This is a genomic window from Micromonospora sp. A200 (genome assembly GCF_029893845.1).
In the GTDB taxonomy this organism is placed as follows: domain Bacteria; phylum Actinomycetota; class Actinomycetes; order Mycobacteriales; family Micromonosporaceae; genus Micromonospora; species Micromonospora purpureochromogenes.
This window is the reverse complement of the sequence record NZ_JARXXY010000044.1, coordinates 1-44,950: the sequence shown is the minus strand read 5'-3', so window position 1 is coordinate 44,950 and position 44,950 is coordinate 1. Positions and strand designations below refer to the sequence as shown.

General features: G+C 68.7%; 40 protein-coding genes and 2 pseudogenes. 24 read left to right on the top strand and 18 right to left on the bottom strand.

What is annotated here, in order from left to right; translation table 11 throughout:
- Nucleotides 1–332: 332 nt before the first annotated feature.
- The 3 genes and pseudogenes from M2302_RS29125 to M2302_RS29115 all read right to left on the bottom strand — a co-directional run bounded on the left by M2302_RS29125 (nt 333) and on the right by M2302_RS29115 (nt 2,153).
- Nucleotides 333–704, bottom strand: coding sequence for a metalloregulator ArsR/SmtB family transcription factor (locus tag M2302_RS29125; protein WP_280841022.1), 372 nt, complete (start codon nt 702–704; stop codon nt 333–335).
- Nucleotides 705–1,145: 441 nt separating this feature from the next.
- A pseudogene (locus tag M2302_RS33215) lies at nt 1,146–1,605 on the bottom strand (winged helix-turn-helix domain-containing protein); the annotation flags it as partial.
- A gap of 158 nt (nt 1,606–1,763) precedes the next feature.
- Nucleotides 1,764–2,153 carry a heavy metal-responsive transcriptional regulator gene (locus tag M2302_RS29115; protein ID WP_280841020.1) on the bottom strand — a complete coding sequence of 130 codons (390 nt, stop codon included), beginning with the start codon at nt 2,151–2,153 and terminating at the stop codon, nt 1,764–1,766.
- Between the two features lie 129 nt (nt 2,154–2,282).
- Here M2302_RS29115 and M2302_RS29110 point away from each other — a divergent pair, with 129 nt between their 5' ends.
- Together M2302_RS29110 and M2302_RS29105 are read left to right on the top strand one after the other, a co-directional pair.
- Nucleotides 2,283–3,251, top strand: coding sequence for an alkylmercury lyase family protein (locus M2302_RS29110; RefSeq protein ID WP_280841019.1), 969 nt, complete (start codon nt 2,283–2,285; stop codon nt 3,249–3,251).
- A 55-nt stretch (nt 3,252–3,306) separates the two neighbouring features.
- On the top strand, nt 3,307–3,789 hold the full coding sequence (locus M2302_RS29105; protein WP_280841018.1) for a YdeI/OmpD-associated family protein: 483 nt from the start codon (nt 3,307–3,309) through the stop codon (nt 3,787–3,789).
- A 453-nt stretch (nt 3,790–4,242) separates the two neighbouring features.
- On the opposite strand, the gene M2302_RS29100 is transcribed toward M2302_RS29105, so the two are convergent.
- Nucleotides 4,243–4,782 (bottom strand): hypothetical protein, encoded by a 540-nt coding sequence (locus tag M2302_RS29100; RefSeq protein ID WP_280841017.1) that lies wholly within the window; start codon nt 4,780–4,782, stop codon nt 4,243–4,245.
- Between the two features lie 252 nt (nt 4,783–5,034).
- On the opposite strand from M2302_RS29100, the gene M2302_RS29095 reads away from it, so the two are divergent.
- Together M2302_RS29095 and M2302_RS29090 are read left to right on the top strand one after the other, a co-directional pair.
- Nucleotides 5,035–6,867 carry a glycoside hydrolase family 15 protein gene (locus tag M2302_RS29095; RefSeq protein WP_280841016.1) on the top strand — a complete coding sequence of 611 codons (1,833 nt, stop codon included), beginning with the start codon at nt 5,035–5,037 and terminating at the stop codon, nt 6,865–6,867.
- A gap of 123 nt (nt 6,868–6,990) precedes the next feature.
- The gene (locus tag M2302_RS29090) at nt 6,991–7,818 is read left to right on the top strand and encodes an enoyl-CoA hydratase/isomerase family protein (RefSeq protein ID WP_280841015.1); all 828 of its coding nucleotides are present in this window, start codon (nt 6,991–6,993) and stop codon (nt 7,816–7,818) included.
- 162 nt (nt 7,819–7,980) lie between these two features.
- Here the strand turns inward: M2302_RS29090 and M2302_RS29085 are convergent, their stop codons facing one another.
- Nucleotides 7,981–8,589, bottom strand: a complete 609-nt coding sequence (locus M2302_RS29085; RefSeq protein ID WP_280841014.1) for a DJ-1/PfpI family protein — start codon at nt 8,587–8,589, stop codon at nt 7,981–7,983.
- Nucleotides 8,590–8,952: 363 nt separating this feature from the next.
- On the opposite strand from M2302_RS29085, the gene M2302_RS29080 reads away from it, so the two are divergent.
- Nucleotides 8,953–9,498, top strand: a complete 546-nt coding sequence (locus M2302_RS29080) for a MarR family transcriptional regulator (RefSeq protein WP_280841013.1) — start codon at nt 8,953–8,955, stop codon at nt 9,496–9,498.
- Nucleotides 9,499–10,024: 526 nt separating this feature from the next.
- Here M2302_RS29080 and M2302_RS29075 read toward each other — a convergent pair.
- From M2302_RS29075 to M2302_RS29060, 4 genes are all read right to left on the bottom strand, one after another.
- A complete protein-coding gene (locus M2302_RS29075) occupies nt 10,025–11,533 on the bottom strand; it encodes an MFS transporter (protein ID WP_280841012.1) in 1,509 nt (502 codons plus the stop codon).
- 597 nt (nt 11,534–12,130) lie between these two features.
- On the bottom strand, nt 12,131–12,541 hold the full coding sequence (locus M2302_RS29070; RefSeq protein WP_280841011.1) for a DUF6069 family protein: 411 nt from the start codon (nt 12,539–12,541) through the stop codon (nt 12,131–12,133).
- A gap of 11 nt (nt 12,542–12,552) precedes the next feature.
- Complete coding sequence (locus M2302_RS29065) at nt 12,553–12,777, bottom strand: zinc-binding dehydrogenase (RefSeq protein WP_280841010.1); 225 nt, start codon at nt 12,775–12,777, stop codon at nt 12,553–12,555.
- Nucleotides 12,778–12,841: 64 nt separating this feature from the next.
- Entirely contained in the window at nt 12,842–13,405 is a 564-nt protein-coding gene (locus tag M2302_RS29060) for an NAD(P)H-dependent oxidoreductase (protein ID WP_280841009.1), read from the bottom strand.
- Nucleotides 13,406–14,047: 642 nt separating this feature from the next.
- On the opposite strand from M2302_RS29060, the gene M2302_RS29055 reads away from it, so the two are divergent.
- A complete protein-coding gene (locus M2302_RS29055; RefSeq protein ID WP_280841008.1) occupies nt 14,048–14,371 on the top strand; it encodes an STAS domain-containing protein in 324 nt (107 codons plus the stop codon).
- 992 nt (nt 14,372–15,363) lie between these two features.
- Here M2302_RS29055 and M2302_RS29050 read toward each other — a convergent pair.
- Nucleotides 15,364–15,960 carry a TetR family transcriptional regulator gene (locus M2302_RS29050; RefSeq protein WP_280841007.1) on the bottom strand — a complete coding sequence of 199 codons (597 nt, stop codon included), beginning with the start codon at nt 15,958–15,960 and terminating at the stop codon, nt 15,364–15,366.
- A 282-nt stretch (nt 15,961–16,242) separates the two neighbouring features.
- On the opposite strand from M2302_RS29050, the gene M2302_RS29045 reads away from it, so the two are divergent.
- On the top strand, nt 16,243–17,196 hold the full coding sequence (locus M2302_RS29045; protein ID WP_280841006.1) for a hypothetical protein: 954 nt from the start codon (nt 16,243–16,245) through the stop codon (nt 17,194–17,196).
- 87 nt (nt 17,197–17,283) lie between these two features.
- Nucleotides 17,284–18,282, top strand: a complete 999-nt coding sequence (locus M2302_RS29040; protein ID WP_280841005.1) for an NAD(P)H-binding protein — start codon at nt 17,284–17,286, stop codon at nt 18,280–18,282.
- Between the two features lie 112 nt (nt 18,283–18,394).
- Here M2302_RS29040 and M2302_RS29035 read toward each other — a convergent pair whose 3' ends face one another.
- Nucleotides 18,395–18,544: a hypothetical protein gene (locus tag M2302_RS29035; protein WP_280841004.1), complete on the bottom strand. Its 150-nt coding sequence runs from the start codon at nt 18,542–18,544 to the stop codon at nt 18,395–18,397.
- A gap of 460 nt (nt 18,545–19,004) precedes the next feature.
- Here M2302_RS29035 and M2302_RS29030 point away from each other — a divergent pair, with 460 nt between their 5' ends.
- The gene (locus M2302_RS29030) at nt 19,005–19,724 is read left to right on the top strand and encodes a hypothetical protein (RefSeq protein WP_280841003.1); all 720 of its coding nucleotides are present in this window, start codon (nt 19,005–19,007) and stop codon (nt 19,722–19,724) included.
- Here M2302_RS29030 and M2302_RS29025 read toward each other — a convergent pair.
- Complete coding sequence (locus M2302_RS29025) at nt 19,717–20,145, bottom strand: DUF6745 domain-containing protein (RefSeq protein WP_280841002.1); 429 nt, start codon at nt 20,143–20,145, stop codon at nt 19,717–19,719. The genes M2302_RS29030 and M2302_RS29025 overlap by 8 nt on opposite strands.
- Before the next feature lie 56 nt (nt 20,146–20,201).
- Between M2302_RS29025 and M2302_RS29020 the strand changes: the two genes are divergently transcribed.
- From M2302_RS29020 to M2302_RS29005, 4 genes and pseudogenes are all read left to right on the top strand, one after another.
- Nucleotides 20,202–20,366, top strand: coding sequence for a hypothetical protein (locus M2302_RS29020; protein ID WP_280841001.1), 165 nt, complete (start codon nt 20,202–20,204; stop codon nt 20,364–20,366).
- 166 nt (nt 20,367–20,532) lie between these two features.
- Nucleotides 20,533–22,410 carry a hypothetical protein gene (locus M2302_RS29015; protein ID WP_280841000.1) on the top strand — a complete coding sequence of 626 codons (1,878 nt, stop codon included), beginning with the start codon at nt 20,533–20,535 and terminating at the stop codon, nt 22,408–22,410.
- Between the two features lie 224 nt (nt 22,411–22,634).
- Complete coding sequence (locus tag M2302_RS29010) at nt 22,635–25,619, top strand: BTAD domain-containing putative transcriptional regulator (protein WP_280840999.1); 2,985 nt, start codon at nt 22,635–22,637, stop codon at nt 25,617–25,619.
- Between the two features lie 38 nt (nt 25,620–25,657).
- Nucleotides 25,658–25,906 (top strand): annotated as a pseudogene (locus M2302_RS29005) (hypothetical protein); the annotation flags it as partial.
- A 119-nt stretch (nt 25,907–26,025) separates the two neighbouring features.
- On the opposite strand, the gene ltrA reads toward M2302_RS29005, so the two are convergent.
- Both ltrA and M2302_RS28995 read right to left on the bottom strand, forming a co-directional pair.
- Nucleotides 26,026–27,483: a group II intron reverse transcriptase/maturase gene (gene ltrA, locus M2302_RS29000; protein WP_280840997.1), complete on the bottom strand. Its 1,458-nt coding sequence runs from the start codon at nt 27,481–27,483 to the stop codon at nt 26,026–26,028.
- A gap of 398 nt (nt 27,484–27,881) precedes the next feature.
- A complete protein-coding gene (locus M2302_RS28995) occupies nt 27,882–29,120 on the bottom strand; it encodes an IS701 family transposase (protein WP_280840996.1) in 1,239 nt (412 codons plus the stop codon).
- A gap of 256 nt (nt 29,121–29,376) precedes the next feature.
- On the opposite strand from M2302_RS28995, the gene M2302_RS33210 reads away from it, so the two are divergent.
- Nucleotides 29,377–30,336, top strand: a complete 960-nt coding sequence (locus M2302_RS33210; RefSeq protein WP_348529476.1) for a DUF2637 domain-containing protein — start codon at nt 29,377–29,379, stop codon at nt 30,334–30,336.
- Nucleotides 30,337–30,455: 119 nt separating this feature from the next.
- Nucleotides 30,456–30,785 carry a hypothetical protein gene (locus M2302_RS28985; protein ID WP_280840995.1) on the top strand — a complete coding sequence of 110 codons (330 nt, stop codon included), beginning with the start codon at nt 30,456–30,458 and terminating at the stop codon, nt 30,783–30,785.
- Here the strand turns inward: M2302_RS28985 and M2302_RS28980 are convergent.
- Nucleotides 30,782–31,189, bottom strand: a complete 408-nt coding sequence (locus M2302_RS28980) for an NUDIX domain-containing protein (protein WP_280840994.1) — start codon at nt 31,187–31,189, stop codon at nt 30,782–30,784. The two genes, M2302_RS28985 and M2302_RS28980, sit on opposite strands and share 4 nt — an antisense overlap.
- Nucleotides 31,190–31,513: 324 nt before the next feature.
- Here M2302_RS28980 and M2302_RS28975 point away from each other — a divergent pair, with 324 nt between their 5' ends.
- The 7 genes from M2302_RS28975 to M2302_RS28945 all read left to right on the top strand — a co-directional run bounded on the left by M2302_RS28975 (nt 31,514) and on the right by M2302_RS28945 (nt 39,672).
- Nucleotides 31,514–32,266 (top strand): trypsin-like serine protease, encoded by a 753-nt coding sequence (locus tag M2302_RS28975; RefSeq protein ID WP_280841023.1) that lies wholly within the window; start codon nt 31,514–31,516, stop codon nt 32,264–32,266.
- Nucleotides 32,267–32,656: 390 nt separating this feature from the next.
- Nucleotides 32,657–33,922, top strand: a complete 1,266-nt coding sequence (locus M2302_RS28970; protein ID WP_280840993.1) for an SdrD B-like domain-containing protein — start codon at nt 32,657–32,659, stop codon at nt 33,920–33,922.
- Nucleotides 33,923–34,454: 532 nt separating this feature from the next.
- Nucleotides 34,455–35,399, top strand: a complete 945-nt coding sequence (locus M2302_RS28965; protein WP_280840992.1) for a hypothetical protein — start codon at nt 34,455–34,457, stop codon at nt 35,397–35,399.
- 239 nt (nt 35,400–35,638) lie between these two features.
- Entirely contained in the window at nt 35,639–36,133 is a 495-nt protein-coding gene (locus M2302_RS28960) for an SMI1/KNR4 family protein (protein WP_280840991.1), read from the top strand.
- A 548-nt stretch (nt 36,134–36,681) separates the two neighbouring features.
- Nucleotides 36,682–37,275, top strand: coding sequence for a hypothetical protein (locus M2302_RS28955; RefSeq protein ID WP_280840990.1), 594 nt, complete (start codon nt 36,682–36,684; stop codon nt 37,273–37,275).
- Between the two features lie 581 nt (nt 37,276–37,856).
- Nucleotides 37,857–38,480 (top strand): hypothetical protein, encoded by a 624-nt coding sequence (locus M2302_RS28950; RefSeq protein WP_280840989.1) that lies wholly within the window; start codon nt 37,857–37,859, stop codon nt 38,478–38,480.
- 682 nt (nt 38,481–39,162) lie between these two features.
- Nucleotides 39,163–39,672, top strand: coding sequence for a hypothetical protein (locus M2302_RS28945; RefSeq protein ID WP_280840988.1), 510 nt, complete (start codon nt 39,163–39,165; stop codon nt 39,670–39,672).
- Between the two features lie 66 nt (nt 39,673–39,738).
- Here M2302_RS28945 and M2302_RS28940 read toward each other — a convergent pair whose 3' ends face one another.
- Nucleotides 39,739–40,044, bottom strand: coding sequence for a hypothetical protein (locus M2302_RS28940; protein ID WP_280840987.1), 306 nt, complete (start codon nt 40,042–40,044; stop codon nt 39,739–39,741).
- An 852-nt stretch (nt 40,045–40,896) separates the two neighbouring features.
- Here M2302_RS28940 and M2302_RS28935 point away from each other — a divergent pair.
- Complete coding sequence (locus M2302_RS28935; RefSeq protein WP_280840986.1) at nt 40,897–41,742, top strand: hypothetical protein; 846 nt, start codon at nt 40,897–40,899, stop codon at nt 41,740–41,742.
- A gap of 870 nt (nt 41,743–42,612) precedes the next feature.
- On the opposite strand, the gene M2302_RS28930 is transcribed toward M2302_RS28935, so the two are convergent.
- The gene (locus tag M2302_RS28930; RefSeq protein ID WP_210774947.1) at nt 42,613–42,957 is read right to left on the bottom strand and encodes a hypothetical protein; all 345 of its coding nucleotides are present in this window, start codon (nt 42,955–42,957) and stop codon (nt 42,613–42,615) included.
- Between the two features lie 399 nt (nt 42,958–43,356).
- Nucleotides 43,357–44,334: a hypothetical protein gene (locus tag M2302_RS28925; RefSeq protein ID WP_280840985.1), complete on the bottom strand. Its 978-nt coding sequence runs from the start codon at nt 44,332–44,334 to the stop codon at nt 43,357–43,359.
- Nucleotides 44,335–44,444: 110 nt separating this feature from the next.
- On the opposite strand from M2302_RS28925, the gene M2302_RS28920 reads away from it, so the two are divergent.
- Nucleotides 44,445–44,950, top strand: a 506-nt coding sequence (locus M2302_RS28920; RefSeq protein WP_280840984.1) for a helix-turn-helix domain-containing protein, incomplete at its 3' end; no start/stop codon positions are given.

Here is a 44,950-nt window from a genome sequence, read left to right as displayed (position 1 = left end):
CGGTCAGGCTGCCTCCAGCTTCACGCCCGCTGCTACGACAGCAGACGGGTGAAGGTCTCTCACCTCCACTCGACCGATAGCGCCTCGTGGCGCACAATGCCGTTCCACCAGCGCCCCGCCACTTCCCGCACCACCGCATCGTACAAGCGTTCGATCGGCGCTGTGGGCGAGCCGCTGGTCGAGGGCGGTGTGGCGGCTGGCGCCGCCTTCCGCACCAACCAGCACTTCACGCTTAAAGCAGAACCCACCGCGCCGCCACCACTCGACGACTTCGGGGTCTGCCGACCTGCGGGTGGGAACCCTGCACCGGCGCCGGCCTTCGGCAGTGCCGCTCAGCGGGCCTTCTTCGTCGGCCGCTTGCGGGGCGGCGTCAACAGGTCGGCGATCGCCGTGATCGCGGACGGCACGAGGCGGTAGTAGGCCCAGACGCCCCGCTTGTCGCGCTCGATCAGGCCGGCCTCGGTGAGGATCCGAAGGTGATGACTCACGGTCGGCTGGGAGAGACCAAGCGGCGCGGTGAGGTCACTGACGGACGCCTCGCCCTCCGGAGCGGACTGGATCAGACTGAGCAGTCGCAGCCGGGCCGGGTCGGCGAATGCCTTCAGCACTCCCGCGAGCCGCTCGGCGTCGGCACGCTTGATCGGCTCGCCAGCAAGAGGCGAGGTAGCAGGCGTAGCAGTTTTCGCAGCTCCCACGTCTTCCATCGTTGCACCAACACCATCAATAGGCCGGTGGAACCAGGACCGGGTCACCGTCCGTTCGCGGGTAGGGAGCAGTGTTAACTCGTCCCGGCCGTGTCCTGCCGGGACGGGCGAGTGTCTGCGTCGGCCGAGCATGTCGGGATCTTGGGCCGCTCGTCATGATGATCGGCGGACGGCGGGAGGTGCGAGCATGCCCGCATCGTGTGACGTGGTGGTCGTCGGAGGTGGCCAGGTGGGCTTGGCGGCGCGCTACTACCTACGCCGCGCGGCCTGAGTCACGTCAACCTCGACGCCCAGTCGCAGTCGGGCGGAGGTGAGCACCTGCCGGAAGAAGCTGCACCGCGAGCCGCATTTCGGGGTCAGCATCAGGTGTACGCCGACCAGCGGTCGGGGACGCTACCGCCGTCACGGACGGTAGTGGTAGTCCATGCCCGGGGTCGGTGATCAGGTGGCGGGGCGTACCGGGTCGGTCTCGAGCTTGCGGCGCAGCTGGGCCATGTACTGACGCAGGTAGTTGGTCTCGTTGTGGTACTCCGGGCCCCATACGTCGTGCAGGAGCTGGCGCTGGCTGACCAGCTTGCCGGGGTGGCGGAGCAGTTTCTCCAGCATCGCCCACTGGATGGGGGTGAGCTTGACCTCGATGCCGTCGTCGCGGGTGACCACCGGGTCGGCGAGGTCGACGGTGTGCTGGCCGATCCGGTGCGCGGCGGTGGCCGGCACTCCCGATTCGGCTGGGGCCACGGGTGACCGCCCGGATGCGGGCGAGCAGCGTCCACCCCGAACGGCTTGGTGACGTAGTCGTCGGCGCCCGCGTCGAGCGCGGCAACCTTGTCCTCGCTGCCGGCGGGCCGGAGAGCACGATGATCGGCACGCTGGTCCAACCGCGCAGGCCACGGATCACCTCGCGTCACCCGCCGCCTCGGCGGCACCGCCCCGGCCGCGCCCGCACTGCGGATCGGCCGCCACGCCGTCGACCTGGCCGATCGGACGGTCACCCGCGACGACGGCACCGGGATCAAGCTCACCCCCACCCAACGTCTGAGAGCCGTCCTACGGAAGCGGTTATAGGTAGCGGCAGACCCGCTCGGGTGGGCAGGTGTCGGGTTCGGCGATGGCGGCGGAGTCGTGAAGCTGAGCGACGGTGGCCCGAAGGGCGTGCAGCTCGGCGAGTTGCGCGTCGATGGCGTCGAGCTGTTCGGCGAGTAGTTGGCGTACGTGTCCGCAGGGGGCGTGGCCGGTGTCGCGGACGGTGAGGATGTCGCGGATCTGGGCGAGGGTGAGGCCGGCAGCACGCCCGCGGCGGATGAAGTCGAGCCGAGCGGTGGCGTCGTCGCCGTAGTCGCGGTAGCCGGCGGGGGTGCGGGTGGGGGGTGGGAGCAAGCCGCTGGCTTCGTAGAAGCGCAGGGTCTTGGTGGTGGTGCCGGTCGCCTCGGCGAGTTCCCCGATCCGCATCCGGTGACCTCCTGTCGTCGCGTCTTGACCTTCCCCTGCACTGGAAGGTTCATTCTGGTGCGCGTAGAGCCGTGACGGCCAGGCGGTGTTCGTGATGACACCGGGAGCCGCTTGCTAGGAGGGTCCGTGATGACCGCAGCAGCAGATCACGCAGCAGAGGGCCGGGTGGCTGCTGAGCTTCGTTCCGTGCCCGACTGTCCGAACCTCGCCCCGGCTCGGCACGAGCTGCGCACCGCGCTGGCCGACCTCGGGCTGCCACTGGCAGTGGTCACCGAGGTCGTTGGGGACTATCCGTCGCCGTCGATTCTCATCAACGGTGTGGACGTGATGGGCGGCATCGGCGAGGGTTCGGCGGCCTGCCGCCTGGATCTCCCCACTGGCGAGCGCATCCGAGTTGCTCTGCGTCAGGCGATAGGCGCCGAACCCGCAACCGCCGTGACGGAGCAGGGTCGGGTGGATTGCTGCGCGCAGCCGGGCAACGCGATCCGGACTGACCGACCCCGCCGCGCCGAGCAGGTCTCCGACAGCCTCCGGCAGGTGCACCGGGCGATCCTGCGTCACTTCGCTGCCACCGGGACTGCCCCCACTGACGCCGACATCCGCGCTGGCATCAACGCGCCGGACCTGGACACCGCGACGGCGCTGCGGGAACTTGCCCGGGAAGACCTTGTCGCCGTCGACAATGCCGGGCGTCTGGTCGCGGCCTACCCGTTCTCCCCGACGCCAACGCCGCACGTGGTGTCATTCGGCGATGTCGAGGTGTACGCGATGTGTGCCATCGACGCGCTGGGCATGCCATTCATGCTCGGCACCGACGCGACAGTCACCTCCGCCGATCCGCACACCGGTGAACCGGTCCGCGTGATCATCACCAACGGTGCCGCAATGTACCAGCCGGCGGAAGCGGTGATCGTGTACGCGGCCACCGGGGACTCTGGCCGCTCCGTGGACACCTGCTGTTCCACCATCAACTTTTTCACGAGCGCATCCAACGCTCAGGCGTGGATCACTACCCATCCCAACCTCGCCGCCACTGTTCTCGACCAGGACCAGGCAGTCACGCTCGGCCGCGACATCTTCGAACCGCTGCTCGCCTGAGGCCGACAGCAACATCGCCACCCCGCTGCTGCCGAACCCGACACGAGGTGCCTCGATGAACGGCTCCGCAAAGAGTCAACAGTTCACCGCCACGGTCACCGAGGCCACACGCGGCCGCGTCCTGATCCCGGTCCCGTTCAATCCGGACACTGTCTGGGGAGCCAAGCCCCGCCACCACATTCGCGGCACCGTCAACGGCGTGGGTGTACGTGCCGTGGTGGAACCAGCGGGCGACGGCTTCGGGTTCACCCTCGGCCCCGCCTGGCTACGGTGCTGCGGCCTGGCCGCCGGCGACATAGCGTCCGTGACCATCGAGCCGGAGGGTCCCCAACGGGACAACCTCGCCGACGATGTGGCCGCCGCGCTAGAGGCGCATCCGCAAGCCGGCGCCTTCTTCGACTCGCTGGCCCAGTTCTACCGGCGCGCTTACCTACGATGGATCGACGCGACCAAACGGCAACCCGAGCAACGGCCCCGACGCATCGCCGAGATGATCCAACTCCTAGAAGCCGGGCACAAGGAACGCCCGCGCCCTTAGCTACCGGATCAGGTGTCGAGCATCAACGGGCGTGTAGCAGCGCCTGTAGCAACGACGACGAACGACGGCGCACCACGACGAGCTCTTGACGAGTCCGACGATGGCGATCCGGTCGCCGATGGATGCAACCGGAGGGCTGCCCAGAACTTACAAGCGAGGGGGTCGCAGGTTCGAAACCTGCCACGCCCACCCAGCATCACCAGCGCCAACGCTAGCCCGAAGATGGCAGCATTGCCGGCCCGCGTCGTCGAGGTTGTCGGCGTGATGGTCGTGACGGAGAAGTACCGCGTCGAGCGGTTCGAGTGCCGACGGCTGGACGGCGGGGCCGGCCTGATTGCGGGAGGCCGTGCCGCAGCCGAACGAGTAGCGGCGTCCGGGGCGGATCGAAGTTGGGGTCGGTGAGTGGGCGCCATCCGGCCGCCTCGATCAGCACGGCCGGCCCGCCGATGTGGGTCAGCCGGGCGTCACCGGGCGTGCCGCAGCGCCCAGTCGAGTGCCGTGTCGGCAATCTGTTCCCAGCCGGGCTCGGCGCAGGTCCAGTGCGATCGGCCGGGGGAACTCGATGTAGTCGGTGATCGTGCCTTCGCCCTTGTAGTGGTGGGCGTTGGATTTGTTCACCGACGGCGGCATGGTGTGGTCGGATCCCGCGGCGGTGAACAGCAGCGGCGCCCGGTCGGCGTTGCGAAAGTCGACCCAGGTCTCCTGCTTACCGCTCCGCCAGGAAGAGCAGCTCGGCTCGCCAGGCGTTTCCGATCCCGGCCCAGGTCGGGATGCCTGCTGCCACAGCGGTGCCCGCGCCAAGGAGAGGGCCTGTTGGAGAACGTCTCGGCGCACCTGGCGCACCAGCGGCGTGTGGCCAAAACTGATGTGGTGCCCGAGCTGGTCGATGGCCTCGTTCAGTGACGTACACCAGATGAATCGGGAAGGTGCCGGGAGGCCGGCAGCGCGATAGGCCGCCCGGGCGGCGGCTTCTCGGTCGACGGGATCGGTCACTGTAGCGGGCTGTTGCCCAGAGGGCGGCGACGCCGTCGGGGGGTAGAGGTGTCATTCGTGATTCCACGGTGGCATCCAATCCATGGCGGTCAAGGTAACCAAGTGGGTGAAGTGATCGAGGGCGGCAGGTGGAGACCTCTGAGGTCTTCTGCGGGCCTGTCTGGGTGGTGCCTGTGCGCACGTTAAGAGCCTTATGCGCCTTTCAGCCGGTTAGTGTGGTGGCGCGGTCGCTGAGTGAGACGGGAGGGCTGGGTGGACTCGTACCCTGGGGTGGAGGCCCACGGCTTGATTGGTGATCTGCAGACCGCGGCGCTGGTGGCGATGGACGGGACGCTGGACTGGTTCTGCGCCCCGCGGTTCGACTCGCCGAGCGTGTTCGGCGGCCTGCTTGATCGGCGCAAGGGTGGGCATTTCCAGTTGTCGCCGGACGGCGTCGAGTACGTGAGCAAGCAGTTGTACCTGCCCGGCACGGCGATCCTGATCACCCGCTTTCTCAGCGCGGACGGCGTGGGTGAGCTCGTGGATTTCATGCCGGTCGCGGGGGATCAGCCCACCGATCGCCACCGCCTGGTGCGGATGCTGCGGGTGGTCCGGGGCACGATGCGGTTCCGGGTCGACTGCCAACCCCGCTTCAACTACGGTCGGGATCCGCACGAGCTCGACGATTACCCCGAGGGGCATGTGTTCCGCAGCTCTGCGCTCTCCCTCACCACGAACCTAGTTCGATACCCCGAAACCCGGCCCGGCGAGCAGGGAGTCCGGCGTAAGGAGGGGGGCTGGTGGACGATCGCCACGCTGCGCGAGGGCGAGTCCGGGGGTGTCGTTCTGGAGACAGGAGTGTCGCCTGACCGGCCGCGCTTCTACACGCCGGGTGAGGTGCAGGAGTTGCTGGAGCAGACCCGCGACTTCTGGCGGCGCTGGCTGGCCCGCTCCCGTTACACCGGCCGCTGGCGGGAGATGGTCGACCGGTCCGCGGTCACGCTCAAACTCATGACGTACGCGCCGACCGGCGCGCTGATCGCCGCCCCCACCGCCGGGCTGCCGGAGCAGATTGGCGGGCAACGCAACTGGGACTACCGCTACACCTGGATCCGCGACGCGACAATCTCCCTCCACGCCCTGCTCGCCCTGGGCTTCACCGACGAAACGTGGCAGTACATGCACTGGGTCGACGACCGGGTCCGGGAGGCCAGGGAACGGGAGAGGCCGCTTCAGATCATGTACCGGGTCGACGGGTCACCCGATCTCCGCGAGGAGGTGCTCGACCACCTCGAGGGATACCGCGGATCAGCACCCGTACGGGTGGGCAACGGCGCCGCGAACCAGCTGCAACTCGACATCTACGGCGACGTGCTCAACGGCCTTTGCGAGGCCGACAGCCATGGTCTGCAGTTCTCTCGCCAATTGTGGCTGAACACGGTGCGGCTGGTGGACTGGCTCTGCGAGCACTGGGACCAGCCCGAAGACGGGATCTGGGAAACCCGCGGTGGCCGCCAGGACTTCACCTACGGGCGCCTGATGTCCTGGGTAGCCCTGGACCGGGCTGTCCGCCTCGCGCAGCGACGCGGACGGCCCGGCGACACCGACCGGTGGGTGCGTGACCGAAACCAGATCTACGAACAGATCATGACGCGTGGCTTCCACCCCGGGCGCGGTGCCTTCGTGCAGCACTACGCGACCGACGTCCTGGACGCGTCGCTGCTCACCATGCCCTCGGTCGGATTCATCGCGCCGACCGACCCCATGTGGCAGTCAACCCTGCGGGCCATGGACGCCGAACTGGTCTCCGACAGCCTCGTCTACCGCTACGACCCGAACGCCTCGCCCGACGGCCTGCCCGGTCGGGAGAGCACCTTCACCATGTGCACCTTCTGGTACGTCCGGGCTCTCGCGCAGTCCGGACGGCTCGACGACGCCACGCTGACTTTGGAGAAGATGTTCACCTACAGCAGCCCCCTCGGCCTCTACTCCGAGGAAATCGCCCCCACCGGCGAGCAGACCGGCAACTTCCCGCAGGCGTTCAGCCACCTCTCTCTGATCGGCACCGCCGTGGACCTCGACCGCCTACTCGACGCCGCCCGCTGAGCCCGGCGTAGCGATATCCGGGCGGAGGCCGCAGCCAGTTCAGGCACCGCCACCAACTTCGACACGGGCCGCGAGCGGTCCTGGTTGCAACTCTCAACCGCTTCAGACGGAGGAGTCCGGCCAATGGCCTTTACCTACTCGACCGTGAGGTCGGAACTCAGCAGCGGCGTGCTGTGGGCCACGATCGACAACCCGCCGATCAACCTGATCGACGAACGGTTCGTCGCCGATCTCATCGCGCTGCTGGATGACACGCAGGCGACAGGCGACGTGCGAGTGGTGGTATTCCGCAGCGCGGATCCTGACTTCTTCCTTCCACACGTCGATTTGACGCGGATCGCCGAATACACCGCGGTGGCCGCCACGTCCGGCGGACCCGACGACATCAGCCTCGGGGCGCTCTACCGGCGTCTGAGCGAGGCGCGCCCCGTGACCGTCGCACTTCTCGAAGGTCGTGCCCGGGGAGCCGGCGCCGAGTTCCTCTACGCCTGCGACATGCGCTTCGCATCGCTCGAGCGCGCCATTATCGGACAGCCCGAGGTGGGAACAGGGGTCTTCCCCGGTGCCGGAGCAGTCCAGCACATCGTGCGGCTCGCAGGCCGGGGGCAGGCGATGCAGGTCATCCTGGCTGGCGAGGACGTCGACGCGCGAGAGGCGGAGCGGATCGGTCTGGTCAACCGAGCGCTCCCCGACGACGAGCTCATCGTGTATGTGAAGGCTCTCGCCGAGCGCATCGGCAGTTTCCCAGAGGCTGCGCTCCGCCTCGCCAAGCGCCGCATCAACGCCGCAACACTGCCGGCGAAGGAGGACGTACAGGTCGACTCGGCGCTCTTCCAGACCCTCGCCCGCGACGGCTCGAGCACATCGCGCCTAGCGCGGCTTATGGAGCGAGGACTGCAGCAGCGCTCCCGCACGGAACTCGAGTTCGGCGCCGCGCTGGGCGAGCTCTGATCGCCATGAGTCCTTCCCCCAGAGCCAACCGCGGGTCGGCCAGCTCCTCGATCAACTCGGGCAGGTGCTGACGGGAGATGCCCGTGAAGACAGGCTGCGAGAGAGCCGCGCGGGCCCAGCCAGGCGAGGGCACCGCGGCCCCAAAGGGTTGATCGCGGGGCGTCAGCGCAATGCCACCTCGCCCGCGTGGACGGCACGCATCGCGCGCTCGACGGTCTCCTGGCTTTCGCCGACCGGAGCCACGTAGCCGATGACGTCGCGCACGGCGTCCGGCCCGAGCATTCGGTTGATCACCCACGTCGCGAGATACTGGGACGCCAGGCAGCCGCCCGCCGTAGCGATGTTCCCCTCGGCGTGGAACGGCGCGTCCAGCACGGTGACATCGCAGGCTTCGACAAAGGGCCGGCTCATCATGTCCGTGCAAGCCGGCATGCCGCCCAGCAGCCCGAGACGCGCCAGCACCAGCGCGCCGGAGCACTGCGAACCGATCAGCTGTCGCGAAGGGTCGAGCAGCAGCCTGGAGATCAGCCGGTCGTCGGCGACCACCTCGCGTGCCTTCACCCCACTACCGATCAGCACGACGTCGGCCTCGGTCACGAACTCCATCGGGCGCTGCCCCGTCACCTCGACGCCGTTCATCGACGTGACCACCGGCGTCGGCGTCGTGATGAAGGCCTCCAAGCCGTCCTTACGGCACCGGTTGATCAGCGCGGAAGCGATGAAGCTGTCGAGCTCGTTGAACCCGTCGAAGGTGACCACGGCTACCTGCATGACAACTCCTTCACGTACGGGATCAGATGCCAGTCTGCCTGGCGCAGCGGTTCAGGTCGGGAGCCAATCAGCGGCTGGTGGCATGCCTACCGCGCTCCGCGTTTCGAGTTCCGAGCCTGAGTGCCGTACGTACTGTCCAGCCGTTCGGTGAAGCATCACGGTGACGGTTGCGCGAAGGGACCGCCTGGTGACTGTGTGGCTGCTGCGACGGGAGATCCAGGAGCTTGATCAATCTCAAGTTGGTGGTGACCAACTTGGCCCACGGCTCGCCTGCTACGAGGCTACCGAGCCCACCGGTCCGCAGGGATTAGAACAGGCACTCACCGAGAGCACAATCGTGCTCGCCCTCGTTAGACTCCGAGCATGCCTGAACAGCGGCCACGCCCGAACGATCAGCCGCGCTGGCTGACTCCGGCGGAGCTGGAGACATGGCAGCAATTCGCCCTGATGTTGCACAAACTGCCCATTGCCCTGGGAGCGCAGCTGCAGCAGGACGCGGACCTTAGTTACGTCGAGTACTACGTCCTCGCCGGACTGGCCGACCAGCCGGGACACCGCATGCGCATGAGCGGCCTGGCCGTCCTCGCCAACGCCGAGCTGTCCCGTCTCTCCCACATGATCAGCAGGCTGGAGCGCCGGGGTTTCGTCCGCCGCGAACCAGACCCCACCAATGGCCGCTACACCCACGCGATCCTGACCGAAGCCGGCTACGCCCGTCTCGTCGAGGCCGCCCCGGGGCACGTGGCCCGGGTACGCGACCTGGTCTTCGACGTTCTCGACCCCGCCGAGCTGGACAGCCTGCGCACCGCTGCCGAGAAGATCAGCGAGAGAATCGACCGCTGGGAGCAGCAGAACTGCCGCCGCACGGACACCGCCCCTCAGCTGCCACAGCGCAACGCCACGCCATGATGGGTCTCGATGGGAGCGAGGCCGGGCATCCGGCGTCCCGCATGCCATCGCCGCCGTGTCGCGACCCTGGCGTGGAATCTGCGGAAGCGGTCGCCTCGCAGGGACACTGACGCCGCGGCAACTCTGGTCACCGGCACCGACGGTCCGGAACGGAGCTTCGTCCCTGACAATGTCGCCGGTGAAGCCACCCGCATCAGCAAACAGACTGAGGGCCTGCTCACCCAGACCCATCCGTTGCTGGCACAGGCTCTGCGCCCACGCGTCCAGCATCCGGCAGGGCTGCTGATGCTCCAGCAGTTCAGCCAGCGCCAGCCAGGTGACCGCTTTGCGCCAGGCGCTGTTCGAGCGGCTATCCCCTCCGAGCAGCAGAACCCTCGGCGAGATCATGGAGATCGTCGTAGAGGGTCTTCAGCCGAACGAACTGCGGACCTGCCCTGACTCCGCTGAGCCACTCACTCACGAAGCCGTGGGTGCGCGGCGTCCCGCCACGCTCCCACGACAGGTTTCGGCAGGGGGACCTGGTGCCTCAGTGGGCGACCACCGGCACCGCCACCTCGTCCTCGGCGCCCTCGCGGCCCGTACGGCCGACGTTGACCAGGGACAGGACGATCAGCGTGGCGAGCACCAGCATGCCGATGGCGAACCAGATGGCGGTGGTGTAGCCGTGCACCACGCCCTGCAGCTGGACCAGCCGCTGCTGCGGCTTCGTCGCGGCGCTGGCGATGTGGTCCTGGACGTACGAGGTCGTCACGGAGGCGGCGATCGTGTTCAGCAGGGCCGTGCCGATCGCGCCGCCCACCTGCTGTGAGGTGTTGATCATCGCGGAGGCGACACCGGCGTCCCGGGGCTCGACGCCCAGAGTGGCCAGGGACATGGCGGGCATGAACGTCATCCCCATGCCGAGACCGAGCAGCGCCAGAGCCGGCAGGACGGTCGAGGCGTAGGACGAGCCAATCTCCAACTGCGTCAGCAGGAACATGCCGGCCGCGGCTACCAGGAAGCCGGAGCCCATCAGGAACCGGGCCGGAACGCGGGTCATCAGACGCGGCCCGATCTGCGTCGAGCCGACCATCATGCCCGCCACCATCGGCAGGAAGCAGAACCCGGTCTTGACCGGCGAGTAGCCCTTCACGACCTGCAGGTAGTAGGTCAGGAACAGGAAGGTGCCGAACATCGCGATGACCGCGATGCCGAGGGAGAGGTAGACGCCGCCGCGGTTGCGGTCGGTGACCACGCGCAGGGGCAGCAGCGGTGCCTTGACCCTGGCCTCGGTAAGGACGAAGGCGAGTAGCAGGACCAGCGCCCCGCCGAACAGGGAGATGGTCGTGGTGTCGCCCCAGCCGTGGGACTCGGCGCGAGTGAAGCCGTAGACCAGCGAGACCAGGCCCAGGGCGGACAGGACGACGCCGGGGATGTCGAGCGGGGAGCGGTTGCGGCTACCCGCGGGCTCGCGGACGACGAAGTAGGCGCCGGCCGCCGCGACGATCGCGAACGGGATGTTGACGAAGAACGTCCAGCGCCAGTCCAGGTACTCGGTGAGCACACCGCCGAGGATGAAGCCGACGGCGCTGCCGCCGCCGGCGATCGCGCCGTAGATGCCGAACGCCTTGGCGCGCTCTTTGGCGTCGGTGAACATCACGGCGAGCAGCGAGAGCGCGGCGGGGGCGAGCAGGGCGCCGAAGGCGCCCTGGAGGGCGCGGGCGCCGAACATCGTCGTGCCGGTGGTCGCCGCGCCGCCGAGCGCGGAGGCGGCGGCGAAACCGATCAGGCCTATTACGAAGGCGCGCTTGCGGCCCCACAGGTCGGCCATCCGGCCGCCGAACAGGAGCAGGCCGCCGAAGGCCAGGGCGTAGGCCGTGACGACCCACTGCCGGTCGCCGTCGGAGATGCCCAGGTCCTGCTGCGCGGAGGGCAGAGCGATGTTCACGATGGTGGCGTCGAGGACGACGATCAGCTGGGCGAGCGCGATGAATACGAGCGCTTTCCAGCGCTCGGCGTGCGCGTCGCCGGCAGCCTTGAAGGCTGTTCGAGACATAGAGGTATCCACTTCGGGACTACGTGAGGAAGAGGCTGGCTGAAGGTGCCTGAGGACGTGCTTCGAAGGGATCGCCGCATCCGCGAAGGCCTCCTCCGCGGAGAAGGTGACATCTTTCCGGCGATACCCGCTCGCGTAGTCAGCACGCTGGGCGGCGCTCCGCCCCGGACCCCCGCCCCGTACCTGGTCAGGGCGTGAAGTCGATGATGCGCACCGGCTGGTCTCGCTGACGGGCTGCCGCGTGGACGGGCATCCGCTGGGCCGAGCGTCCTCGATCGGGGAGTTGGCGAAGGCTGCTACCTGGACGGGGTCGACTCGGTGGGCGAGTTCTCAGGGGTAGCGATAGCCGGGGGAGCTGTGCTCAGGCGGGCCAGCCCTGAAGCACCCACCGGACACATACGCTCCCGCTTCTCTGGGCTCAGATGTTTCGCAGATAGTGGGCTCGGTGCGGTCCCGGAACCTGAACCTGTCCGTTCCGTTCCGGGACTCGCCCGCTCCGCCTGTCGCCGTACCCTCGCCGTACCAGCCCGCACGGTGGCGATCCGACCTGCGTGGTGGCTCAGCGGCGACCGGCATCGCCGTTCCGCTGACCGGTGGTCAGGGCTTCCGGCGGCTGAAAGCTGAGATCAACACGGCGGCCACCGCGATGTGCATCAGCGCCAGGATCGTCTTGGCTGCCCCGGTTGCCTCGAAGCTGAACAGGGGCAGGAAAGATACCAACAACACCAACACGGCAAGGACGGTCCACACGATCGGTGCGCTGCGGGTAAACCGGTCCAGCAGCGCCCGCGCACCCCAGCCGAGCAGGCTGACGGCGAGCGTGAACGTGACGGTGAGCGGCAGGCCAACCACTGAGGGGGCCTGGCCGTTACGGGGATCGACACGCAGCTCGATACCCAGAATCTGGGCGGCCGTCCAGAGTAGCGCGGCGGCCAGGACGGCACCGCCGACCGTGAGAGCGCCGACGCGCAGCCGCGTGGTTGTCGGGGAGACGGAGGTGCTGGTCATCAGGGACTCCTTCATGGAACGAAGATGATCTTGCCGCGAGTGCGGTCGGACTCGGCGTCGCGGTGCACGGCGGTCAGGTCGGTGAGCGGACGGGACGCGGTGATGTCGACCCGGACGGCGCCGGCGTCGACGAGCGCGACCAGTGCGGCGAGGTGGCTGGTGTCGTTGCGGGCCACGAAGTGCACCGCGTTGACCGGGGAGCCGGTGGGCACCTCGACTGGGATGGTGACGGACACGACGACGCCACCTGCCGGAGGATGGACGGTTTTCCCGTCGCCTGCCTTCCGGTGGGCGAAGGCGTCAGACCCGGACCGTCTTGAGGGCGTGGGCCCAGGATTCCAGTTGGTCGAACAGGGTCGTCGCGGCGGCGTCGTGCTGCTCTCCCGGCTTGAAGGCGGAGAAGTTCTCGAAGTCCATGAACAGCGAGAAGGACAGCTGCTGACGTATGTGGGCCAGCTGCAGTTCGCTGGCCACGCCCCGCAGGTGCTCGATGGCCCGAGCGCCGCCGAGAGAACCGTAGGAGACGAAGGCGGCGGCCTTGTTGTTCCACTCGCCGTACAGGTAGTCGATCGCGTTCTTGAGTACGGCGGAGGTGGAGTGGTTGTACTCGGGGGTCACGAAGATGTACCCGTCGAACTCGGCGATCTTGGTCGCCCATGCCTTGGTGTGCTCACCCTGGTACTGACCCATGGCCGGCGGAATGGCCTCGTCAAGGTGGGGCAGCGGGTAGTCGGCGAGGTCGACCAGCTCGTACTCGACGCCGGTGCGGGTGCCGGACCTGTCCACCACCCAATCCGCGACCGCCTTGCCGTTGCGGCCGGGCCGGGTGCTGCCGAGGATGACGGCGATCTTCAGGTCGCTCATGCGGTTCTCTCCTTGATGGGCCGGCTGGTGCGAGGCCGAGCCGGTGGATGCGCGGCGGGCGCGGATGGTGGCGCTGAGCCACAGGTGCCGGCCTGCCCTTACCCTTCACTTGAACGTTCAAGTCTTACCTTACCGCATCACTTGAACGTTCAAGTGTGAGTTGCGACTCGTGAACGTTTGAGACGTTGCTTCTGCGAAGTGCCCAACACGTCGGGATTCGGGCCGGCTGACGGGATATCGGCGGCTCACCCGACTGCTGGGACAGCTGCTGCCCGGCGGGGGGCACTGTCTCGGTGGCCGCATCACACTGCGCCATGGTCAGCCACCCCGAGCTCACCGCCGACCTCATCGCACCGACCAGTCAGGTCCCAGCATGATCTCTCTTGTGGTGGCCGCACTCGCCCTGCTCGACGGCACAACATGGCTTGCCATGATCAGCCGGTTGCGCGCAACCCTGTGCTCAATCGACGGCTGACCGCGACGGGCTGCTGTTCTGCGTGATCACCGCCGGTGTTCACGCTCATCGCGGCGGTCGTGACCTGGCCGTGACCAGGTGAACTTTCTCCGAGAACACTCGACCCTCCGGCGGCGCCGACCCTAACCTGACGACTCGGAGAACACCGGGTAACGGAAGGTAACGCGATGACCGCCACCACGGTCGACATCAAAACCAGACCCGCCGGCACCCTCGTCATCCACCCCTACGGCGCCCTCGACGCCGCGGACGCCCTCGGGCTGCGCCGCACACTGGTCCAGGCCATCCGGCACACGCGGCCTCTGCGCCTGGTCATGGACCTCGCCGACGTTCAGGAACTCGACCCGATCAACCTCGGCACTCTTGCCGCCGCCTGCCACCTCGGCGACGACCACCAGGTCGCCGTCTTCCTCGATCACTCCTCCGCGTCCCTCGCGGACCTGCTGGCAGCCGCAGGCGTTCCCCGGAACCGCCTGCGGCTCATCACCTGACTTCGAGCATGAGTTGCCTCGACAACGCCGGAACGTGCCGGTAAGGGTGGCGGGCGCCGGCCTCAGTCTTCACCGCGGACATAGACGGCTTCGCCGTGCTGGCGCAACTCATCGGTCACGTTTCCCTCATTCATGCCGCGAGACGGGTCCACGGTGGCTTGCTCCTTGAGCCCGTCGTAGGTCGCATGGACCCGCTGCTCGATCTCGGTACGGATGCTCAGCGGCGATCAGGCGGCGAGCGAGCCCGACGACGGCCAACGTGGCCGTGTAGGCCAGCACGAGTCCGCGGGTGGGATGACTGTGGAAGAGTGTTCCGCCGTAGCCGAGCAGCGTCGCCCAGACGGCCCTGACCGCGGTCGCCGAACGCCTACCCGGCAGGTAGCGGCCGAAGACGATCAGCGTGAGACCGCGCCGGTTGAAGACGCGGTGTGCCAGCTCGACCATCGCAAGCTAATGATCAAGTGCTCACGCCGGCGTGCGGCGGGCACGACATCCCATCAGCGGTCAGCTCTCCCGACCACCGGCAGGGGGATGATCTGTCAATAGGACTGCGACGCGTCCTGCAACGGCGAGTGCTCACCCACCAGCGGCTACCGGAACCGAGTCTGCCGCACCCGACCCGGTAGCTCTCATTAGTAACGGTGACAGACAGCAACCGGGTGGGACGAGGCCAGCCGCCGGCGGCCGGGCGCGGACGGTCGCGCGAGGCCGCGGATGCGGACGGACCCGCCGGACGAAGCGCGTGGATCTTGTAAACGAGGTGTCCGGCTCGCGCCCATCAGCCATGCGAGCGGCCAAGGCGGCGAGCAACCGTTGCTGCGGTCCTACTACTTCTCCGCACTCGCGGGCCGAGGCCGAGCTGCGCGTCCGGGGTCTGCGGACTGCTGCGCCGGCACCCAGTCCGGCCCGCGGGCCGGGAACTGACGGCCGGGCCTGGTGCCGACCTGCGTGCCCGGTCGGAAGTGGCGGCCGACGCCGTCGGCCAGCCCCGGTCAGTCCGTGCGCTGCTGCGGTTCGGACTGCCCGGTGCCGCTCTCGGCGAGAGCCGTGCGCGCGGCCTGCAGCAGTTCTTCGGAGAGCGGGTTGCCCCGGGTGGCGCGGGCGAGGACGAGGGCACCGACCATGGTGCAGAGCTGGGCCATGCCGTCGTCGTCGCCGGTGGCCAGCCGAGCGGCAAGGTTCCGTACCCCGTTGGCGTAGACCTGGTGGGCGCGGGCGGCCTGGTCGGTCTCGCGCCCCAGGTCAGCGGCGAATCCGGAGACGGGGCAGCCGTCCCCGGCGTGATCGCGGTGCCAGACCGAGAGGTAGCGCTCGATCAGCGTCCGGCGGGCGGCCTCGTGCTCCCCGGCGTGCTCCTCGAACGCCACCGCCGAGTATGCCGCCGGCTTGTCGAAGGCGTGGGCGGCGGCCTCGTCGATCAGGTCCTCCTTCGAGGCGAACTGCTTGTAGAACCCCCCATGGGTGAGCCCTGCGGCCTTCATCACATCGGCGAGGCTGACCGCGGTGCCCTTCTCGCGGAACATCCGGGCGGCGGTGGCTACGACGCGCTGCCGGTTCTCCTGTGCTTGCGCCTGGGACACGCGGCTCACGGGATCACTCTCCTCATATGGATGTCACTTGCAATCTATCCTGGCTCCCGTTAGATTGCAACCAACATCTAATCGGTGCCGATGAAATCACCGGGCAGATCAAGCAGGGGCTTTCCGCTGCCTCCCACCGTCTGAGGCCGGCGGCCTCCGCCCGGCAACCGCAGAACCACCGACAGCACGGAGCCCCCTGTGACATCGCCACCCGAGCCCACCGAGCCCTCGACGCCCGCGGCGTCCACGCCACCTGTACCGTCCGGACCGTCCGCGCGCCGGAAGGTGCCCGTGCGGGCCTGGCTGCAACCAGCGATCATCGGACTGATCGTGGTATCGGCCTTCGTCGGCTTATATGTGGGGCTCCAGCGCAACCCCGAGCCGCACGGCGTGCCGCTGGCCGTCACCGGGCAGCAGCTCGCCACCGAGGTCCAGCAGACGCTCGGTGACCGAGTCGACGTGCACCAGGCAGCCGACGCCGCCTCGGGGCGCCGCGCGGTCCTGCACCGTGACGCCGTCGCAGCCCTCGGCCCCGACGGTGCCGGCGGACTACGGTTGGACGTGGCCGCAGCCAACGGCCTGTCCACCACCAACGCCGTCACCGGCCTCGCCGCCACCTACGCGAACCAGGCGGGGCAGCACCTGCAGACCGCGGACATCGTCCCGCTGGCCAAGTTCGACAGTCGCGGACTGTGCGGCTTCTATGTGGCGTTCGGTGTCACCCTCGCCGGGTTCGTGATCGCCCAGAACACCCTGGGCCTCGGCCACGTGCTGGCCCTGCGCCACCGGTTCCGGCTGATCTGGGGCTTCTCGGCAGCCTGCGGCACCCTCGCGGCCGCCATCGCCGGACCCATCCTGGGAGCCCTACCGGCACCGTTCGTGCCCCTGGCGGGCACGCTCGCGCTGCTGGCAGCCGCAGCAGCGTTCACCACCAAGCTGCTCGGCACCTGGCTGGGCCCGATCGGCGTCCCGGTGGCCACCCTGCTGCTGCTCACCATCGGCAACTCGACCAGCGGCGCCACCACCGGCGTCGTCCTGCTGCCCGCTCCGGCCCGCCTCGTCTCCGGGCTGCTCCCGCCCGGCGCCGCCATACGGGCCGTCGCCGACCTCAGCTACTTCGGCGGTGCCCACGTCACCGGCCCGCTGATCACCCTCGCGCTGTGGGCCGTGCTCGGGGCGCTGCTGGTGGGCCTGCGGTCCCGACAGGTCGCCACCCGGGCCCGACAGGTCGCCACCCAGGGCTGACAGGTCGCCACCCGGGGCTTAGGGCCCGCTGCCCGGGAACGCCCCGGGCCGGCCCGTGTGCCGTCCTATCCTCGGGGTGAGCCCACCGTGCACATCGCCGCGGCCAACGCCTTGCTGACAGCTCCGGCGGACGCTCTGATCACACCTCAACTCAGATATCCCATTTCCGAAGGAGATTCACTGGTGGCTGCCAGCAACCTTGTTCTCATCCCCGGTGCCGGCGGCGTGGGCCGTACTGTCTTCGAGCAATTACGTGCTCAGAATGTGCCGGTGCGTTTCATGGTCCGTCGCGAGGACGAGCGTGCCGCTGAGGTGCGGGCGCTCGGCGCGGAGGTCGTCATCGGGGACCTGACCCGGCCCGAGACGGTAGCGGCCGCACTGCAGGGCGTGGCGCGGATGCTCTTCGCGATGACCGTGTCGCCGGACCACCTGCTGGCAGCGACCGTGGTGGCCTCCGTTGCGAAGGAGTACGGGAAGCTGGAGGCCCTAGTCGACCTGTCGCAGATGACGGTGTCGCAGATGACCGCCACCAGCACCGAGGAGTCGCACCAGCAGCGGCTGCACTGGCTGGCGGAGCAGGTACTGAACTGGTCCGGCCTGCCCGTGGTGCACATCCGGCCCACGGTGTTCCTGGACACTCCGCTGTTCACCACGATGGCGGCGCGGTCGATTCAGGAGAGCGGCACGATCGCGCTGCCGTTCGGCACCGGACGCACCTCGCCGGTCGCCGTGGACGACGTCGCCCGGGTCGTCGCCACCGTACTCCGCGACCCGGCTCCACACATCGGGAACGTCTACGAGCTGACCGGGCCGCGCTCGGTCGACATGACGGAGCTGGCCGCGGCCTTCTCCCGGGCGCTGGATCGTCCAGTGACCTATGCGGACGTGCCGCTGGATCGGTGGCAGGCCGGGCTTCCCAAGATGGGCCTGCCGCCGCACATCGAACAGCACATTGCCACCATGGCCCAGATGCACCGGGACAACCGTTACGACCGCACGGCCGACGGCGTGGAGCGCGTAACAGGCATCCCCTCCCAGTCGATCGAGGCGTTCGTGGCCGCCCGAAGGGACTTCTACCTGGGCTGAGCCGCCCCGGCCAAAGCTGGCCGGGGCGACTGCTTCGGATACCCGCCGCTCAGGCTGTGACGCCGCGCCGACACGGCTTTTCGGTCCAGCGCGGCCTTCAGCTGGGTGAGATTCATCTGCACTCGACCGAAGCCGGAGTCAGAAGACCAAGGGCTCGGCGCTCGGCTGCGGCGTCATCCGCCATCTGCTCGATGGTGCTCGGCGTGACACCGACGGTGGCGCCGATGCCCCTGTTGTCGAACAGAATGACGTCGCGCTCCACGGCGGGGGTCGATCAGCGCGGGGCCCCAGTTGTCGGCGTTGCCGCGGAAGTGCTGAAGAAAAACCACGGCACGCCGTTCGCCGAGACCATCGCGGTGGCCGGGAAGCCGTTCCCAAACCCGGCCGAGGCGTCGGCAGGCATAGGTCAATCCGCTGCGCGCCTCGACACGATCAAGCGCCGCGTGGACGAGACTCGCGGTCGTGGCCGTCCTTGCGCGTCCTTTCCGTCGCCGCCCGAGCCGTCCGCCCAGACGGCACCGACGCCGAACAGCCCGGCTCAGACATCCACGCCGCAGCCCGGTAGCAGCCGTACTCGGGCTTTCTAGCCACGCTATCTGACGATCTACGCCGCTCGTAGGCTGTTCGGCGTACGCCGCGATGCGCGCCCACCCACAGCTCACCGCCGGTAGCGTTGTCGGGTAGCGGCGAGCCGAGGGTGTGCAGGGAAGGTGGGGGCTTACATGAACCAGCTTCTAACCGAGGTCATCGACGCGCATGGCGGTATGGACCGCTGGACGGCGTACCAGAAGGTAGAGGCGTCGTTCGTCAGCGTAGGTGGCCTTTTCGCGCTGAAGGGGTCGATACAGGACACAACTCCCCGCCAGGTGACGGTGTGGCTGCACGAGCAGCGCGGGTCCATGCTGCCATACGGGGCCCCTGACCAGCGCACGATGTACACCCCGGACCGGATCGCCATCGAGAAGGTGGACGGCACCGTCGTCTCGGAACGCCTCGCGCCGAGAGACTCCTTCGCCGGCCATCAGATGGACACGCCGTGGGATGCGCTGCATCGCGCCTACTTCAGCGGCTACGCGAGGTGGACCTACCTAACGACGCCGTTCCTGCTGGCCGGGGACGGTGTGCACGTCGAGGAAACCGAGCCCTGGAAGGAGGACGGCGAGACGTGGCGCGTGCTGCGCGCCTGGTTCCCCGGCTCGATCGAAACACACAGCCGCGTCCAGGACTTCTTCTTCGACGACAGCCTTATGCTGCGCCGCCACGACTACCAGGTGAACATCGCGGGCGGGTTCCCCGCAGCGCAGCTGACCTCGGAGCATGTGAGCGTAGACGGGATCAGCCTGCCGACGAAGCGTCGCGCCTACACGCGGGGCCCCGACCGCCGACCCATCCTGGACCTGCTGATGGTCGCCATGGACATCAGCGACGTGAAGTTCAGCTGAAGTCCCAGCCAGCACCCGCTCGTCCAGCGGAGGCGTGTGGCCGGCTGTAGCCTTCGAAGTGCGCGGCCATTAGTCGCTCGCTCATCACGGCAACCTCCGCGAAGGGCCACCAAGGCCCGGACGCCAACGCCACCTCTCGGCAGCCTTCCCAGCCGGAGCCCGGGGCGGTGCCGAACGCGGTGCGGTAGGTGTCGATGGCGGCGAGGACGACGAGGTCGGGGTAGAAGTGCCAGGCGGGGTCGAAGAACTGGTCGTTGGCGTCCGGTAGGCAGTACTGCACGACGGCGCGTGTCTCGTCTTTCTGTTCGACCCCAGTGTGGTGGTCGTGCCAGTACCGGGCGGGGTGCAGGGCGTAGCGGCGCACTGCTGTGCCCAGTGCGTCCCAGGTCGGGCGTAGGACCTGCTCATAGGTGCTGCGCACGGCGGTCAGGACCGGTTGCAGTGCCGCGCGTTCTGCTGACAGGACGGGTGAGCATAGTGCGGCTCATCCTGGGCGCGCCCATGGCGGTCATCACCGCCGCGCTGGTCAGCCCCCGCGCAAGCGGGATCCTCGGCGTCATCTACGCCATCGCGGTCGCCGTGTGGTGGATCCGCCAACTGTGGACCCGAATCCTTCGCCCGCACCCCCGCCCCATCACATGAGCGCCCTCACCGAACTGAACCCCCAATCCGCTGGCGAAGCACTCGCCATTCGGTGGTGGTGGCGGTGAGGTGGCCACGGCGTCTGGCGGCACTACTTGCGCTGTTGCTGCTTCTGGTCGTCCCGCCGCTGCTCCTGCTGAGGATTGCCGGGTGGCCCATCGCGGGCATGCCAAGCGGTCAGCAGGTGCAGGAGTGGGTGGCGCAGCCGCTGACGCAACGCACACTCACCGCTGGGTTGACCCTGTTGGCCTGGCTGATCTGGCTGTTCGTCGCCTACACCGCCATCGCGGCCGCCGCCCGGCGGGTGCGCTCCGGCGCGCGGTGGCTGCGCCGCCTGCCGCTGCCCACGCCGCTGCAAGCCACCGCCACCAGCGTCGCCGGCGCGGCGGCCCTGGGCGCGGGCCACGCCGCTGCTGCCCAGCCGCCCGAACCGGTGGCCCCGGTCACCGCCTCCACCGTTGACGGCTCACCCATCAGCCTCCACACCGCCGACACGGTAGGCGTGGGGGAGGGGATCACGATCGCGGGTGGGTGGCTGCCCCGCGAGACGGCCGAGCAGGTAGCGGCCGCGTCGGTGCTGGTGTGGCTGCGTCGCCGCCGCGACTACCAGCCGCTGACCGGGGCGGGACCGCCGCACCGTGACCTGGCGCCGCTGTCGACGACGGTCGCAGCTGTCCGGGCGGCCCTGGACGCCACCACCCACACCCACGACACGCCGGAACCACCACCGGTCGACGCTTCGCCGGCGGGACCGCTGACCGTGCTGCCGACGGCTGTCGCACTGACCGGGCCCGGTGCCCTGCACGCCGGCCGGGGAGTACTGGTCACCGCGCTGCTGGCCGCTCTACGGCGGCCGGCGGACGGAATCCCCACCGTGATCCCCCGCGGGGCCCTGACGATGCTGCTCGGCCCAGCCGCCGCCGTCGCACTGCAACAAGGGCTTCCCGGCCTGCAAGTGACGGCCAACCTCGACGACGCGCTGACGCTGGCGCACGGCACCGCACGCAAGGTGCTGCTGATCAGCGAGACTGTGCCCGCGGCGGTTGGCAGCCGGTTGGCCGCTGTGCTCGATACCGGCACTGTTACCGCATTGGTTGTCGGCACCTCGCCAGTCGGGGCGACGTGGCATGTCGACGTCCACGGTCGCACCAGCCAGGTCGGGCGGTCGCAGGAGGGCGCGGCGCGGCTGTGCGTCCTGGACCAGGTCGCCGCCACCGACCTGCTCGCGGTCCTCACCCTCACCCGGCCCCCGCTGCAGCGCCAGCCAGCCGACGCCACGGCCGTTCCCCGCCCGCGGCCCCCCGCCGATCCGGTCACCCTCCGCGCAGCGACGGCCAAAGTCGCGAAGCCGACGCCATCGGTTCACCTGCGGATTCTCGGCACACCCGCCGTCCTCGTCGCCGGGCGACCCGTCGCAGTGCGCCGCAGCGCCGCCTGGCAGAGCCTCATCCTCCTCGCCGTCCACCCTGAGGGCCTGGACGCCCGGCAGCTGACCGACGCCATCTGGCCAGGCATACCGGCCCACACCGTCACGGGCCGCCTCTACACCACCCTCAGCGACCTGCGCCGCACCATCGGCGTTGCTGTTGTACACCACCGTGACGACCGCTACCGCCTCGACCCGGACCACGTCGACGTCGACCTGTGGCACCTACGCACGGCAGCCCAGCACGCCGCTACCGCCCTCACCGACCACACCGGCGCCTGCCAAAAGGTCATCGACACCTACACCGGCGACCTCGCCACCGGCCACACCTGGGCCTGGATCGACCCCCCGCGGGAGACGACCCGCCGACTGGTCATCGACGCCTACGCCGCCGCGGCCGACGCCCAACCCGACCCACACCACGCCCTGCGGTTCCTGCAAGCCGCGCTGCGTGTCGACCCCTACAACACGCACCTGCACCACCGCGCCGCCGACGCCCTCGCTGCCCTCGGTGACGACACCGGCGCCGCCCAGCTCCTGCACCGCTACACCCATCGCCTCGCCGACGCCGGGCTCGCACCCATCCCCCTGGATCAGACGACACCTTCCACGCGGTGAGCCACCCACGGTCGTGGGTGGCGCGGCGAGTGGAACTTGCCGCGCGTGGCTGACCTGCGCTTGTAAGGCCGTGTGAGGTGGTGTGAGGGTCTGTCAGCCGCCGGCCCCCTGCCCCCACACCTGGTCCGCTCCTAGCGTCGATCACGAACCCCGCCGACCACATGGCAGGGGAGAGGAGGCGTGAGGTGAGGTCCACGTCGGGCGTTCTGGGCGCCATCAGTGCCGTGATTCTCGTGTCCGCCGGCTACGCCGCGTTGCTGCACGCGAGCCTGTTGCCGGCACCGCGGCTTCCGTCCGCCGCACAGGCACGGGCCTGGATCGCGCAGCCGTTGACCGAAGGCTTCATCGTCTTCCTCGCACAGGCCGCATGCGGTGTTCTCGCCGTCTACCTCGTCACCGCGATGACCACCCGCGTGGCCGTCCGGCTCACCCGCGCCGCCCGTTGGCTGGCCGCACTGCACCTGCCCGGCCCGCTGCAGAGCCTGGCCGCCGCGCTGCTCGGCGCCACCGCGGCCACCGCCACCGCGGCGGCCATCCCCGCCGCAGCTGCCGCAGCGAACACCGCCGACACCGACGGGCAACCGGCCGGGCACGGCGCAACCACCGGACCCGGGAACGCCGCTGACGCCCCACAGCAGCCGTCGGCGACTGCGGCGCACGACACCCGGCCGCCACGCCCGACCTACACCGTGCGGCGCGGTGACACCCTCTCCTCGATCGCCGCGCGGCACCTCGGCGACGAGCACCGCTGGCCCGACCTGTACCACCTCAACCGCGGCACCCACTTCCCCCACCCCGGCGGCACGCTGCGCGACCCGAACCTCATCCGCCCCGGCTGGACCCTCACCCTGCCCACCGACGCCACCCGCGCACCGCAGCGCACCGCCCCACCGCCGCAGCAGCCCGAGACCGCAACCCCGGGGCCCGCCCCCACGACCGCACCGTCGACCGGACCGGGAACCACCACCGGCGCACCCACCCCGGCGGCCACGAGCGCACCACAGAGCCCCACACCCACCTGTGCCGACGAACAGGCGGACGGTGCACCCGACCGCCGCGGCGACACCGCGCGGCGCGGAATCAGTCTGCCCAGCGGCAGTTGGCTCGACCTCGGCCTCGCCCTCGCGATCGCCGCCGCGGTCACTGTGGTGTGGGCACACCGTCAACGCCGCTACGTCCCCCGCACAGCCCCGACGCCGCACCGCCTGGACACCCCAGACCTGGCGCCGATGCCCCGCGTCATCGCGCACATCCGCCGCGGCCTACGCCGCGCCTCCGTCAACCGGCCCGACCTCCACACGTCGGCGAACCGGCGCGGCGCCGACCACGACGACGTCGACAACCTTGACAACGGCCCCCTGCCCCTCCGTCCGGACGCCGGCAGCGGCAGCCTGCACATCGAGGGCGAGGACGACGGCCAGGACCACGGCGCAGGCCATCACCCTCGTGCCGTCGTTGGCGACGCCGACAGCGGCACCCCGCTGCTGGTGGTGCCGGCGTTGGACAACCCGCTTGCGGCGCTGTGGCCTCCGGCCGGGCTCGGCCTGACCGGGCCCGGCGCGCCCGCCGCCGCCCGCGGACTGCTCACCGCCGCCCTCGCCACCGGCGGTGTGGACCATCCCGAGGCGCGCACCGAGGTGGTCATCCCGACGGTGACTGCGGTGACGCTGCTCGGCGACGCGGCCCTCACCCTGCCCCGCACACCCCGGCTGACCGTCACCGCCGACCTCGACGAAGCCCTGAACATCTGCGAAGCGCACACGATGCACCGCACCCGCCTGACCTGTCAGCACGAGGTCGACACCGTCGCCCACCTGCGCCGCGCCGACCCCTACGAACAGCCCCTCCCGCCGGTCATGCTGATCGCCGAGGCCACCAACCGCCACGACCGCGCCCGCGTCGCGGCCCTACTCGCCCAGGGCCAACGCCTGGACATCCACGGCGTGCTGCTCGGCGACTGGCCCGACGGCGGCACCGTCACCGTCGACGCCGACGGCACCACCACCCCCGTCGACGGCGGAGGCGCCCACCAGGGCAGCCACCGCGCCGACGTCGGCCGTCTCGCCGTCCTCAACCCCGCAGAGACCATCGACCTGCTCACCACCCTCGCCGAGTCCCACACCGGCCAGCCGCAAGCCCCCGCACCTTCCCCACCCACACCCCAGCCACCGGCCGAGACGTCCGGCTGCAGGGCGCCCGCCACTCCCACCGACCGAAGCGCACCGGCCGTGACGGCTCAGGCCGACAGCAATGCCGACGACGCCTCCGACGGCACGGCAGCCCACCACCTGCAGCACACACCCGCCGATGTCGCCTGCGGCCCCGAGAGCGATCAGCACCTTGCGCCAGCGGAATCAGCCACAGCCAGCGATGAAGTCGCGGCCGGGCAGCAGTCAACGGACGATCCGCACGACGGCAGGCTCAGGCCTCCGGTGCGGGTGCGGGTGTTGGGCACACCCGGCCTCGTCGACGGCGACCCGCAGCGCACCCCACGCGCCAAGTCTCTGGAACTGCTGGTCTACCTGGCCGTGCACGACAGAGCGGCCTCGACGGAGGCGATCCTCGACGACCTGCTTCCCGACGCCCCGACCAGCAAGGCCGCCGGCCGGCTCTACACCTACGTCTCCGGGCTCCGCGCCGTCCTGCGCCACACCGGCGGCCCCGGCAGCTACGTCACCCACCCCGACCACCGGTACCTCCTCCAGCGAGACCTACTGGACGTAGACCTGTGGCGGATGCGGGCGGCGATCCGCGAGGCCGGCCAGGCCACCGACGCGCAAACCCGCACCGCCGCGCTGCGCCGCGCCGTCGACGCCTACACCGGGCCCCTAGCAGAGGGCTGCGACTACGAGTGGGTCGAGCCCTACCGCGAAGCGATCCGCCAGGACGCCCTCGACGCCCACCTCGCCCTCGCCGACGCCCTCGCCGCCCAACCCGCGCAACAGATCGCCGTGCTCGACGCGGCCATCGCCCACCACCCGCACCACGAGGCCCTCTACCGCTCGGCCATGCGCGCCCACGCCCAGTTGGGGCACCTGGACGTCATCCGCGCCCTGCGCCGCCGGCTGACCCACGCCCTCGCCGAGATCGACGCCGAACCCGACGACGACACCCTCGCCCTGGCAGACCGGCTCGTCGCCCAGATCAAACGCACCCCGCAACCCAGCCCGGCACCCGCGCCCCGCTACGACGGCGAGACTGCGGCGTGAGCAGCGCGACGACACCCGTCACCACTGAGGTGAGCGAGGTGGACCGGCGGCACCTGCGGCGGCTGCGGTGGGCGGTGCGCGCCGTGCTCGCCCTCGGCGTCGCCGCGTCGATCGCGGCGAACGTGCTGCACGCCCGACCCAACCCGATCAGCCAGGTCATCTCGGCGTGGCCTCCGCTGGCGCTGATGCTCACCGTCGAGCTGATCTCCCGCGTACCCACCCACCAGCGGGTGCTGGTGGTGCTGCGGCTGCTCGCCGCCGCCCCGATCGCCGCCATCGCCGCGTGGTGGGGTCGGGTCAGGGCGCGGTGCCGGCCTTTCGGTCCGGTCGTCTCCCTGACCCGCCCGCCCGAACCGGACGTGCGCGTCTCCGCGCATCCGGCTCTCCACGAGCACATGCCGACAGGTCACATGCTGGTTGTGGCCGCCGGTTGGTGCCATCTGTCCCACGGGGTGGGGATCTTCGTCCCGCGGTAGCGGTAGCGGTTGATCGCCACCGTCTGCGGGTCGAACAGAACGATCCCCTCGTGCGTCGGTTTCCATCCAGGCAGGTATCGACGGATTAGGTGCTTCCACGGCACTCCGTCGTGGCGTTTGCGTATCCACCCGAGCACCCGTCGCCAGGCGTAGCGCGACAGGTAGCTGAAGGTGGCGTTGGAGACGCCGTGACGGAAGTAGTTGCACCAGCCTGCCAGCGTTGGGTTCAACGCTTGCAGCAGGTCGGACAGATGTGCGTGTGCTGTTCGTCGGGTGATCGTGCGCACCTTGGCGACGATGGAGGCCAGGGCCTTCTTCGCCGGGTAGGTGTAGACGTACCGTTTGTTCGACCCCTGTTGTCGCCGGCGCTGGATGTGCCAGCCGAGGAAGTCGAAGCCCTCGTTCAGGTGGACCACCTGCGTCTTCGGCCCGGACAGGCGAAGCCCGATCCGCGCCAACACCGCCGCGACGTCACTCCGAAGCGCCTCGGCGTGCTCGCGCTCGCCGGCCACCATGACGACGAAGTCGTCGGCGTAGCGCACCAGCCGCCAGTTGCAGCGGCCGGTGCGGAGCCGGTTGTGCCGACGCCACGGGCTGCCCATCTCGTCCTGCCACGCCTGCACGAACCAGTCGTCGAGCGCGGACAGGGCGATGTTGGCCAGCAGCGGTGACAGGATGCCTCCTTGCGGTGTGCCGGTGCTCGTTTCCTGGTAGCCGGTATCGGCGCTGAGCACCCCGGCTTTCAGGAACGCCTTCACCAGCGCCAGCACCCGCTTGTCTCCGACCCGTCGACGCACCCGGTCCATCAGGGCCGTGTGGTCGATGGTGTCGAAGCACGCCTCGATGTCCGCCTCCAGCACCCACTCGTAGCCCTTGGCGCCGAAGTGGCGGATCTCAGCGATAGCGTCGTGCGTGCGCCGTCGAGGCCGGAACCCGTACGAGCACGGGCGGAACCCGGCCTCGAAGATCGGCTCCAGCACCAGTTTCAGGGCGGCCTGGACAACCCTGTCCCGCACGGTCGGAATCCCCAGCCGGCGCAACCTGCCGCCGGACTTGGGGATCATCCGCTCCCGCACGGGCAACGGGGTGAACACACCGGCCTTGACGTCGGCGCGCAGCTCGGCGAGGAACGGCTCCTCGCCGCGCAGCACCCGGATGTAGTGGGCGGTCTGCCCGTCCACTCCGGCGGTGCGTGCCCCCTTGTTCGTCCGCACCCGCTCCCACGCGACCATCAGGAACGCGGGATCGGTGACGAGGTTGAACAGATCATCGAACCGGCGGGCCTCATCCTCGCCCGCCCATCGGTGCAGCTTCGCCTGGATCTCCAGTACCCGCCGCTCCGCCTGCCCCAACTCGGGCCACACGGACGGCGGCGCGTCGGTATTCACCGGCGGCCTCCTGGCATTCCAGCATCTTGGCTGCGTACTCGCTGTCGCCCTTCGCCCTGTGGCCGGCTTTCCCGACCTCCGACTACTACGGCGACTCCGCCCCCGGCCGGAACCGTCAGCAGACGGTGTGCCTGCCCCACCGGCACGGCCTGGCTGGCCGACAGGCGGGGCGGTCCCGGGTGGGTTCCCACGTTCACCACACGATCGTTCGTCGGGTTAGGTGCCCAGCTCTGCCCCTGCGACCTCGCCACAGCTACGCCGCAGACCTTCACCGTGGCCTCCCCGCCGACCAATACCAAACCGGCCAGGGAGTTGCCCGACACCAAACCGGTGTCGGGATACGCGCCGCAACCCAGCCCACATCCGCCAGGTTCGAGCTGGTGCCTAGTACTCCAACGTCAGTTCGCTTGTCTGCGCTGGTAGTGGGATCGCCGGGCGCGGGCTTGGGATGTTCGTCGCCAGATCGACCAGTGCAGGATGTGCTCTGGCGGTAGCGATGTGGCGAGGACGAAGGCGTTGAGGAGTCGGCGGATCTCGGCGACGGTCAACGCGATGATCTCCGGGCCAGGGTCGGGCTGCTGTGCGGTGGCGGCGAGGATGGTCAGGACGGCCAGGGCGAGCATGGCCAGGGTGATGAACCGGTGCCAGCCGGTCCAGCTGCGGACCTGGTAGTGGTCCAGGCCGATCTGGCCTTTGCCGGTCTGGAACAGCTCCTCGATGCTCCAGCGGGAACCGGCGACGGTGACGAGGGTGTGCAGCGGGACCGGGCGGGGTGACCAGCACAGGTAGTAGGCGAGCTCGCCGGTGGTGCGGTTGCGGCGGATGAGCAGCCACCGCTGCTCACCCCGGTTGGTGGCGGTGGTGATCCAGGCCCACAGGTAGTCGCGGGGTCCTTTCGCCCCTGGCCCGCAGCTGTGTTGCTGCCACTCGGTGGTGGGGATCCGCTCGGCGAGGTCGTCGACGCGGATGAGGGTGCGGCCGTCGTTGACGTGCACGCGTCGGTCGCAGCCGACCGCCAGGACATAACCCACGCCGCGTTGCTCCAGGTCTGCGCGCAGGCCGGGATCGGCGCCGTAGACCTCGTCGCCAGTCAACCAACCAGCCGGGACACCTGCGTCCAGCGCGGCGGCGATCATTTCCCGGGCCAGGGCCGGTTTCGTGGCGAACCCCACCTGGTCGGGGACGCCGGCGGCGGCGAGACGGTCGGGCTGCTGGCACCAGGTCGTCTCGGGCAGGTAGAGCCGGCGGTCGATCAGCGCCCGGCCGGTGGGTGAGACGTAGGCCAGGAACACCCCGACCTGGCTGTTCTCGACACGACCGGCGGTGCCCGTGTACTGCCGCTGCACCCCGACCGAGCACACGCCCTTCTTCAGGAAGCCGGTCTCGTCGGTGACCAACACCCCATCGGGATGGCCCAGCTGCTCGACCAGCCAGTCGCGCACGTCATCGCGGACGGCGTCGGCGTCCCACACCGCCTTGCGCAGCAGCCGCTGCATCGCCTGCGGATCATCGTGACCCGCCCGCTCTGCCAGGGACCAGCAGGTCTTACGTTCCACACCCGACAGCAGCCCCTCTACGAACTGCCCGGCGGTCCGACGTGGCTCCGCCCGCACGAACCGGCCAGCGACCCGCGTCACCGCCTCGTCCAGGATGACCCGCCACCGATCAAGGTCTACGCTATGGCCCGCGGCCACCGCACGATCTTCGGTTGTCCTCACAAACCATCGATGATCAACGCGGTGGCCGTCCTCATGCCCACGCCACGCCCAACGCCGGAACCAAGTGACGTTGGAGTACTAGTCTTGAGAGGCTTTACACGCTGGTTCCTCACGTACACCTTCCCGACTCGCTTGCCGGACCCGAGCCGTCTGGCAGTGCCAGCCCGTCCCGGCGTTGTCAGGGCCGCTTCCCACCCACACCCGGCACCTCCCGGGGCAGGCTGCCCTCAGCTACACCGCCCTGCTGCGACAGGAACGGCGGTGGTGGTCTTTCACCTCCACTCGATCGTGCAGCGCCTCGTGGCGCACGGTCAGCTACTGGCACATGGCCGGCGTCGCCGCCCGCTACGGCGAAACCGAAGCCGCCGCCGCCTACCTGCTGCCGCTGTCCGTCGACGGGCTCGTCGTAGTCGCCAGCGTCAGCCTCGTCGAAATCACCGGCCGTCTGCGCGCCACGCCACCGCGCCCTGCGGCTGCCCCCGGGCCGGCCGCAGCCAGCCACCAGTCGCGACCCGGCAACGCCACACCGGACGTTCCGCTTCCAGCCGAGACCGAGGCCGAGGCTGCGAGCGGCGGGACTGCTCTCCACCTTGCGACTCCCGTTATCCCGGGGCGGGCGCAGCGATCGCAACCCGTTGCGCCCGTCGCCGTAGCCGCCCACACGCGGCGCCTGCCCGAGTCGCCACCGGCCACCACACATTCGCGTCAGCAGCCTTATCGCAACGGCACGCACACGGGTGACGACAGGCGAGCGGCGCCAGCGGACGATGACCGCACCAGCGCCGAAGCCGCCGGACAGCGTGGCAGTGGTCAAGTGAGCGGTCACCATCCTGCCGACGCCCACCCGGGCCTGCACCCCGCCGCGGCGGGGGTAACCGATTCTGCCGCGCAGACACCCGGACAGCCCCTCGTGGACCCCACCGACCCGCAGCACCGGCCGGGTGAGGATGCGGTGCCGACGGACACCGCCGCAGCGGTGGCGTACTGGCACGGTCGCGATCCGACGCTGCACCCGTCGGAGATCGCTGCGCGGATCGGCCGGTCCGAACGCACCGTCCGCCGCTACTGGCCGCCACGGCCCCACAGCAGCGGGCCGCAAGTCAACGGTCCCCTCGCCGGCAGCCACAGCCGCTGACACCTCCACCCCGGCCGATGCTCTCACCGATGACCTGATGTGCTGCGCGGCTCCTGCCGCCGGCCTCCATGCGGCCAGGCCATCGCCAGACAGGAGTGTTTGGTAGCGGCCCGAGCGGCGTGCTCGACGCCAAGGGCCGGGTCTTCTTTCTCTCGGAAAATTCCGCCGGGCGATGCGTGCGCTGGAGCAGACGGCCGATGCCTCCGAATCTTCGCCGTGGTGCCGGCGTACGGGTCAACGTGCACAGCCAGGTACAGCTGAACGTGCACAGCGTCGTGCAGATGGCGGCGCACGTCCGAGCCTTCGACCGCCCGCGAGCCAGCCAGCGGATTCAGCGAGACCCGCAGGAACGGGCGGGCGGCATCGTGACGTCCCGTTACCAGCGAGTCGGCATTGACCGTATGGCGCATCCGCTTCTGCGGATGAGCGGACGGGTTCGTAGTGGCTAATCGGTTGCGACCTGGACGGCGCTCAGGATGCTCGACAGGCTGGCCGGGTGGGCCATCTTCAGGTCTGCGAGATCGCTGGGCCGAAACCAGCGAAGATCGTCGTGCTCCTCGGGTGCGGCGTTGCCAGGTTCCCCTTCCCAGCGCGTGACGAGGAACGCGTGCATGTCGAGGGTGGGGTCACTGACCGTCATCGGAATGGGTAGAGGGTCGTGGACGTGGACACCGAGTTCTTCGAGGCATTCCCGACTGACGGCCTGGTAAGGCAACTCGCCCGACTCGACATGTCCGCCGACGAGATCCCAGCAGTCGGGATACCACCGGCGCGATGGATGGCGATGCACCAGGAGCACGAGACCGTCGCGCACAAGTGCAGCGACCGAGTTCTTTCCGCTTCCTACTCGCACGGATCAAACGGCTTGCTGCCTCGTCGCTGCCTCCCCTCGCCGCCTCAGACCACGCCAGTTCTTTGTGCCCCGGCGCCGCCGCGCGCTCTACACGTAACGACGATCATCGGTTCGGCGCTCTGCAAACGGACAGATCCGTTCCTGTCCCGCCCGGAATGATCCGGCGCGCCCTTCTGACGTGAGGATTTCATGTCTCGACACCGGCAACGACGCCGCAAGCTGTTCAGCGCATCCGCGGGGAATGCGCTGACCGCCACCACCAACGAGCAGAGGCCCCGGACCCGGCGAAAGGGCTTGGCCCTTGCCGCGCTGGGACTGTCCGCCATGGTTGCTGTGCCTGGCGTCGCAAACGCCATCGCAAACGGCACTCCCGTGGCTGATGGTCAGTACCAGTTTTCCACGAAGCTGACCATGACCAACATTCCGCGCGCCGACGGCTCCGTCTACGACAGTGCCTGCTCCGGCGCGCTGATTGCTCCGCAGTGGATCATTACCGCCGGGCACTGCTTCCACGACACCGCCGGCAGAAAGGTCAGCGGCCCCGTGCCGTACGCGACCACCGCGACTGTCGGACGCACGGACATGGCCGCCACCAACGGCCACGTCGTCGACGTGGTTGAGGTGCGGCAGGCATCGCGCCACGACGTGGCGCTGGCCAAGCTCGCAACGCCGATCACGGACATCACGCCGCTGTCGATCAGTGCCAGTTCACCGAAGACCGGCACCGCCCTGCGGATGACCGGCTGGGGCGCCACCAGTTCCGTCAACCCCACGCCCGCAACCCACCTGCAGACCGGCCAGTTCAAGATCACCCGAGTTGCCGGTTCCTCCGCCATGGTGGTCGGCTACGCGCCGGCGGCCGACACCAGCGCGTGCCTCTGGGACTCCGGCGCTCCGTACTTCACCGAGAACACCGACGGCACTCAGACGCTGGTCTCAGTCGAATCCGACGGGCCGTCGTGCCCGCACTCCCAGGAGGAGACCACGGCGCGGGTGGACCGGATCGCCGACTGGATCCAGCAGACCAGCGGCGCCACGGTCGTTGAAGCAGGGGCGGCTGGCGGCAAGACTCGATGACCCAGCGCTGAGCGTGAGGACATATCGGCGCTTGTGCCTACCGGCACGCGCTAAACCGCGCGGACCCGACTAGCAACGGGGACGTCTCCCCGCCGAAGGGCTGCGGCGGTGTCCGGCTTTCTGGTCCGGACACCGCCGCCGCCATCTCTCCTGGTACGCGGCCCGAGCGCCCAGGCCTGCCACCCAAGAATCGTGCAGAGCCTGCGGCACAACCAGACCGCCGTGACAGCGAACGCCTACAGCGAGGTCACCCAGGAGGCGAGGAAGACCACACTCAAGCGCATCGGCAGGACATGTAACGAAGATCATCGCTCACACGCAATCCACCTTGGACAGACGGATTCCTGTCCCGGCCGGAACGATCCGGCGCGCCCACGACGTAAGGATGCTATGTCTCTGCACAAGCAACGACGTCTCCAGCTGGCCGGCGCACTCGCGGGGAGTGCACTGACCATCACCACCATCGGACTGCCCACCGCCGCGAACGCGGCCCCACGCCAGACTGACCTCGTGGTCAGCGCCAGCGCCGACCCGGCCGAGGTCGTCGACAGCGGCGACTGGAGCACCCTCACGGTAGACATCCGCAACGACGGCAGGCAGACCAGCGACCCGGTCACCTTGTCGTTCGCTCTTCCGGCCGGCGTCGTCTTCGTCGGCGATGGCTACGTGATCCCGGAGAGCTGGGAATGCGACCTCTTCGGCACGGTCACCTGCACCACCGTGCCGATCCCCGCGAAGTCCGCGGCCGAGCCGCTCAGCATCCCGGTCAGGGTCGCCGCCGGCACTGCCGGTGACGTGCTCACCATGAGCGCCACCGCCAGCGGAGGCAGCGAGTCGTCGCTTGCCAACAACACCGGGACGGCAACCCTCCGCTACATTCCCGCCACCGTCGACCTCGGCTTCACCGGCACCGGCCAGCCGACGGAGCACCAGAGGCTCAACGGGGAGGTCGTCGGCTTCACGACCTTCGTGGAGAACACCGGGCGGGCGAAGTCGGGTGAAGTAGCGCTCACCGTGCCGCTCCCTGCCGGCCTGGTCCCATACAGCGCATCCGGCGACGGCTGGACCTGCGCCTACGGCGACACGGCCGCCGACGGGCTGCCGGGCTACCGCTGCACCTACGCCCCGCTCTGGGCCGACCAGACGAGCAACATCCTCACTGTGGCCGCCAAGGTCTCCGGGGCGCAGCCCGGCACCGTCCTCGACATGGTCGCCACCGTGTCCAACCCGGTGCCGGACGTCAATCCCGACAATGACACGCTGCGGACCCGGGTCACCGTCGTCGAGCCGGTCACCATCCGGGGCACCGTCTGGGTAGACAGCGACCAGGACGGCGTAAGGGACGAGGGCGAGCCCGGTGCCGCCACTGCAAGCATCGTCGGGATCCAGCTCGAACCGCAGGTAGTCGGACAGCCGGGCGCCACCGCAACCGTCAACCCCGACGGCACATACGTCGCCCAGGCGCGGCCAGGCACGTACCGGGTCCGGTTCGCCGTACGGAACCCCTACATCTACATCGACTCGGCCGACTCCGACCTGGTGTACTACGACAACATCTCCAACAGCTCAGGTACCAGGTATGGCTACAGCGACTGGATGAGGCTCGCGGGCGGTGAGGAGGCCGCAGTCGACGCCGGAGTCCTCTCGTACTTCTAGTGACATCTCGACACTTGGTAGTGGGCCCCGGTCCCGGGAATGCCCGGGGCCTGGGCTCCAGACAGGCACGGGGCCCAGTTGGGCTAGGCGTTTGGTCCGCTCGATTGAAGTAAAAATGTGATGTCAACCTGCCTGGCTATCCATCCGTTCTGACTTCTCGTTTTACAAGGCGCTTCCGGCGAGAGTCGTAGCGTCCGCTGACGTCCACTGGGTTCGGGCCGGAGGCGAGATCCGTACGCAAGCGTCCGGCCTCGGCCGCCAGCGTTGATGTCAAGGACTGATGTCACGTTGCCCCTGCGGCCATCGCTCGGCCGACCAATGGCCTGCCACGGTGGCTCTCACGCCTGGCCATCGGTAGGCCGTAGCCTTCGGTCATGCCGCCGTGCCTTGACGTGTATGTATGGGTCCCCGGCTGCGAGCCGGAGGTGTTCCGGGCCTTCGTCGACCGGTACGTCGACGTCGATGATCCCGGCGATGAGCGGGCTGCGTTCGTTCATGCGGACCTACATCGCGGGATCGCCCTGCAGCGGGGATGCAGAAGTACTTCGGTACGTGGCGTCGGCGTCCGCGAACGTCCGCCCTTGCTCGCCGGTTTGGCTGCTTACTTGGCTGCTCGGCAGATCCCCGACGCCTCTATGCGATCATCGCCAGCACACGGCGCGGGACACGCGCGGATCGACCACGGGGGAAGCTTGTCGTGATCCGGAGAAGAGGGTTCATTCAACTGGTCGCCAGCGGCATGCTGACGTCGGCCGCCGGATGTGACTCGGCCGACGAGCCGACGAGCCGGCCGACCGACGAGCCGGACCCCCTAGCGGAGGTGCGGGCCGCCGCCGGCCGGACCGCCTCTGTGTCGACGCGCACGACGATGAGCGTGCCGGGTCTCGAGGTCGACGGCGAGGTCGACCCGGTGGGCAGGACACTGGCCCTGACGATCTCCACCGTGCTGGACGGCGAGACGACAAAGCAGCGCGTGCGGGTGCTCGGCGACGACGCGTACCTGATGTTGGGCAAGACGTACATGCCGACCATCGACGCCACGAAGTACATCCCGTTTGCGGCCTCCAGCTTCGCCTCCGCATCGGTGGTCCACCTGGCGGATCCGTTCGACCCAGCCGGTCTCAAGGGGCTGGCCCCCGCTCTCGTCGATGCCCGACGTTCGGCCGCCGACCAGTACGCCGGCACCTTGGACCTCGCCAGCGCGCCCACCGGGACGTCCCGGGGACTCCTGCCCGCCGACGCCGATCAGGTACGCGCTGCCGGGGACGTGCTGCGGGCCATCCCGTACGAGGCGACCGTCGATGGTCAGGGCTACCTGACCTCCATGACCGTCAAGGTTCCGGCCTTCGGCTCGGTTCCGGCATACGTCAGCACCGCCCGGTTCTCGGCCTTCGGCCGACCGGTCCGGGTAGCCAGGCCGGCTGCAGAGGAGATGACCGACGTACCGGAGAATATTCGGCGGCTGCTCACGAGGTGACTAGGTGCGCGACTCTGATCTGGCCTGCTTACAAGTGGCCCGCCGGGGACTCGAACCCTGAACCCCTCTGGCGTCCTCCTGATTGACTCCAATAGGGCGGATCGGCCGCCTGACCTCGGCGAGTTCTTCTGCTGCCTTACAGCGGTTGACAGCCCTTGTCGGCGTCACTTGTGCCCGCCTTGTGCCCGACGATCTTGCCGAGGCGACTTGAACTGAGGCCAACCGACTACCGTCGACCCGTGCTCGATCCCGCAACTGTCTTCGACGCATCCGGCCCGCTGGAGGACCCCCTCACCGACGAGGTCCTGCGGGCGGTGGAGGCGCAGCTTGGGCACCAGCTGCCCACCGTGTACGTCGATCTGTCCCGTCGACACAACGGCGGCTCCTTCGCCCGCGACGCCCACCCTGCACCCAGCCGAACCTCCTGGGCTGAGGACCACGTCAGCGTGTACACACTGGCGGCGATCGGTCGAACTTCTCGGTTCAGCCTCTGCGGCGAGCTCGGCAGCGCGTTCTGGGTAGCGGAATGGGGCTACCCCGACATCGGCATCTACATCGCCGACTGCCCGTCGGCGGGTCACGACATGATCGCCCTCGACTACCGCTCGCCCGGTGAGCCGGCCGTCGTACACGTCGACCAGGAGTGGAACTACCAGATCACGGTCCTCGCCCCCGACTTCGCGACCTTCGTGACAGGCCTCGTCGACGAATTCGAGTACGACGTGGACGACTGACTCCCGCGATACGAGTCGGTCCTCCTGCGCTGGTCCAGCGTTCGGTCCTCGTGCCCTACATGGTGTTTCAGTCCGCGATCGTCCGCCCATGCCCGCGGCCATGCCCGCGCGCCTGGCTGCTCGTTCGAGCTTGCTTCGAGCACGACGTTCGGGGGCCGCTGGCTAACGGACCGGCAGTCCCACGCTTTCGAGGTCTGCGACACGACGTTCAGCCTCCACCGACTGGGGCCATGAGCAGGGCGGGAGACCTGGTCCGGCCTCCGCCGGACGGCCTCGTACGTTGATGAAAGAGACCACAGATGAGACCAGCAGAGCCAGAGCCGGCGTGAGCAGCACCCAGGCACGCTTTCCAAGTCTGCTCGGCCCCATACGCGCTTGATCGGGCCGGTTCGCCACCTAGGCCAACTCGGCCGGCCCTTCGTCTACGGTCGCCTCCGTACGCTGACGAACGAGACGACAAGTGAGACGAAGGCAGGACGGCGCCTCGGTGGCAACCGTCGATCTGGAGGTGGCCAGTGACCAAGTGGAGCCCACGCCGACGTTGGGCGGTGGTCGTCGTGGTGACGGTGGTCGCGGTGGCCGCGGGTGTGGTCACGATCGCCTGGGTCCGGCGTACCGCGTCGCCTTGGCCGGCAATGGCTGGCACTCCGTATGAAATTCCAGTCAGATCGGATGGCTGCCCGGTCATCGAGGAGCGGCGCCAGTTCGTCGACGCCCATGGCCCGCTGGTGCCGCCCGGCGCCACGGAGGTGCTGCTGTGCACCACACCCACGGCACTGCCTGTCCAGCGTCCCGGGGTGGCGCACCCGCCGCGTCAGCGGGTGCTGCGTGCCGGGGCCGCCGATTTCGCCGCGCTGCTCAACCGACTACCCAACCGCAACGATGCCTGGCGGCAGTGGCAGCGGCGACACAGCGGCTGGTGGCCCGATGCCGCCCCAGAGCCGATGGGCGAGGCCTGCCCCTTGATCGGATACAGCCACGAGCACTCGTTTGTGCTGCGCTACCCGGACCGGCCACCAGTGCCGCTGATCTACACGTGTGGCGGCCAGGCGGGCGGCCTCACGTCGGGCACTCGGACCCGGATGGATTACACCAAACCGCACCTGGTGGACGAGTTCCTGAGCCGCTTCCAGCAGCAGTAGCCCATCGGTCCGAGGCATGCCGCAACTGCTCGGCTGGACGGCGTCGGGACAGGCCGATGTGTGCTGGGTTGGAGCGCCCCGGAAAGAGACGGCCCCGTCGGGGGGATGCGGACCGGAGTTGCCGGCTGCTGCGGACCTGTATCGGATCATGCCGAAGAGCAGTTGAGCGCCGTCGTCGTTCGGCGTTCGACACCGACCCGGATCAGGCGTCGTGCTGCCTTCTCGCTGCCTCGCTTGGCCCGGCCGAGCTCGGAGCGGCGTCTGTCCCCGCGCTCGTGCATACATCGCCGTCCAGCGTCGCTGCTGTCAACGCTGCTGTCATCGGGACCCAGGGCTATGCGTGAGGACGCGACACGCTAAAGCCCCAGCGGAATAAGGGATCGCGTCACCTGCCCCGCTCGATAGGCGCTCATGAAGCGCCGAGCACTGCTCGCATGATCACGCCGTGGGGGTTCCGCCGAAGGGCACACGTCCGACCCCCCGGCGGCGATCGTGAATTGTCAGAAGCCATTGGGGAATTTTGTGAGCATTGCCACAATCTTCTTCCGTCCCCACCGACCGGACTTCGTTAGGGTCAGCCCGTGAAGATCAAACGGCGCACGATGTGGACGAAGAGAGGCAAGACCCGTCGTTCGGCCGAGATGGCTGCGGCGATGGCAGCGGTGCTGCTCGCCGGCTCGGCCTGCGGCAGTGATGACGGGCAGCAGCCGGACTCTGCGGCTGCCTGGAAAGCGCCAACCTCGAGGGCGCCGCAGGCCAGTGCACCGGCTCGGCTCGCGGAGATCACCTCGGCTTGCAAGCTGCTGCCCGCCAAAGTGACCGTGAAGGTTCTCGGTGGGTCGGCCGACACGAAGCTGAGCGCCAAGGAGGAGCCGATCGACGAAACCGCGACAAAGCGTACGTATTCCTGTGCCTACGGCCGGGGCGGCCAGGAAGCGTTTTCCTTTATCGTGCAGGTCAGGCCGGATCGGGCCGACACCGCCCGCGAGTCGATCGACGCCATCGCCAACGGGAGCGGCGGGAAGACGGCCAGGATCGAAGATCTGGGTACGGACGCCGTTACCTTCGAGAGCGACGGCGCTCGGGTGCTGGCCGTCGCCGTGCCCTACGAGGAGGAGTTGCGACTGCTCGTGTTCACTGGCCCAACGATCGTGCCGCAAAGCAAGTTTACCGAACTCGCCCAGCACGTCATCCCCCAGATCTGAGTGCCAGGGGCACCTACGCCGAGGAGTTGGGCAGCGAGAGCCCGGTGCGGCATTGCAGGGAGCTGCACCAGCGGGTGTCGGTGTGCGTATGGTCCAGTACATCCACGCGGTATTGCGCAACGCCCTAAAGAATGCCGTCCGCGAGGAGTTGCTGGCCCGCAACGTGGCCAAGCTGGTCCAGGCCGAGACGACACCCCGCCGCACATCACCCAGGCGAGGTCGCTGGCCACTCCCACGTCGATGTCACGATGATGATCTACGCGCACACTGGGATGGCGAACAGACGGAGGCTCTGCGCAGGCCGGGCGAGGCGTTCGGCCCGGTCGACTGCTGTCAGAAATGGATGTCACCCACCCGCCCGCCGGCCCTTGACAGGGATGCCGGGTGGGTTTTGGCTGTTGAAGGTCTGGAGCCCCGGCCGGGATCGAACCGGCGACATCTCGCTTACAAGGCGCTTCCGGCAAAGGTCGCAGCGTCTGCTGGCGTCCACCGCGTTCAGGTCGGAGGCAACGCCCGTCCGTGCTCGTCCGGCCTTGGCCGTCACCGTTGATGTCAACCACTGATGTCAGGTCCCGCTGCTGCCGTTCCGCGTCGAGCGGAGGCGAATCGGATCGACGCGGGAGAACGTGGCTACGGAGTCCAAGTGATCCGGGGCTGCACGCCGCCCTGTTAGCGTCGATCGGTGCCCGCCACCGTATCGGTGTCCCCTCAGCCCACCCCTCGTACTCGTCGGCTGGGCCTGGGACTGGTCTGGCTGGCGACCGCTCTGGCCGGGACGACGGTAGTGGTGACCGGAGTGCTCCTCGCCCGGATGGACGAGATCTTCGCCTCGGCGGTGTCGCAGGGCCGCGCGCTCCCCTTCACCGGCGAGGCCAGTGAACAGTCCATGCTGCCGTTCGTGCTCGGGTGCGCCCTGACCGCCCTCTTCCTCACCACCGCAGCGCTGGGTTACCTGCTCCGAGGGTGGGCCTACCACAGCGAGCACATCGGCCTGGCGCTTCCCGCTGCCGCGCTGATCATCGTGATCGTCCTGTGCACACCGCTCGTCGCGCCAATCGAGCTCGCCCGCGAGCAGTACACCCACGACCTCTACGGGTGGTGGTACTTCCCCTTCCTCATTGCCACCGTGACCTGTCACCTGGGCTGCCTCCTCGCCGCGGCGGTGGTCCTGTCTCGCACGCGATCAACCTGAGAGAGCCGCCGAGACTTACGGCGAGACCTTCGCCGAGCAAAGGACGACCCCGTCGGGGGGATACGGTTACAGGCTGCTGACGGGTGCTGGACAGTACCAACCGAAGTCGGCATGCAGCCCGCGGCCAACATCCCGTGACATCCCGGACTGACGCTGATCGAGGCTTGCGCTGCCTTCTTGCTGCTTCGCCTCCCCCCTCTGTCGGCGTTGCTGATGCTGTTGAATCTGCTTCTCTAGCAGCGCTAGGCGGGCCTGGATGTCGGCCAGTTGCACTGCTGCATGCCGCGCGCGCACGTGCAGGTCGTCCAGGTCCCTGCTGAGTTGGTCCTCGGCGTGTTCTTCGACCGGAGGGGGCATCTCGGCGGTCGTCATTTCTGTTCTCCCCATGATCGAGCAATCGGCGAGGGCGGCTGGCTGCGGACACCGTACCCAGGCCTCTGACCAGGAAAACCACCTTCCCGTGCACCGCATCCGCAGCGCCCGCCGTGACGGCCCGTCTTCGTGCCGGGTCAGTTGATGGCGGATGACGGATACATGTCAGAGCAGGACGCACCCCCATCCGGGCTCTCACCTGAAATCCGGCATGCCGGAATTCGAAGGATGTAACGCACACCGGACGCCGGACGCATGTCAAGGTGGAAGGCCGGGTGCGGCCTCCACGACCGGGCGGGACTCGCCCCGACCCCCCGCAGCCCCGCCCGGTCCCAAGTCCGAACAACACACCAGGACGCCGTCGGAGGGCATCCCATGATGGCTAGATCGACACGCCGCACCGCGCCGCCGCTGTGGCCCGACCGCCGGGATGCGGTGGCACTGCCTCCGGCCTGGAATCAGCCAACCCAGCCTCTCCCGCTGCAACGGCAGCACACCCGAGAGTGGTCGCCGTACGTCACATTTAGCGGCATCATCGGGCTGGTTACCTTCTTCGCCATCCTCCTGGCTGTGCTGGCCCGCTAATCGGGACCCTGACAGAGGTGCAGCTGGCACGGGCGAGGCGAGGATGGCCGCCCGTGCCATACCTACAGGCGGTCCCGAACCTATGGATTGCCGGCAAGTCGGTTGCTGGCGGCTGCGTGCGCAGGTCACAAGCTCTGGCCGGCTGGGCTCAGGCTCCAGCGATTGGGTGGGTTGCTGTACTTCTGCGCTGTACGGCAATCAGGTCGGGACGAGGCTTCGACCCCCGCTGGGGGAGCCGGACACATGCCGTCGGGTAAGGATGTCCCGGTGGCTGTTGCGAGTGCCGTCGACCGGCTTCAGTGGCGGGGCTGGCTGCTGGTTGCTGATTGCGCCGCAGTCGTCTCGATCGCGCCATGGCATCGAACGGGTTGGTCTGGGGCGTGCTTCGGCCTCGTGGCGACGGCACTGCTGTGTGGGCCGCTCTTCGCCTGGCTGCTGTTGACACGCAAACCGCGGTGGGGCCTACCGGTCGGAGCGGCGCTGCTTGGTGTGCTGGCTGCGGTGTACCTGACGTCGCAGGTCTTCCTGGCCGGGCCAGTCCGGCCCCCGATGGCCGACTGGGGCATCCCGTTCGTGGTGCTTGCTGGCGCTACGTGCTTCGTGGCCGGCGCGTGGCAGAAGTATGCGCCGCGCTCAACGGCTAGCGTGTCGCCGCCCGCTGATAAAGATCCGGAGCGCAGGCGGTGGCGTGCAGGTTTTGGCACCGCTGCCCTACTGGCGACAGCCGTCTTTTTCGCGTGGGCCGCCTACCAGCTCGCTCTCGGCGACGGCGCGGAGCCCGAGGCGAAGGTGGAGCCCTACCGTGCGGAGGTACTGCCGCTGCCTGACGGGTGGACGGTCCTCGACGAGGAGGAAAGTTGCGGAAGCGGCGGCTGCTACGGGCTGACGCTCACAGTGACTCGTAAGAGATCTGGCGCTGATCCCGCTGGCGAGCTACGCAGGCAGCTCCACGACCACGGCTGGTCTAAGGAGTGCGAGCCTGTCGGCGGTTTCCTGCGAGTCCTCGGCTTCGTCGACTGGGGCGGTCATTGCGTCTCGGTCGAAGCGGTAAACCCCACCACAGCGAAGATCGGGATCCATGTCCACGCGGGGTGGCCGAAGAGGCAAGCGTAATCCGGTAGTACCCGCAGCGTTGCTGCCGACCGTTCCACGCCGGGCCCTTCCGGTCCAGGAAGTGCCTGGTTGAGGTGCCCCGGCCGGGATCCCGGCAACATCTCGCTTACAAGTTCTGGGCGCTTCGTCCCGCAGCGTCCGTCCACGTACGCCACCCCGGGTGACGGTCCGCGCTCGGCCGCCGGCGGCTGTCCTCGTCCCGGCTCGTTGCTGTCACCGTTGCTGTCGACAGCTACCCCGCGTCGCGAGCCGGGCACGCCGCTCCATTCGCCACCCAACGAACCCGTAGGCCAGGAGAGGGAACGCGACCAGGAGAAAGCTGCCGCCCGCAGCGAGGAGCCACGGCAGGGTTCGATCCCACTCTGTCCGGTCGACGACCGGGTCACCCCATGGCGGTTGGGGCTCCAGGAACGCGGGAGCACAGCACAGGACCACGGCAGCTGAGACAAGCATCAGGGTGCCGGCGACGAGCGTGAGGCGAGGCCGGGGCACATCTGCATGCTCGCAGAATCCGGCGTACAGGTCGACTCGTCCGTCGCCCACCAGGCCAATCGCTGTCAAATGGCGGCTGGCCTGCCGTTTCTTCGGTGTTGCGGGGTCGTCGTCGGTCATCTTTGGTCGGCGTTTTACGGCCCGTTGACGGCCCAGACGGCCCAGAGACGGCCCGGCACGTCAGTTTGAAAGGTGCCTAACCTCAGCTTGGGAATCGGGTTGATCCGCACGGTGGGTAGTCGGGCTGCCTGGCGAGTGAGCACGGAATGTTCAGCTTGCAGCTGCCGGGGTGCCGCTGTGGGCCGATGTTGACCGCTACATCGGGCACGCATCGGGCACGGCGGCCGCTTCGGTTCGAACTCCCATCGTCAGCGTTGGTCAGTTTCCGTATCCCGGCAACCAGGGCAGCGAATCGACCTCGTCCGCTCGCCCCTGCAAGACCATCCTGAACAGGTCCAGCATCCCGGCCCGCGAGTAGCCCTCCATGTGCAGCGGGCCGCGGGCTTCGTCGTGATCCTCCCAGATCACAAGCCCTCGGCTTCCCTCGAACGCCGACACGCTGTACCCAGCCTCGTTATCGCTGATCCACACGTCAGGGTGCTCCGGGTCGTCGGCCTCTAGCTCCTCAAGCAGATCCGCGAGCTGGTCAATCGAAGAAACCTCCTCGCTGCTTCCCCAACGATGCTGGATCGAGCAGCGAGACGCACTCGGAACGTCAGCCATAGCAGCGATCCTCGCCTACGCCGAGAGTGCGACCTGCCCCGGTGCCAACCGCATAGACCCTGACCCTTCGGTGTGAAGGAGCCACTAGCCGTCGATGAGCTGCGGCAGCAGCAGGGCTGAGCTGTCCGAACGGTCCACCGGAGTCCATGGACGTCCGGCGTTGCCCGCGCCCGTCGTCACCCAGTTGGTCACCCAGCTCGGGTGTCAGACGTTGAAGCGGAACCTAGAGCGGCTGTCCCGCCACCAGCGGGAACGGCGCGCACCGTCTGCTCGCACGGCGTCTCAGGCCGCCATCGCTCAGGGTTAACTGACGTTTTTTCACGGCGTCTTGTGCCCCATGTGCGCCTCAGAGCGTGGTCAGCCGCGCGGAGGGCTGGGAGCATCCTCGTCGTGATATCTCTACCTCAGCCCGACGACCTCACGTCGCTGGTTCTCCGTACGGACTTCGCCGACGACACTGCGTGGGAAGCCCTGAAGACGGCCTTGCACACCTGGGAGGGCCACGACAGCGCAACCTGCGTTAGCGACCCGAACTACGCGAGCCTGAGCCTTCAAGATCTGGTCGACGCGGACAACGCCGCGAGCCACGACGATAAGCTGATTTACCTTTTCCTCGCCGATGCGACCACGATGACCGACGTCGAACGTCCGCTGCTCGCCGTCGATTTGGCCCACGAGCCCGGCCGCACCTTCCGGGTGCCACCCCGCTGGTTCGCGGACGTCTCGGCCAACCTCACCATCGCGAATCTGGACTTTGACGAGTTCGCTGACGCCGTCGACAGCTCCGGCACGTACCGGGGCCTCGACGGGGACTGAGCGCCCTGGCGATGGCCGTTGCCCGTCTCGCGCCATCTGACGGCCTCGCTCGACGCCGTCCCGCACGCCCGGCTGCCAGTCGACGACAGAACGCACCAAGTCGTCGATGAGGTCTGCGCGGGCGCGGCTGGCCAACCACTCGATGATCGAGCTTCCGCCAACCCTCAGCGTGATGGCCGGAGCGGCCACCATGAGATCCGGTTGTGCAGTCTCTTCCAGCCACGGCAGCACACTTCGCTGAACGGTTTCGCCGACAGCGGCCAACGTGCCAGGACGGTCGATCGGATCTAGAAGATCGATAATCCCGTCTTCGTACGACCCGTAGACGTAGCCGTTGGCCCGCCCGGCTACATAGCCGAGCGGATGGCCGACCAGCCAGTCGGAATCACGAAGCACGACAGCGGGATGCGCCTGCCGCCAACGCAGCAACCCACGGTCACGCACAACCAACTGCAAGCTGATCAGCAGTTGCTTGCCAGCCCTGTTACGCGTCGAGCCTTGAAGCACGATCTGCTCAACCCGCCCAGCCACGCTGCGCTCCAACGTCGTGGCCGAGGCCACCCACCGGAATCCGCACTGCGCTAGTGCTCTGACCACAAACGTTGGCGGTGTTGGTGACACGCCGGCCTGAGTGAAGGGCTGGGCCGGCGTGGGGCCGTCAGGCTGTCGGGGTGGCAGAGCCGGTTCGGGTACGTCGATTAAGTGATCAAGAGGGTCAGCGGCTGCAGCGTCTGGTGCGTCGGGGCACCGGCTCGGTGGTGCGGCTGCGGCGGGCGATGGTGGTGCTCGCCTCAGCTGGCGGGAACAGTGTGCCGGTCATCGCCCGGCTCGTGCAGGCCGACGAGGATTCCGTTCGGCAGGTGATCCACCGGTTCAACGAGATGGGCATGGCCAGCCTGGACCCTCAGTGGGCGGGTGGCCGTCCCCGCCGGATCAGTAGCGACGACGAGGCGTTCATCGTCGCGACGGCCAACACCCGTCCCGCGAAGCTGGGACGGCCGTTCACCTGCTGGAGCGTGCGCAAGCTCGCCGAATACCTCGCTGACAACCCCAATCGGAGGGTGATCATCGGGCGGGAACGACTACGGCAGGTGCTGCGCCGTCACCAGATCACCTTCCAACGCACGAAGACGTGGAAGGAGTCCACGGACCCCCAGCGGGAGCAGAAGCTGGCCCG

Coding starts and splice junctions, on each gene's coding strand:
- M2302_RS29055 (WP_280841008.1), top strand. CDS start 14,048: ATGACCGCCACCACGGTCGACATCAAAACCAGACCCGCCGGCACCCTC.
- M2302_RS29015 (WP_280841000.1), top strand. CDS start 20,533: ATGCCAAGCGGTCAGCAGGTGCAGGAGTGGGTGGCGCAGCCGCTGACG.
- M2302_RS29060 (WP_280841009.1), bottom strand. CDS start 13,405: ATGAGCGACCTGAAGATCGCCGTCATCCTCGGCAGCACCCGGCCCGGC.
- M2302_RS29030 (WP_280841003.1), top strand. CDS start 19,005: ATGAACCAGCTTCTAACCGAGGTCATCGACGCGCATGGCGGTATGGAC.
- M2302_RS28930 (WP_210774947.1), bottom strand. CDS start 42,957: ATGGCTGACGTTCCGAGTGCGTCTCGCTGCTCGATCCAGCATCGTTGG.
- M2302_RS28970 (WP_280840993.1), top strand. CDS start 32,657: ATGTCTCTGCACAAGCAACGACGTCTCCAGCTGGCCGGCGCACTCGCG.
- M2302_RS29070 (WP_280841011.1), bottom strand. CDS start 12,541: ATGACCAGCACCTCCGTCTCCCCGACAACCACGCGGCTGCGCGTCGGC.
- M2302_RS29115 (WP_280841020.1), bottom strand. CDS start 2,153: ATGCGGATCGGGGAACTCGCCGAGGCGACCGGCACCACCACCAAGACC.
- M2302_RS29075 (WP_280841012.1), bottom strand. CDS start 11,533: ATGTCTCGAACAGCCTTCAAGGCTGCCGGCGACGCGCACGCCGAGCGC.
- M2302_RS29105 (WP_280841018.1), top strand. CDS start 3,307: ATGAACGGCTCCGCAAAGAGTCAACAGTTCACCGCCACGGTCACCGAG.
- M2302_RS29110 (WP_280841019.1), top strand. CDS start 2,283: ATGACCGCAGCAGCAGATCACGCAGCAGAGGGCCGGGTGGCTGCTGAG.
- M2302_RS28965 (WP_280840992.1), top strand. CDS start 34,455: ATGCAGAAGTACTTCGGTACGTGGCGTCGGCGTCCGCGAACGTCCGCC.
- M2302_RS29085 (WP_280841014.1), bottom strand. CDS start 8,589: ATGCAGGTAGCCGTGGTCACCTTCGACGGGTTCAACGAGCTCGACAGC.
- M2302_RS29125 (WP_280841022.1), bottom strand. CDS start 704: ATGGAAGACGTGGGAGCTGCGAAAACTGCTACGCCTGCTACCTCGCCT.
- M2302_RS28975 (WP_280841023.1), top strand. CDS start 31,514: ATGGTTGCTGTGCCTGGCGTCGCAAACGCCATCGCAAACGGCACTCCC.
- M2302_RS28940 (WP_280840987.1), bottom strand. CDS start 40,044: ATGACGACCGCCGAGATGCCCCCTCCGGTCGAAGAACACGCCGAGGAC.
- M2302_RS29090 (WP_280841015.1), top strand. CDS start 6,991: ATGGCCTTTACCTACTCGACCGTGAGGTCGGAACTCAGCAGCGGCGTG.
- M2302_RS29080 (WP_280841013.1), top strand. CDS start 8,953: ATGCCTGAACAGCGGCCACGCCCGAACGATCAGCCGCGCTGGCTGACT.